Genomic DNA, 57,671 nt, shown 5'->3' with positions numbered 1-57,671 from the left:
TTAGTAAAAAGCTTGCCTAAATTGAATTTTAAGTCTTTGCTACTGGCACCAACAGGCCGAGCGGCTAAAGTTATGGGAAACTATAGTGGTAGAGCTGGATTTACAATACATAAAATTATCTATCGTCCCAAAGAGAATATGTCTGAGTTTGGTAGTGGATTTGAATTGTCAAAAAACTACTACAAAGATACATTGTTCATCGTCGATGAGGCATCTATGCTTGCTGATGATGGAGCTGGGAGCTTGTTGAGGGATTTAATTCATTTTGTGTATCAAGAAAGTAGCAATAGGCTTTTGCTTGTAGGCGATACTGCGCAGCTGCCACCAGTAGGTAGTCAGCAAAGTCCAGCTTTGGATAAGGAGTATCTGATAAGGAATTTTAGAATCCAAGCAGATGAAATTGAACTGACTGAAGTGATGAGGCAACAATTGAACTCTGGAATTCTTTACAATGCGACATTGCTTAGACAGCAAGTAGTACTAGACAAACCTAGGATTGGTTTTTACACCAAAGGTTTCAAAGATTTCTTCAAAATGACAGGGGAGAGATTAGAAGATGGACTTAGGTATGCATATCAAAAATATGGGGTGGAGAGTACCACAATCATTACCAGATCCAACAAAATGGCTGTGCAATACAATCAGTACATCAGGAGAACAATTCATTTTTTTGAAGAGGAGATTAGTGCTGGAGATTTGCTTATGATTGTCAAAAACAATTATACTTATATGGCAGACTCTGAGAAGGTGAATTTTCTAGCCAATGGTGATTTTGCTGAAGTTGCAAAAATCAGATCTTTTGAAGAAATTTATGGCTTGAGATTTGCGACATTAGAGTTGAGGCTGATCGATTACCCCGAAGAACCAAACTTCGAAGCAAAAGTGATTCTTGACACCTTGTATACTAGTTCTCCTTCTTTAGAGCCTGAAAAATATAAGGAATTATATAGACAAGTTTCGGAGGATTATGCGGATGTGGCTAATAAATCTGAAAGAATGGAATTGATCAAAAAAGATCCCTATCTTTCGGCGCTACAAATTAAATTCGCCTACGCCTTGACATGTCACAAATCGCAAGGTGGTCAATGGGATGCTGTTTTTGTGGATCAAGGATTCTTAACAGAGGAGCAAGTTGATAAGGAGTATATGAGATGGTTATATACGGCTGTAACTAGGGCTAAAAAAGAACTGTTCATGGTGAACTTTCATGCAAAGTTTTACATTAATGGGGAGAATCCAGAGATAGTTTAATCTAGACGCAATGTTTAAGATTGAATTTGTGATTAGTAAAAGAATAAAATTAAATAAAATAAGAAAATGAAAAAGTTAGGTTTATTAATGGTTATGGTGCTTTTTGTATTTGCTGCTCAAGCGCAGGAGAAAAAAGGTGCAGAAATTATCTTCAAAGAAAAGTCCATTGATTTTGGAGATATCACTCAAGGTGATAAAGTAGAACACACTTTTGTATTTGAAAATACTGGTGATACACCTCTTGTGATTTCTAATGTTGCCGTTACTTGTGGATGTACTGCTCCAAATTGGCCAAAGACACCGATAGCTCCAGGTGAAAAAGGAGAAATGAAAGTAGTATTTAATTCAGCTGGTAAAATGGGTAAGCAAAACTCTGTAGTTCGTGTTTATTCTAATGCAGCAGAGCCAATTGAAAAGGTGTCTTTACTTTCCAATGTTTTACCTAAAGGTAAATAAATAAACATAACCTAGTGAATTCAATAAAGCAGGCTTTTCAAGTCTGCTTTTTGTTTTTATATCAGTTGATTTTTCTAAATCATTTTTCAATCACTCCTAGTAATAAGTCAGACCAATGATCATAAATCCATGCGCTTGGGTGAAGTTTGTCCGATACCAGAGATTTAGGCTGGTTTCCATACTTGCGGTAATGTGCTGTAATATCTATGTAAGTGACTCCAAGCTCTGAGCATATAGCTTGTTTGGCACTATTGAAAGCATCTATTTCCCTTTTTACCTTTTCTGTATCTACATTCCTATCGCTGGCAAAGGGAGTGATTCCCCAATCTGGAATCGAAAGCACTATTACTTTTGATGTATCCTCTCCTGCAAATCGGATGGCCTCTTGAAGTAAAGCTTGGAATTCTTCTCTGAAATTTTCTACAGACCTGCCCCTGTACTGATTGTTGACCCCGATGAGAAGGGTCACTAGGTCGTATAATTTACCTTTAATTTGAGCATCTTCTACACCTCTCTGAAGCTCATCAGTCGTCCATCCAGTAGTGGCTATGATAGTTGGTTCATTGAACGCTATACCTGTGTTTTTGAGCTTGGCGACAAGTTGATTTGGGTATCGATCAGGTTTTTCTACTCCTTCACCAATGGTGTAAGAATCTCCAAGGGCAAGGTAGGTGAGTTTATTTGAATCCATTTCAGTTTGATTTTTTTGAAGGCTTTGAGAAGAAATGCAGCTTTGCCAAGCTACAATCAATGTCAATAGCAAAATGCTGTTAGCTAGTTTTTTCATGTTTTATCCAAATATTTCTTCTACCATAGTGATGGTACTTTTATTGGCGTCAAGTCTCACTTTGGCTCCTACAGGAATAATAAATTGCTTTGGTATATGTCCAATCATCGCTCCTTTGAATGCGGGAATTTCCAAGGGTAGGATGTAATGATCTAGGATATCATCTACTGTCAACGATCCATAGCCACCAGAAGGGCTACAGTCTGTGCATTGCCCAAAGACAAAGCCTTTGATTTTGTCTAAAGTTCCATTGAGCTTCAAGGTGCTCATCATTCGGTCTATTTTGTATGGGTCTTCTCCAATATCCTCCAAGAAAAGAATGGATTCTTCAAAATCAGGTAAATATGGAGTTCCTGATAGTGCTGTGAGAACGGTCAAATTCCCACCTAGAATTTTACCTTCGACGACTCCAGGATGTAATGTAAACGTTCGATTGTTTTTGACCACAAGGTCGTCACCTTTTTGGGCTTCATTTTCGAAGGTTACCAAAGCTTTGTTGAAAAAAACTTCTTCAAACTGCTTTACATTGAAACTGTTCCAGCTTCCAGTTCCGTTGGGTCCATGAAAAGTGATTAAGCCAGTTTTTGCTTGAATGGCATTGTGCAATGCTGTAATGTCCGAATAACCAAGGAGAGGTTTAGGGTTCTTTTTGATTAATTCATAATCGATCAAAGGCAAAATCCTTGCTGCTCCTGAGCCTCCTCTGATGCATATGATGCCTTTGATGTCAGGGTCTGCAAACATTTCTTTCAAGTCACTAGCGCGCTCTTCATCGGTTCCTGCCAAATGGCCGTGCCGATTTTTAAGGTTTTTTCCCAGCTTGACCTTGAATCCTAAAGCTTCAAGAGCTTCTTGTGCAAACATGAACTGAACCCTTTCGGCTGTGGCAGCTGATGGACTTATCAACCCAACCCAGTCACCTTTTTTCAACGGTTTTGGGAGCATAGCGGCTGGATAGGTTGCTGAAGATTCCTTTGAATTAAAAGCAATAAATGGAAGAGATCCCAATGCTAGTCCTATAGATTTGATGAAGTTCCTTTTGTTCATGTCAATGCTTGCTTGAGTTTTAAAAATTATTTTTGATGAAAAGGAGTACTTTCTCCATTTCTGACCTGATTTCCGATGCTTTATTGAGGTAGTTGTTGTTCATCAAAGCAAATGCGTAGTACCTGTTTGAGTTTGATCTGATGATGCCTACTAAACAGTGATTGTTACTGATGGTGCCTGTTTTAGCAAAAACGTAAGGTGTAGGCGCCTTATAATTGTTCTTCAAAGTACCATTGATTCCTCCTTGAGGGAGTAGTCGAATAAGTTCTTGTCTGGGGATTATTTTGTCAAGTTTCTCAATTAGCTGCACCATACTCCGTGGAGTTACCAAGTTGTGTCTGGATAGTCCAGATCCGTCGACCCATTGTGGTGTGTCAGGAAGGTCGGCGAGATGAGTTTTTAAAACTTGCTGAATTGCCTTTTCAGCATTGAGCTCACCAAGTAATTCATCACTGACCATTAGAAGGATTTGTTCGGCGATAAAGTTGTCACTTTCCTGAAGCATTTCTTTCCAAAGTGGCTGTAAATCTCCTCCTTGATACTTTTGAGCTGTTGAGGGTAAAGTAGTATTTACAACCTCAACAGGCTTTTTGAGAATATCTCTTAATATTTCAGCTGTTAGTTCAGCTGAAGTAACAAAGGGTAGTATTGGGCCAGGGTGTGTATAGCTTCTAGGGTTGTAATAGAATGTGTTGCTATGGAAATCTCTTCTGAGAGTCGTTAGGTTAAGGTGTTCACTTGAGCTTACAATGCTTATCGTGGGAATGTTACTTTGAGGTCTCCCATTTACATTTCTGAAGGTGGCGATATTTCCATAGATTGGTAGGGGACTTCTTTCTGCTGAATATGCATAATAGTAATCGTCCCAATTCCAACCTCTCCCAAAACTGTTGTCCTTCCAGTTAGATGTCGAATATTTGATTTTTTTATAAGGTTGCAAAAAAGCCTCAATTTTTGGCTGTGGGAGTAAGCTGTACCTCCATGAAGGGTCTCCAGATCCCCAGATGGTGATTTCCTCACCCTGTACGGTGTACCTGAAAGTGTTTGTTTTCCTGTTGAGTACAACGGCAGATGCATAGAATGTAAGCAACTTTGTTGTGGATGCAGGAATGAAGTTCATGTGACTGTTTTTCTCGAAATGAACCCATTGGCTATCCAAATCATACAGCATAAATCCAGTTAAATGATTGTCGAAAAAAGTGTTTGGGCCAATCAATGCATTCAGCCCCTCATACCTTATTCTTATACTGTCTTCCAGGTGTTCGTGATGCTGAGCTTTTGCGTAGACAAGTTGAAGAAATAGAATGAAGGAAAAGATACTTTTTTTCAATATCATAAGTCGTTTTTAGTTTTATATTTGGTAGCTAAAAATAAGAAAATCCAGCCTATAATAAATGCTACACCACCAATTGGTGTGATTGCTCCAAGCCAAGTGACTCCAGTCAAGGACAGTGTATAAAGGGATCCTGAAAAAATCACTATACCAACTAAGAACATATGCCCAGCCTTCGGTAGGGATTTGTTGTCAGGGTACAATTCTATAATGATCCCAACAGCAAGTATAGCTAAGGCATGGTAGAAATGATATTTTACGGCTGTCTCGAAAGTTTCAATTCGACCATGTTTTGCCAAAATGTCGGCAAGTCCATGAGCACCAAAAGCTCCAATGGCAACTGCTAAGCCTCCCAATATTGCTGCAATACGTATATGCTTGTTCATTTTTTTAAGAGATGGAAAATTTTACTTTTAAATTTTTATTGACGAATATGAACTATTTGATCACCTGCTTCCAAAGATAGCTGATCCAATTCTCACCATGGTACTACCTTCTTCTTGCGCAAGAAGGTAATCTCCACTCATACCCATTGAGATTTCTCTAAGCTCAAAGTTTGAAGGGAGGTTTTTTGTTTTTAGCGCTTCAAAAAGGTTCTTGAGCCTACGGAATTCAGCCTTTACTTTTGGCTCATCATTCGTAAAAGTCGCCATACCCATAAGACCGATGATTTTTACATTTTGTAAGGATTGAATATCAGTGCTATCCAGCATTTCGTCCAACTCTTTTTGATCAAAACCAAACTTAGAATCTTCTTGTGCTATGTGGATTTGAATGAGACAAGGAATGATCCGGTCTACCTTTTTTCCTTGCTTATTGATTTCTTTTAGTAGCTTAAATGAATCTACACCATGAATGAGATGAACAAACGGTGCTATGTATTTTACTTTGTTTCGCTGCAAATGTCCTATCATATGCCAGCGAATATCTTTAGGTAGTTGTTCTTGCTTTTCAACAAGTTCTTGCACTTTGTTCTCTCCAAAATCTCGGATTCCTGCTTCATATGCTTCTTGTATGGCTTGAACAGGTTTGGTTTTGCTAACAGCTACGAGCAAGCAATCTTGATTTTTGAAGGTATTTTTTATTTCGATTAAGTTTTCTTTGATAGACATTCTTTTAACTTTGACAGCTCAATAACTCAAATATACCAAAACAAAGATATGGCTATCTTAGGGACATTACTAAAAAACGGCATCAGATTAAGGGAATCTTTGGAGCAAGAATACAGTTCTCCAGCTTTTCTTCAAAAACATGTACTGCAAAAATTAATGATAAAATCCGCAAAGACTGCTTTTGGGAAAAAGTATGCTTTTAGTGAGCTGTTGAAAAGCTTCAAATTAGATGATGATACCTTTTACAAAGAGTTTAGCCAAAATGTACCCATTTATGACTATGATAAAATCTATGAAGCGTGGTGGTATAGGCTAAAGGAGGGTGAAAAAAATATCACTTGGCCTGGAGAAATCAGGTATTTTGCTTTGAGTTCAGGAACTTCAGGAGCCGCTTCCAAATACATCCCAATTTCAAAGGATATGGTCAAGGCAATCCGAAAAACTGGAGTGAGACAGATCCTTACCTTGTCGAAATATGATTTACCTACGAGTTTATTCACCAAAGGGATACTGATGCTTGGAGGTAGTACAGATTTGGAATTTAATGGTACTTACTTCTCAGGAGACCTTAGTGGAATCACAGCTGGTAGGCTACCGATTTGGTTTCAGAGATTCTATAGACCCGGTAAAAAAATATCTAAAAATAAAAATTGGGGAGAAAAACTAGATCAGATTGTTCAAAATGCAAGTAAATGGGATATTGGAATCATAGTTGGCGTGCCAGCATGGCTTCAAATTCTTATGGAAAAAATTATAGAGCACTATCAAGTCAAAACCATACATGAAGTGTGGCCCAACCTCCAAATTTTTGTTCATGGAGGTGTTTCTTTTCAGCCATACAGGAAAGGTTTTGAAAAACTATTGGCCAAGCCATTAATTTACATGGAGACGTACTTAGCCTCTGAAGGATTTTTGGCCTTTCAAGCCAAGCCAAATAGCGGTTCGATGAGGTTAGTGCTAAACAATGGGATCTTTTATGAGTTCGTGCCTTTCAATGATGAAAACTTTGACCAAAATGGTGAGTTAAGGTCAGGTGTCAGGCCACTAAAAATAGATGAAATAGAAGAAGGGGTAGAGTATGCTATCTTGATTACCACTTGCTCAGGAGCATGGAGGTATCTTATAGGGGATACCATTAAATTTGTGTCTAAAATTGAAAATGAAATAATCATAACAGGAAGAACTAAGCATTTTTTGAGTCTCTGCGGAGAACATCTTTCTGTAGATAATATGAATAAAGCCATCAATCTCTTAGAGGACGCTTGTAACATAGATGTCAGAGAGTTTACAGTGGTAGGTTTACCTCATGAGAATTTATTTATGCATCATTGGTTCATCGGTACTGAAGATGAAGTGGATGAAACTTTGCTGCGTGATGAAATTGATGCCCAGCTCAAGACGCTCAATGATGATTATGTTGTAGAGAGAAAACATGCTTTGAAAGAAGTGAAGCTGACTAGGATTTCACCTTCGCTATTTTATACTTGGATGAAGTCTGAGGGTAAAGAAGGTGGCCAAAATAAATTTCCCAGGGTCCTGAAAGGAGAGAAGTTGAATTCTTGGCTTGCTTTTCTTAAAGCAAATAACATATCAATTTGATGAGTCAGGCCATATTTGAAGGGTTGAGTGTAGGTCTTATCTTGTCAGCTATGATAGGACCAGTATTCTTTACTTTGATTCAAAATTCGATTTCCTCAGGCTTCAAAAATACAGCTGTATTGGCTTTAGGTATTTTGATGAGTGATTTGATTTATGTTTTGATCACTTTTTTTAGTGTGAGTATTTTTGCGCAGAATCCGCTCTTCGAAGTGTATTTAGGCTATGGAGGTGCAGTAGTTCTCATAGGTTTTGGGATTACAACATTTTTCAAAAAATCAGTTCAAAGACCAAACACTGCTGGATTTGTTTTTCCAAAGCCTAAAAAGACCACAGCATTTTTGAAGGGCTTTAGCATCAATGGTGTAAATCCATTTGTGATGCTTTTTTGGATTTCTATAGCGGGTATTGTGAGTATCAAAGATGATTTTAAAAATACAGATATATTCTTTTACTATGCTGGCATCTTGCTTACCGTATTTGCGATAGATCTTCTGAAAGCTTTTGTAGCAAAACAGCTCAAGCCTTTCGTGACTCCTAAATTTATGGTAAGAATGAATAGGGTCGTAGCTGTTGTATTGGTGTTTTTTGGGGTCAGGTTGATTTTATTCGCTTATGATAAACATTTGATGCTTTAGTGGGTATTAATAAGTGTAGTTCAATCGCTGTCCAATTTTTTGTTAGATCATTTCGAAAAAAATGCCTTTATATGAAAACACAAGAAAGCAACATTCTCAACTTCACTTTGATGTTACTTATGATAATGTTAAGTCTTCAAGCTGCTGCTCAAAATGAGCAACAGGAAAAACTGGTGGAATTTAATGCCAAGCGTATAGAATACAATAAGTCAGGAATGTTGATTTTGGGTTCTTGGGCGGTAGGTAACATGGTCTTGGGAGGAGTAATGGCAGGACGGACTTCTGGGCAAACAAAAGCTTTTCATCAAATGAATATATACTGGAACACAGTGAATCTTGCCATAGCTGGTTTTGGCTATTATTCGGCGATGAAGGAAATACCAGGGTCAGATTTTTGGGAGACGATGCAAGCGCAACATGGTATCGAAAAGATCTTGATCGTAAATGCTGCTTTGGATGTGGCCTATATGGCAGGCGGGTTATACCTCAATGAACGTGGTCGCAGGGTAGGTAGTGAACAGCTTCAAGGTTTCGGGAAATCAGTAATATTACAAGGGGCTTTTTTGATGAGTTTTGATGCGATCAAGTACGCATTTCATTTAGGGCATGGTAAAGCGTTGCCTGAAATTGTAAAGCACATTGGAACTACCCAAAACGGTATTGGATTGATGATGAATTTTTAAAAATAAAATAGGTTTGGTGTATGAAACTCCAAACCTATTTCAATATTCATTTATTATGTATCGAAAGCTTAGTCAGCTAAATATTTTTCTACAGGCACATAGTCCATATTGAAAGCATCAGCCACAGCTTTGTAAACGATGTCTCCATGAATGACATTCAAGCCTGGTACAAGTTCAAAGTTTTCCTGCGCAGCTCTCTTCCAACCTTTATCTGCTAGCTGAATAGCATAAGGTAGTGTGGCATTAGTCAATGCTAAAGTTGAAGTGTAAGGAACAGCACCAGGCATATTGGCTACACAATAATGAACTACATCATCGATTACATATGTAGGATTCTCGTGTGTAGTTGGCTTACAAGTTTCGATACAGCCACCTTGATCGACAGCGACGTCTACAAGGACAGCTCCTTTTTTCATGTCAGCCAACATATCTCTGGTGATCAGGTGAGGGGCTTTAGCTCCTGGTATCAACACAGCGCCTACGATTAGGTCTGCATCTTTGATCATGTCTCTTATATTGTACTCATTAGACATCATGGTTTTGACATTGGCAGGCATCACATCAGCGAGGTATCTCATTCTAGGGAGAGACACATCCATGATAGTCACGTCTGCACCCAGTCCCGCGGCCATCCAGGCGGCTTGAGTTCCTACTACACCACCTCCAAGGATCAAAACCTTCGCAGGAAGTGTTCCTGGTACACCACCAAGTAGAATACCTCTTCCTCCTAATGGTTTTTCAAGGTAGTTGGCACCTTTTTGTATGGCCATTCTTCCAGCTACTTCTGACATTGGCACCAAAAGTGGTAAGCTTCTATCTGTCTTCTCTACAGTTTCATAGGCTAAGCAGATAGATTTGCTAGCGACCATTGCCTTTGTCAAAGGCTCGTAAGATGCAAAGTGAAAATAGGTGAACAAGAGTTGATCTTCTTTGATCAGTTTGTATTCTGGCTCGATTGGTTCTTTTACCTTCATGATCATTTCTGCAATGCCATATACGTCCTCAATAGTAGGTAGTATGGCTGCACCAGCTTCTGTGTATTGATCATCAGAGAATCCACTACCTTCACCAGCTGTATGCTGCACAAATACTGAATGTCCTCTTTTTACTAATTCTTTGGCTCCAGCCGGGGTCAATGCAACCCTGTTTTCATTGTTTTTAATCTCCTTTGGAACACCTATTATCATGTCTTGTAAATTTGGGTTAGATTTAATGGCGGCAAATATAATAATGTATAAGCATTCTATTTGGAAAATCCATATACTTTTTTGAATCAAGATAGAATTACATTTTAATTTGGAATATAATTTCATGTATTTTGTTTTTTCTTAATAAAATTTTAAAAATGTAATTTTAATGATTGAAAATTTTGAGTATTAATAGAAGTTTTTTAACGCTTATGAAAGTATTGGCGAATCACATGATGTGTAATTTAAAATAAATGTTTAATTGTTTTTATTGAAATAAAATTTTGATAAAATTGTTTTTTGTAAATATTGTCAAAATAAATTTCTGGAAAATTTCAAATTTATACTGTTGAGTAGTTTGTAGAAAAGACAAAATTCTTTATTTTTGAGATACTTGCAAAAGACATGTAATTACCCAAAATAGCTTTAGTTAACTTAAAATTATGGCAGAAGTCGAAACAGCATCATCCAAAAGAATTAAGAAGCCTGTGGATAAAAAGCAGCTTTTAGAAGAATACCGTATAGCACAAGAAAGTAGGCATGCCTCATTGATGGGCAGGAAAGAGGTGTTTATGGGGAAGGCGAAGTTTGGAATATTTGGAGATGGAAAGGAGCTTGCTCAACTAGCAATGGCTAGGTATTTCCAGAAGGGAGATTTCAGGGCAGGGTACTACAGGGATCAGACATTTATGTTTGCCATTGGTAACCTGAGCTTACAAGAATACTTTGCACAACTATACGCACACACTGATGTTAATGCGGAACCAGCATCAGCCGGAAGGTTGATGAACGGTCACTTTGCTACAAGGTCGCTAAATGATGATGGCACTTGGAAAAACCTCATGAACATCAAGAATTCATCAGCGGATATTTCGCCTACGGCAGCCCAAATGCCAAAGCTCTTAGGCTTAGCTTATGCATCCAAATTATTTAGAGAAAACAAAGACCTTCATAGCTTAACGGACTTTACCAACAAAGGTAATGAAGTAGCCTGGGGAACCATAGGGAATGCCTCGACTTCTGAGGGTATGTTTTTCGAAACAATCAATGCAGCAGGGGTACTTCAAGTGCCTATGGTAGTGTCTGTTTGGGATGATGGATATGGGATTTCTGTACCAAATGAATACCATACTACCAAAGGGAGTATTTCTGAAATCCTTAGAGGATTTCAAAGAAATGATGATCAAAAGGGGTATGAAATCTTTGTGGTGAAAGGTTGGGATTATGAAGGTTTGGATAGGGCTTTTGAAAATGCCTCACGTATAGCTAGAGAAGAGCATGTCCCTGTGCTAATTCATGTGACAGAGATGACACAGCCTCAAGGTCACTCTACTTCAGGCTCTCATGAGAGATATAAGTCTGCCGAAAGACTTGAGTGGGAAAAAGAGCACGATTGTCTCACTAAGTTTAAAGACTATCTCATCAAAAATGAGGTAGCCAACCAAGAAGCGTTAGATAAAATAGAACTGGAAGCGAAACAGTTTGTCAAAGAGCAAAAAGATATTGCATGGAAGGCATTTGCAGGGACTATTAAAAAAGAATTGGATGAGGCTGTTAGCTTGCTGAAAACCGTAGCGTCTAGCTGCTCGGATCCATCAGGAATTAATCAGCTAGCTCAAGAGCTTTCAAAAACCCTCAACCCAATCAGAAAGGACGTGATCTCTACGGTAAGAAGGGCTTTGTGGATTTTGAGAAATGATGATGAAGCTATCAAGCAAGACTTGAAAAGCTGGTACACTACGCAGCAACAGCTCAATGAAGACAGGTACAATAGTCACCTATATAGTCAATCTGAATATAACGTAGAGCGAATAGAGCCGGTGCCTGCAGTCTATGAAGATGATTCACCTCAAGTAGATGGAAGGGAAGTTCTTCAAGCATGTTTTGATAGTATCCTATCGAGAGATCCAAGATTTTTTGCTTTTGGAGAAGATGTAGGTAAAATTGGTGACGTAAATCAGGCATTTGCAGGACTGCAAGCAAAACACGGAGAGTGGAGAGTGACCGATACATCGATCAGGGAGTGTACAATTATAGGTCAAGGGTTGGGAGCAGCACTTCGTGGATTAAGGCCGATGGCAGAGATACAATATTTAGATTATATCTATTATGCATTGATGACCTTGGCTGACGATGTCGCCTGTCTACAATATCGAACCAAAGGAGGTCAAAAGGCTCCACTTATTGTGCGTACCAGAGGACATAGATTAGAGGGAGTATGGCATGCAGGATCTCCTATTGGGATGTTGCTTAATTCTCTTAGAGGAATGGTGATCTGTGTGCCGCGTAACATGAGCCAGGCAGCTGGCATGTACAACACCTTGATGGAAGCTGATGAGCCAGCTTTGGTGATCGAATGCTTAAATGGCTACAGGCTCAAAGAGAAAATGCCGACTAATATTTCTGAAATGAAGGTTGCTTTGGGTTCACCAGAGATTTTAAGGTCAGGAGAGGATATCACAGTAGTCACTTATGGCTCTATGTGTCGGGTAGTCATGGATGCCGCAGAAGAGCTTTCTTTGATGGGTATTGATCTTGAGGTGATTGATGTTCAGACTTTGCTGCCATTTGATACAAGTGGGGTGATTGGAGCATCAGTTAAAAAGACCAATAGAGTCCTGTTCGCAGATGAAGATGTCCCTGGTGGAGGTACAGCTTATATGATGCAGCAAGCAATACAGCATCAAGGTATATATTATCACTTGGATGCAGAACCAGCTGCAATTGCAGCCAAGGCGCATCGGCCAGCGTACTCTTCAGATGGAGACTATTTTTCCAAGCCTTCAGTGGAGGATGTAGTAGAGAAAGTTTATGCTATTATGCATGAGTCAAATCCACAAAAATTCCCTGCTATATAATAGTTGTCTCATGTGCTTTAGTTGAAGAAAAAACCAGTCTGTAAAGGGCTGGTTTTTTTACTTTTAGATGTCTGAAAAATAATTTTTAAAAGTAACTATTCACCTATTTGAAATTTGATTTTAAGTGTCTACATTTCATGAAAAAAAGTTAGTTATGAATAGAATTTTTACTTGTTCAATTCTTGTTGGATTGTTTTGCATCATCAGTACCTCTAGTGTTCATTCGCAACAGTTAGGGAGTTTGAAGTTTGGTAAAGTGCCCAATGAATTTATTCAGATGAAGGAATTTTTAGCAGATCCAGAAGCAGACGCTGTTATTATATCTCATGTAGGAGAGGCAAAGTTTAGTTTTACTTCAGCTGCTGGCTTTGTGATTAATTATAAAATACATAAAGTTGTAAAAGTCATTAGTTCAGAGGGGACGAGTTATGCAGATTTTATCATTCCATTTTATAACATTCAAGGTAGAACCGATAAGGTTTTTAATATCAAAGGGAATGTTTATAATGTGGGAGATGATGGTAGAATTATTCAAGATAAACTGACTAAGGATAATATTTTTGAAGAAAAAGTAAGCGCAACTTACAATTTGATGAAGGTATCAATGCCAAAAGTGAAACCTGGGTCAGTAATAGAAATTTCTTATGAAATCAATTCGGATCTGTTTAATTATCTTAGAGAATGGGAATTCCAATCAGAAATTCCAACCATTTGGAGTGAGTATAAGCTAGAGCATCCAGAGTATTTTTCTTATTCACAAATCAATCAAGGTAGTTTGAATTATGATATTAGCAAAAAGACAACTTCAGCTGGTAGGATCAACTGGATGCAATCTGACGTGGTTCATGGTAGGTATGTGACTTCTAATCAATCTAGTATGCAATCAGTAGATTTTGAAAATCAGAATTACCATTGGGCCGTATCTAATGTGCCTGCACTACGGGAAGAACCTTTTGTAGATAATCCTAAAAGTTACATCTCCAAAGTTGAATTTCAATTGAAGTGGATCCAATTTCCAAATAGTACCAGACAAAATGTAGCTCCTAGTTGGGAGAAAATGTCTGAAGAACTGATTGCGGATGAAGATTTTGGTAAGGTGTTGAATAAAACAAAGTTTGTAAAAACAATTGTGCCTTCAATATTAAAAACAGATGACACTGAAGAAGAAAAGATTAATGCAATTTTAAACCATGTGAGTTCTAAAGTTAGCTGGAATGGGAAGAGAGGGATTTACCCTACAAAAAGTTTAGAAAAAGCTTATCAAGAAGGAAATGGGTCTGTTTCTGAAATTAATTTTATCCTAATAGCATTTCTTCGAGAAGCAGGCTTCAATGCTGAGCCCATAGTGAGCAGTACAAGAGATATTGGTTTTATAAATCCAATTAATCCGCTAATGTATAAGCTTAACTATTTGAGTGCTGCCGTTCTTTTTAATGGTAAAGAGTTGGTGTTAGATGCCTCTGATAATATGCTGCCTTTTGGTGTGTCTCCTAGACACTCGATGAACCATAAAGGTTGGGTGGTAAGTAATCAAAATTCTCATTGGATAGATTTTCAAAGTAGGATACCGATGACCGAGGCTGCACTCATTCAAGTGTCTTTATCTGATTCTGATATTAATGTAGATGTAAATAAAAGGATCACAGGTTTTAAAGCAGGCAATTTAAAAAGAAGACTTAAACAAGAAGGATTAGAAAAGTTCAAAGAAGATTTTGCAAATAATTTGAAAGATTGGACGGTAATAGAATCCAGTTTTGAAAACGCTGATGTCAGAGAAATGCCTTTCGTTGAAAAATATAAAATGGTAAGTCGACAGGGTATAGATATCTCGGGCGATTTTATCTATTTGGATATATTCGAGAAATTTTTTCATGCAGATAATCCCTTCAAAGATGAAAAAAGACTTTTACCTATTGACTACATTTATACTAGAAAGGATAACTTGACTCTTGTTATTGATATACCAGACGGATATGAGATTGAATCATTGCCTGAGTCAATTGTCTCAAACTTTGAAGATAAGAATCTTTCTTTTTCCTATATGTCTGCTATAAGTGGTGCTGATAAAATTCAAATCAATTGCTCTATGCTGGTTAATCAAACTTTTTACACTTCAGATAAGTATGATAAGATGAAGGATTTTTTCTCTATCATGGAAGCAAAAAGGAAAGAGGTAATTGTTTTAAAAAGAAAGGTTACCGAGTAATATGAAGCAATTATCACTATTCTTATGTTTGTTTTGTTTTCTGATGCCGAACATTCTGAAAGCCCAAGAATATGCTGTAGCTAAATTAGATCCAAAATTGGTAGAAAAGGCTTCTGCAGTGATCAGACTTTCGGAAGAGTCAAATGTTGTGGATGAAAATGGGAAGATTACAAGAAGTGTAAAAGTTGTGTTTACAATTTTTAAGGCTGAAGCAAATGATTTGGCAGAGACACAGGTGAACTATAGTAAATCTATTCAATTCAAAAACCTGCAAGCAAACGTGTATGACGCAGCCGGAAAGTTAATATTGAAGTCTAAAAAATCAGATATCAAAGATTATAGTAATTTCAGTTCTTTCTCTATCTATGAAGATAATAGGCAGAAAGTTCTTGATATGAAACAATACAAATATCCTTATACTGTAGAGTTTCTATATGAGGTGCAATATCCAAACCTTTACTATATTTCTTCTTGGTATCCACAGCCTTACTCGGCACTTCCAGTGGAGTCAGCATCAGTTACCTATGATCTTCCCAAAGATAAGCGTATTCGGTTTTATTCAGAATCACCATTAATTGACGCAAACCAAAAACCGACAGTAGTAAGTAACAGGCAAAGTTTAACATGGAGTTTAGAGAATTTACAAGCCATTGAATCAGAAAAGCTGATGCCAAGCACAGGGAATTATACCCCTGTGCTTTATGCGGCTCCATCTGAGTTTGATTATGACGGGTATAAGGGTGACCTGAGTACTTGGGATTCATATGGGAGTTGGATAGGTCAACTGAACAAAGGAAAGGATGTTTTGAATGCAAGCACAAAGTCAAAAGTGAAGGATTTGACGGAAGGACTTGATACTGATTTTGAGAAAATAAAGGCATTGTATCAGTTCATGCAAAACCATACAAGGTACGTTAGCATTCAGCTTGGTATTGGTGGACTGAGGCCATTTGAAGCTTCTACAGTCGAGAAACTGTCATATGGAGACTGTAAAGCACTCTCCAATTATATGGGGGCATTACTCAAGGAGGCAGGAATAAAAAGCCACTACGCACTCATTCACGGAGGGGATCGAAAAAGACCTACTTTTGATCAGTTTCCAATGCATTACTTTAATCATGTTATCCTAGCTGTTCCATTAGAGAAAGATACTTTATGGCTAGAATGCACTAGCCAAACCAATCCAATAGGATACTTAGGGAGGTTTACCGCTGATCGTCAAGCATTGCTGATAAATGATCAAGGGGGTACTCTTGTTAAAACTCCAAAATATTCAAGTTTTGAAAATACCCAATTATTGAAAGCTGAAATCGAGCTCAATGAAAATGGTATAGCTGACCTAGCCGTCAATATGATTAACAGGGGCCTTCAAAGTGAGAATTTTGGGCTCCAAAATCTGTATAGACAAACTGATGAGCAAAGGAAAAAATGGTTTAATCAAAACTTCTCACTTTCAGTATTGCAATTCGAGTCAATAGCGTCAGCACTCAAAAATGAAGGCTTTCTAACTGAAGTCGAAACAAATGCCAAGGTTAAATTGAAAAATTTCACTAGCCTCTCTGGTAACAGAATATTTCTTACTTTAAATACTTTGAATCCATTTACCTCTGGTCTTTCATCACTAAAAGGTGAAAGAAAGTACGACTTTGAAAGTAATATGGGTTTTTTGGATAATGATCAATTTGAGTATAAAATTCCAGCAGGATTTGTAGTGGAAAAATTGCCAGAATCAATATCAATTGAAAATCAGTTCGGAATTTATAAGGTAGATTTCAAAAATATAGGTGGGATTTTGACTTACATAAGGAGCTTTCAATTATACGATGGAGTGTTTCCAGCTGATGTGTACGAAAACTATGTTCAATTTTTAGATCAAGTAGAAAAAGCAGATAAAGTTAGGGTTGTCTTAGTTAGACAATCCTAGTTATATCAGTCAAGATTTGCTTTAAAATGATTTAGATCTTGATTTCTGTTTTCTGGTTTACAGCAATTGTTTACCTTTGCTACTTCTTAAAAAAAGACATCCAAAACTCAGGACATGATTCTCTTTTTCCAATCACAAAATTCAGCAGTATATGCTGTTCAGTCAAAATTCCCACTAGCGCAAAACGATATTGATAAGCTTATTTGGCTTTTTGGTGAAGCCAAGCAGCTAGAGGTAGATATAGTATCAGGTAGGTATGCTGGGCCGAGAAAAGAGATGATTACACCTTGGTCTACCAATGCGGTAGAAATCACACTCAATATGGGTATCAACGGCATAACTAGGATTGAGGAATATTATCCTGTTGATGAACAATCGGTCATAGATCCGATGCTTCAATTTGTATATAATGATCTTGGGCAAGGTGTATTTGAGATTCAAGTGCAGCCAGAGGCTGTCAAAGAGGTGAATGATATCAAATCTTACAATGATCAGGAGGGCTTAGCACTAAGCCAAGAAGAGGTTGATTATCTAGAAAATGTCTCAAAACAACTAGGAAGACCTCTAACAGACTCTGAAGTATTTGGATTTAGCCAGGTTAACTCCGAGCATTGTCGACACAAGATTTTTAATGGTACATTTATAATTGAGGGTGAAGAAAAGGAAAAATCACTTTTTCAACTTATCAAAGAGACTTCTAAAAGGCATCCAAATAGGATTGTATCAGCTTATAAAGATAATGTAGCCTTTGTTACAGGGCCGAAAGCGCAACAGTTTGCTCCCAAGACACAGGATAAACCAGATTTTTTTGAGCCAGAGACCATAGATACAGTGATTTCACTAAAGGCTGAAACACACAACTTTCCGACAACAGTCGAACCATTCAACGGGGCCGCAACTGGTGCAGGAGGAGAGATAAGAGATAGAATGGCAGGAGGAACAGCTTCAATTCCCCTCGCTGGAACAGCAGTTTATATGACTTCCTACTCTCGAGCAGAAAAGGGGAGATCTTGGGAGAAAAACCTGAATGAAAGACCTTGGTTGTACCAAACACCGATGGATATTTTGATCAAAGCATCAAATGGAGCAAGTGACTTTGGAAATAAATTTGGTCAACCGTTGATATCTGGATCTGTACTGACTTTCGAACACGAAGAAGACGGAAAAGCGCATGGTTTTGATAAAGTTATCATGCTAGCTGGAGGTGTGGGCTTTACAAGGAGTGAGTATAGTAAAAAACAAGCGCCATCAAAGGGTGATCAAGTAGTCATCATGGGTGGTGATAACTATAGAATTGGAATGGGAGGATCGGCAGTATCTTCAGTAGCAACTGGTGAGTTTTCCAATGCTATAGAACTTAATGCGATTCAAAGATCCAATCCTGAAATGCAAAAGCGTGTTTCTAATGTGATTAGAGCGATGGCGGAGTCTGGAGATAACCCTATCATTTCTATTCATGACCATGGAGCTGGTGGGCACCTCAACTGTCTGTCTGAATTGGTAGAAACTACGGGTGGAACCATTCATATAGACAAGCTTCCAGTAGGAGATCCTACACTTTCCGCTAAGGAGATAATAGGTAATGAATCTCAAGAGAGGATGGGATTGGTAGTTGGAGAGAAGAATCTTAGCCTACTTCAAAAAATATCGGAAAGAGAAAGAGCTCCTTTTTATGTAGTGGGAGAAACCACAGGTGACATGCATTTCAAATTTGAGAATCAGCAGACAGCAGAGAAACCTGTAGACTGGAATTTGTCTTACATGTTTGGTAGTTCACCTAAAACAATTTTAGAAGATGATAGGTCAGTAGCAACTTTTTCTGAACCAGATTATGATGTGAATAACATCAGATCTTATATCTCAGAGGTACTCCAACTAGAAGCAGTAGCAAGTAAAGACTGGCTGACCAACAAGGTAGATAGATCTGTTACCGGTAGGGTGGCGAAGCAACAGACTGTAGGGGAGATCCAAGTTCCTTTAAATAATGTAGCTGTGATGGCTATAGATTTTACAGGGCAAAAGGGAATAGCAACTTCTATAGGTCATGCACCAGTAGCAGCTTTAGCAAGCCCTGAGGCTGGTTCGAGACTAGCTATTGCGGAAGCTTTGACTAATTTGGTGTGGGCTCCCATAGAAGAGGGGCTTTCAGGAATTTCTCTTAGTGCCAACTGGATGTGGCCTGCAAAAAACAAAGGTGAAAATGATAGGCTTTACCGCGCGGTCGAAGCAGTAAGCGAGTTTGCAATAGACCTTGGGGTCAATATACCAACTGGTAAAGACTCCTTGTCAATGACACAGAAATACCCAGATGGAAAGGTAGTGTATTCACCAGGCACAGTGATTATCTCTTCTATTGGTGAATGCTCAGATGTCACTAAAGTAGTATCTCCAGATATCAAGCCAATTGAAGGCAGTAAGATTTTCTATATTGATTTTTCAAAAGACGAGCCCAAGCTCGGAGGTTCTAGCTTCTATCAGATACTCAATAAAATAGGGTCTGATGTACCCGATGTCAAGGATCATCAATATTTTGGTAAAGCCTTTATGACAATTCAAAGGTTGGTAGAAAAAGGGGAGATCTTAGCAGGGCATGATATCTCTTCTGGGGGATTGATCTCCGCATTGCTAGAAATGACCTTTCCTTCAACTAGGGTTGGATTGACAGTGAAAACGGAAAGGTTGAAAGGTAGTGATAAGTTGAAAGCACTTTTTGCGGAAAACCCAGGAGTGTTGGTACAAGTAGCCAACCCTGAAAGAGCTAGGGCTGTATTGGCTAACTATGAAATTGATTATATTTCAATAGCTACCGTTACAATGGATGGTAATGTAGATCTCTCAGGCTTAGATGTGACATTAGACGTTTCTGAAATGAGGGATACTTGGTTTAAGTCATCCTATCTACTTGACAAGAAGCAATCTGGAGATAAACTGGCTCTGGAACGCTTTGAAAATTACAAAAGCCAAAAGTTGATATACAATTTCAATCAAAATTGGAAAGGGACTTTTGATAGTTTTGCCTTGAATCCTTATAGAAAAGAGAAATCAGGGAAAACAGCTGCAATTATAAGAGAAAAAGGAGTAAATGGTGATCGTGAAATGGCCTATTCACTTTGGTTGGCAGGTTTTGATGTAAAGGATGTCCACATGACCGATTTGATTTCAGGTAGAGAAACCTTGGAAGATGTGCAGATGATAGTATTTGTAGGAGGATTCTCGAACTCTGATGTCTTAGGTTCTGCCAAAGGCTGGGCGGGTGCTTTTCTTTATAATGAAAAAGCAAAGCAAGCACTTGATAATTTCTACGCAAGAAAAGATACACTAAGTCTTGGTGTTTGTAATGGCTGTCAGCTTATGATCGCTTTGGGCCTGATCACACCAGATCATGATGTAAAACCTCAAATGCTCCATAATGCCTCCCATAAATTTGAGTCGGCATTTGTAAGTGTCAACATTCCAGAAAATAATACAGTGATGTTCCAAAGTCTCGCTGGACAGCAACTTGGTGTATGGGTCGCACATGGAGAAGGGAAATTTTCCTTACCAAAACAAAAGTCGGACTACCATATCGGGATGACGTATGCTTATGAAAGCTATCCTGGTAATCCAAATGGGTCTGATCATGCTGTTGCAGGTATTGCTTCAGCAGATGGTAGACACCTGGCTATCATGCCCCATATTGAAAGATCGTTGAAACCTTGGAATTGGCCACATTATTCTTCTGCAAACGCCCATGATGAAGTTACACCTTGGGTTGAGGCTTTTGTAAATGCCTACAAGTGGGTTGAGAAGAATAGTTGATCTAATGAGTTCTTTTTCTAGAGAAAATTGTAGTTCGATCGTAAATTCAAATGCTAAATATTTAAGGTCTGTGTTCTGACAGACCTTTTATTATTATTATTGAAACTTTTGGAAGAGTAGATAGGGCTTGCTGAAAAAGTCTCAGGTATGCCAGATTCAAAGGGGGCGAATGAAGAGGTATACGTATACTTCGAATGAGTCCAATTAAGGAGGTGCTATGCTTGAGACTAGCTAGAAAATTTCAAGTTTAGAAATTTTCTGGAGCAAGCAAACTAGGTAGGTCATGAAATAAGTTTGTACCAGTTTAAAAAGACAATACCTGTTAAATGATGTATCAGTAAAAATTTAAAAGAATTATTCTCCAGATGGCGTTTTTCAGCACGCCCTAGATAAGTTCTTACATCAATTATCTAAAACCTAACATCTTAAACTCTCCTTCAATCAAATCTTCTAATTTAAATTTTTCTCTTTAATTTTAGGTCATGCAATGGACAACGACTTTCGACATTCCCCAAGCTCAGCCAAAGATTGATCACCACGCAAGGATTTATGCTGTGGGATCTTGCTTTTCTACAATGATAGGGGAAAAACTTGCAGATAGAAAGTTTGATGTAATCAATAATCCTTTCGGTACTTTATTTAATCCACTGTCGATTTCGAAAGTATTAGAAGATTCAATTTTGGAGTTGGAAATTGACGAAAGTCAGATGCTTTCTCGAGAAGGCTTATATTTGCACTATGGTATGCACTCAGATGTCTCGGCATACAGCAAGGACTCTTTAAAGAGACTAATTCACAAAAAACAACTCCAAACCAAAATACAACTAGAGAAGGCAAGTCACTTGTTGATTACATTCGGGACGGCTTGGGTTTATGAATTAGTTGAAGCAAATCAGCTCGTGGCCAATTGCCATAAGCAACCGGGGTATTTGTTCAAAAAGAGATTACTGAGCCTTGAAGAAGTTCATAAAACTTACATAGGATTGATTCAATTGTTAAAGGAATCCAATCCCCAAATTCAAGTAATTTTAACCGTCAGTCCAGTAAGACATATCAAAGACGGAGTAGTTGCAGATCAATTGAGCAAAAGCCTTCTAAGACTTGTTTGTCATAATCTCACAGAATCTTTTGATTTTGTTCAATATTTTCCAAGTTATGAAATCATGATGGATGAGTTGAGAGATTATAGGTTTTATAAAGCTGATAAAATTCATCCTAGCCAAGAGGCAGAGGATTACATTTGGGAGAGGTTCAAACAAGCTTGGATAGCGCCAGTGGCTTACCCAATGATCCAAGAGATCGAGCAGATCAAAACAGAACTTGCTCACAGACCTTTCAATCCAGAAAGTCCTTCTCATCAAAAGTTCTTAGAAACTTTAAGTAAAAAAATAGAAAAGTTAAGTCAGCTATTTGACTTTTCGAAGGAAATGGATCAATTGAGAAAGCACGTAGATTTTAGAAAGTGAGGCTGAGAAAGCCTAAAGGATTAAACTAGTTGATGCCAAATATTAAAAGTCACCTTGTTTTCATTGGCTCAAATCACTTCTTCTGTCTTTTTTATTGCGTTCTCATTCTTTTGTAGAAAATCATCGTATCTGCAAATTCCTATTTTCTCTTTCTATATTTGTCTAGTGATTGATGATCACGCAGAACTAAGTCGAAAATCAAAACACAAATTTTTGGAAAGTTTATTTGGAGATTTATTTGATGGTACGGATGGCAAGACTGTGAAGTTTGCAGATGTAATACTTCCTGTACCTATTCCCAAAATGTTTACCTACAAGATTCCAAAAAGCCTTGAGGATGGAGTAGGCATAGGTTTTAGGGTAATGGTACAGTTTGGATCCAAAAAAGTGCTTACAGGAATCATTGGAAAAGTTCATCAAAAGCCACCAAAAGAGTACGAGGCCAAGCCTATACTGGATGTTTTGGATAGCTATGCTATAGTTAACCCACTTCAGATCAAGTTTTGGGCATGGATGGCCGAGTATTATTGCTGCCACATCGGAGAAGTCATGAATGCGGCCCTACCTTCAGGGCTGAAGCTTAGTAGCGAAAGTAAGATTCAGCTAAACCCTACTTATGATACCCAGACATCTCCATACCCGCTAGATGATAGAGAAGATGTTATTTTGCAGGCATTGGCTACTAAGTCGGAATTAAGCTATGAAGACTGTGAGCAGCTACTTGGTGTCAAATCTATTCATGGAATCATCAAAAGCTTAATCATCAAAGAAGCAATTATTGTTTTCGAACAAGTTAAGGATAAATATACACCCAAAGTAGAATCAAGAATTAGGTTTTGTCAACCTTATGTTGAAGATAGAAAGGCACTTGAATCCTTATTTGGTGACTTGAGCTCCAAGCCAAAGCAGGAAGAGATCTTGCTCAAATACCTTCAAGAAGTACCTATCTATCAAAATTCTGACTTGAATACCAGAGGGTTGGAAAAGAAGGTGTTTGCAGATGCTGGTTTGTCCATGAGTTCTTTGAAAACACTTATCAAAAATGGTGTACTTGAAGAATATAAGCTTATCATCAGTAGGTTTGAAGAAATTAAAGGGAATGATGAAACTGTAGTGCTGTCTGAAGAGCAAAATCATGCTATTGAACAAATCAAAGGCAGTTTTCTAGAGAAGCAGGTCATTCTTTTGCATGGTATCACAGGAAGTGGGAAGACAGAAGTATATATTAAACTGATTGAGGAGGCTTTAGAAAGTGGGAGTCAGGTATTGCTATTGTTACCAGAGATTGCATTGACCACCCAAATCGTGGCCAGGTTGCAGAAAGTTTTTGGAAGCAAGATGGGGGTGTATCACTCCAAGCATTCGGATAATGAACGAGTAGAAGTTTGGAATGGGGTGATTAGCGGCAAGTTTTCTTTTGTAGTAGGAGTGAGGTCGTCAATATTTCTACCCTTTGACAGTTTGGGTTTGGTCATTGTAGATGAAGAACATGAATCGTCCTACAAGCAGTTTGACCCTGCACCTAGATTTCATGCGCGTGATGCGGCAATTATGCTCTCCTGGCTTCATCAAGCTAAGACACTTCTTGGTTCAGCGACACCTTCATTTGAGAGCTATTACAATGCAAGGCAGAAGAAATACGGTTATGTTCAACTGAACAAGAGATTTGGAGATGCCGCATTGCCTGAGTATTTGCTTTCAGACATATTAGTAGATAAGAAAAAGCAATTGTTGAAGTTGGACTTTACACGAATTATGAGAGAAAAAATTCAGGAAGCTCTCAACAATCAAGAACAAGTGCTGATTTTTCAAAATAGACGAGGTTATGCTCCCTACATTTCATGTGAAGATTGTGGATGGATTCCAGAATGTGAGCATTGCGATGTAAGTCTTACATATCATCAATATAGTGAGGAGATGAGGTGCCATTACTGTGGGTTCAAAGAGAAAGTACCGAAAGTGTGTCCAGCATGTGGTAGTGGAAAGTTGGCGGCAGTCGGTTTGGGAACGGAACGCATAGAAGAAAGCTTATCTTTATTGTTTCCTAAAGCTCGAATTGCACGTATGGATTTGGATACTACGAGAAGTAAATACGGGTATCAAAGAATTCTAGAAGATTTTGGTGCGGGAAATGTTGATATTTTGGTCGGTACACAAATGATTACCAAGGGACTAGATTTTGATAAAGTGACGGTGGTGGGGATATTGGATGCAGATAGGATTTTGTATTTTCCAGACTTTAGAGCAGGGGAGCGTGCTTTTCAACAGATCACTCAAGTTGCAGGAAGGGCAGGGAGAAGGGAGAAAAAGGGAGTTGTGGTTGTTCAGACAAGAAAGCCAGATCATTTTGTTTTTGATCAAGTTATCAAAGCTGATTATAAAAACTTCTATGTGCAAGATATGACCGAGCGACAAAAGTTTTTTTATCCTCCATTTGTGAAATTGATTAAGTTGTCAAGCAGGCACAAAGATTACAAAATTGCTGAAAAAGCAGCTCGTCATTTACATAATTTACTCCATGAAGTTCAAGTGAAGAAAATAATGCTTGGTCCAGAAAAAGGTTTGATTGGCAAGATAAAAAATCAATATATTTTTGAAAGCTTGGTCAAATTAGATAAATCAGGAAATGCCCAAGCTATTTTTAAGCAAGAGCTTAGAAAAATTCTAGAAAGTATGTATGCTAATAAGGAATTTAGAAGTGTTAGAATAATAGTAGATGTTGATCCTTATTAGGAGAAACAAACTTGACTACTGTTCAATTAAATTAAACAATAGTCAAGTCTGATTATTTGATTTAGAAATGATAAGATATTCTTAGAGCTTTGAGAGGGATGTAATTAAAATCCCATAACACAGGCCCTTTCTCTGATGAAATAGTTCCAACATTACCTGAATATTTTACACTAGAAGATAAATAAAAGAGATCAAAGCCAGTTTCAGCAGAGAAACTCAACCTAGAATTAAAGTGATATTTCATTCCCCAGAAGTTGCCGAGTCCTATTCCAAAAGCATTTTCACTTGCGCTCGTAGAGTTACTGCCCGATATTGTCCCAGATTGTCTGTTATATCTTATCTGATTCAAAGCACCAGATACATCCATACCACCATAAGCTATGAACTTGTCAGAAATAAATTTTTGTCTTTCCAGACCAATAGATAACGCAAAGCTACTAGTTCTATAGTTTTCGAAGCTGTTGCCTTGAAATTCAATATCTGAATTATTAAAAGTGTTCATAAAAGTAGCACCAAGCCTAAAACCCATAGTTTTACCTTCGCGACCAATATAATTTTTTCTGTAAAACAAACTACTTGGCGAGGAACCTTCAAAAAGTGGCCTTATATCAACCCCAAGTTCATGTTTTGTTTCGAGGTAATTAAAACGCTTGCTTGACTCTTCACTGTCTTCATCAGATTGACCATATGAAAATGAAGTGAATAAACAGAGCGCGAATATGATAAAATTGTTTTTCATAGTATTTAATTAAATTAAACAAGATTGATTAAGTTAAAATACTTATTATATATAACTTTAGTTGCAAAAAAAGTATTTTTTTTAATTTCCAGAGTGATAAAAATTAAATAATCCTAGAATGATTTCATTTTTTAGCTATAAAATCTCAATAATTTACACTTATTGAGAGTATGGTAAAGTATTACTAATAAGTTACTTATGTACTTGAGAAGTGATTCATTACTGTGTTTTTAATTAAGGAATAAAAAATTGATCTTCCCCTAGCCAAGTGAGAATCATTTGATCTTGCTTTCATAAAAGCTTATCATCAGGGTTTCTTTAGTTGAATTATTCATCCATTTGTAATGAATAAAAGAATATTTTGATTATTTCATGTAAATAGCGCTATAATGCGACAGTTTATGTCAACTTAATGTTTGTTTTATAAACATATGCATGTTATTTAAAATAACTTTCTTATATTAGCTCCTGTTAAAATCATGCAGCTATGGAAGATCAGACTAAAATCAGCCTAACTCAAAAAACATTGGCTTCTGGAAATTGTCAGGTAAAATTCATTATTGAAGATGAAGCCAAGCCTCAATACGGATATCTACTGATGAACGAGCCAAAATCGGTAGGGGAAATCATGGAAGAAATCAAAACAAGAATGGAACGTCGTAGGAAGAGTAATCCTTTTTCATTAAGTAATCCTGTCAAAGATGATCATAACTTCTATCTTTTTTCAGCATGAAAATGTTATCAAAGAATATAAGGTTCTTGAGAAATTCTAGAAATTTGACTCAAACTGATCTAGCAGACCAGCTTGGGGTTCAGCGTACGATGATTTCTGCATATGAAGATGGCAGGTCAGAACCTAAGCTTTTGGCTTTGAATAGAATTTCTGAAATATTTTCTATTTCACTGGATGAGCTTTTACACCATGATATTCAAGAATTGGGTAGGAGAGTACTTCAGCCCTCCCAAACAAAAGTGCTCACAATAGCTGTCGATGCGCATGACAATGAGCAAATTACAATGGTTGGTCAAAAGGCTTCAGCAGGTTATTTGAATGGATTTGCAGATCAAGAATACATGGAGTCATTGCCTCACATAAAGTTACCGAATCTTTCTTCACATTTGACATATAGGGCATTTGAGATAGCGGGTGATAGTATGCTTCCCTTGGTTTCTGGAACTTTGATCATAGGAAGCTATTTGGAGCATCTCAGGGACATCAAAAGCGGAAAGACATATATATTAGTAACTATCACCGAAGGGGTCGTCTACAAGCGTGTTTTTAATTATTTGGAGGAAAATGGGAAGCTTTTTTTAGTATCAGACAACGAACATTATAAGCCCTATGAGATAAAGGGAGAGGATGTACTTGAAATATGGGAAGCTAAAGCTTTCATAAGTACTGACTTTCCAAATCCAAAAGATAAAGCGGCACCTGTAACAAATGAAGATCTGTCCAAAATGATTCTTGACCTAAAAGCAGATATCATTCAGATGAAAAAGAAGTAACTAATTTATGAAGCATAGTAAATTTCTATCTTAAAAAACTGTTTTCTCGCCCATTGATCTTTAAAATTTGTTAGAAAAAAAGAATGAGGTACCAGAAACCGTAAACCTAGTACCTCAAAAAGTGTCGAGAATTTTGGTGAGGTTCAAAAAGTAATTTTTAACTATCCTCACAAAGTTTTTTTAAAAGAAACCCAAAACATGTATAACCTTTGACAAAGGTATAGTATGAGTTTGGCAAAAAAAATACCCTGATCAGGGTATTTTTTTTGATTAGATATCTTTTTTGTAATATTTTTTATTTGAAAAATTATTTCACTACTCAAACTTAAATATTAAGAGGTCTCTAATTTATTCCGCCGGTTGACTAATGTTCAATTTTTGTTTCATTAGAAAATGAACCTTAGTGATGACAAAGGATTAGTATATGCCAAGCTAATCTTCAGAGGTTTGCTTGAAGAAGGTAAGGTGTAGAAAACCTATCATTAATTTATAATTAGTGCTACAGTATCTGCCTTGGTTCTGACTTTGAGCCATTCTTCAAACTTGTTCAGTTCTTGTGTATTTGGTCTTTGTTTGAATTGTGCATAGGCCATCAGAAGGGTGTCTTGTTTTTCTTCTTGGATATTGGCAATCACGGCTCTGTTCATTGAGAATGATACTAAGTTAGGGTGGTTTACTTTTGCCTCCCTACCCAAATCCATCACTTGCTTGCTAGTCGATGCATATTGAGAGAGTTCACTTTCAAGGAAAGCTATCTTTTGATCCTTACTCTGTATCAAAGATTCATTTCTTTCATAGAGATCTTTTAGCACATCAGAACGCAGCATGTTCAGGTCAGGTGTACCGTCACCACTTTGCTTTATTCTGAGGTAAGTCTTAGTAAGGCTGAATACCTGAAGTTTATTTTGCAATCTTTCAATTTCATCTGGAGATATTTGCTCACCAACGAAGGATACTTCAATTCCACTACTATCAGGGCGATAATTTAGGGTACTGGCGATGATTTGAGCCCTGGGGAAATCTAACTCTGTTTGAATGAAAGTCTTTGCATTTTTCTCCCAAATTGTCCTAGAAACGATATTGTAAGCTAAGTATACACTAGGTACAATAGTAAGGATTGTAAAGATAGTGATATACCTCTTTACTGTCTTTTCCCTAGTGGGATCCATAAACTCCTTTTTGGGGTATTTCATAAACCTTACAATCAAATAAGTCGAAAGACTGATGAATACAGAGTTTATAAAAAATAGGTAAAAAGCACCAAAGAAATAGAGTAAATTTCCTGTGGCTAATCCATAACCAGCCGTACAAAGCGGAGGCATCAAAGCTGTCGCAATGGCTACACCAGGTATGGCATTTGATTTCTCTTTTCTAGACCCAGCAACGATCCCCGCAAGTCCTCCAAAGAGTGCAATCAGTACATCCCAGATGCTCGGTTCTGTTCTGGCTAAGAGTTCAGATTGGGCGTCGTTGAGTGGGGTGAAAGCAAAGTAAAATGTGCTTGTCAGGATACTGATCAATACAGCAATTCCAAGGTTTTTAAGAGACCTTTTGAGCAGTTCAAAATCATTGATTCCTGCCGCCATTCCTATACCCATAATCGGACCCATCAGAGGTGATATAAGCATGGCACCTATGATGACGGCAGTGGAGTTTACATTCAATCCAACAGAAGCTACAAAGATGGCAAAGATCAAAATCCAAAGATTTGCTCCCTTGAATTCAATGTTCTTTTTGATGTAATCAATTGTCTCTAGCTCGTCCTCTTTACCTTCATGCAGATCAAATCGATCTCTGAAAAAAAGCAAAAGATGTAAAATTTTATTTCTAAGCCTTAAAGGTTTTTTGGTATTTTCTTGTTCCATTTTCTTACACTTGAATGTCCAATATAAACCAAATTTTTTGATTCATAAACTGAACTTTACAAGACACAGGGTAGGGGACAAAGTCACAATTATGTATTTCTGGATTGAAAAAGATATAGTCATTTACAGGAATAGTCACAATATATAAGCTTAGAAATGGAATAATGAATTGGGTGAAAAAGAATTAATTTATAGAAATTTTGGAAGATTTAATTTAGCGTGAATTTACTATTTCTAAGTTTTTTGCAAAGAAAATAAGATTCTAATATCATTTACATGAAATTATTTAAATTGTTGAATAAAAGTTGCTTATGGTAATATTAGACATGTCTAAATTAGATTCAACTAAAAAAATTAGACAATACTAAAATTGAATTTTGTTTGAAATTCAATTCATTGGTGGAATAAAACCTTATTTTTGTTATTGAGTTAATTTCATAAATGCGAAAGATACACTAAGCCTAGTTTTTGTTATATTGAAGCATCCATATAATAATTACGACGGTAGAGATACGAACTATAAAATTTTTGAAAATGAATGAAATAAAAACTAAGATCATTTTTGTAGATGATGATAAAATTCAGCATATGATAAACAAAAAAAATATGCTAAGGATTAACCCGGATTTGGAACTTATTTTCTTCGAAAATCCTTTTTCGGCATTAGAATGGCTAAAGAGTGGAGAAGCAGACCTTTTGTTGTTGGATATCAATATGCCAGAAATGAGTGGTTGGGAGTTTTTGGAAAGTTTGGAAAATAGAGGGGTTCAAATGCCAGCTTATATGCTGAGCTCGTCAATGGATCCAGAGGATATTGAGAAGAGTAATTCCTACAGTTCTGTGAAGGGATTTTTAATAAAACCATTGCAAATTTCAGCGATAAAATCGCTCTTAGAATAGTAAAATTTAGATTAAAACATTTTGAAGATTTTCGTTATCTAGAAAGCAAAATTTATGTCAGAACAATCTGAAAAGAACAAGCCAGTATTGACGAAAAAACTTGATAAGTTTTTGACCGGTTTGGCAAATGCGTTTCGCTTTGTCAAAAGGTTTTTTCAAGAGGTCTGGTTGCCACCCTATGAGTTTAAAGAGATCCTTAGGCAATGTTATGAAATCGGCTATCGATCTCTACCGTTGATTTCATTGACTGGCTTTATTGTTGGTATAGTTTTTACCAATCAATCGAGACCTTCCTTGACGGAGTTTGGAGCCACTTCATGGCTACCTGCATTGATTTCAATTGCTATCATCAGGGCAATGGGTCCTTTGGTGACAGCGCTTATTGCAGCTGGTAAAGTAGGCTCAAGTATAGGTGCTGAAATAGGCTCCATGAAGGTGACAGAGCAAATCGATGCTATGGAAGTGTCGGCTATCAATCCTTTCAAATATCTTGTCGTTAGCCGTACCATTGCGACTACTTTAATGATCCCTATATTGGTACTATATACCGATTTTGTGGCATTGATAGGTTCATTTATCAATGTCAATCAAAATGAACTTGTCAGCTTGTCATCCTTCTTTGTACAGGTTTTTGAGGCTATTTCGTTCCTGGATGTGTTTTCTTCTTTGATCAAATCATTGGTCTTTGGATTTACCATAGGTATCGTAGGTTGTTATAAGGGATATAATTCTTCCAATGGTACAGAGGGAGTAGGTAAAGCAGCAAATGCTTCTGTAGTAATGTCGATGTTCTTAATATTCATTGAGGAGCTTCTAGCCTTACAAATTGTAAACGCAATCAGGTATGCATAGGGAAGAGGAAAAAGTAGTAGAAATCCGAGGAGTGAAAAAATCCTTTGATGAAAACCACGTCTTACGTGGAGTTGATCTAGATCTGCACAAAGGTGAGAATCTGGTTGTTTTAGGTAAGTCTGGTACTGGTAAATCTGTTTTGATCAAACTTATGGTTGGGCTTCTCAAGCAAGATGAAGGTTCTATTACCATTCTTGGGAAAAATACCGACAACCTTAAATTGAAAGAATTGAATAAGTTGAGGTTGAAAATAGGTTTTGCATTTCAAGCTTCTGCCTTATACGATAGTATGACAGTCCGTGAAAACCTAGAGTTTCCACTAGTTCGTAATGTAAAAAACCTATCTAGGAAAGAAATCAATAAAAAAGTAGAAGGTTTACTGGATTCTGTAGGTTTGCCGAAGACTATCAATCAAATGCCTGCAGAGCTTTCTGGTGGGCAAAAGAAGAGGATTGGAATAGCTAGAACTTTGATTTTGGAACCAGAGATCATGCTGTACGATGAACCTACAGCGGGATTGGACCCTACGACTTGTATAGATATCAATAACCTGATCAATCAAGTCAAAGAAGAGTATAACACTTCATCTATTGTGATCACCCATGATCTTACATGCGCCAAAGTCACAGGAGATAGGATGGCGGTATTGATCGATGGACAATTTCAAGCCGTAGGCCCGTTTGAAGAAGTATTTGCGCAAGCTACAAACCCAAGGATAAAATCATTTTATGACTATAATTTCATTCAATAATGAGAAACGATAATAAAAAAACCGTTTTGGTCGGTGTATTTGTACTGATCGGAATCATCATCTTAGTGGCTGGAATCATGACGCTAGGTGGTCAGCAAAAGAAATTTGTAAAGAGCATCAGTTTAAAAGCAGTGTTTGACGATGTAGCTGGTTTACAGACTGGGAATAATGTGTGGTTTTCTGGTGTGAAGATAGGTACAGTAAAGAAAATTCACTTCTACGGTGACTCTCAAGTAGAGATAGAAATGAATGTTGAATCAAAGTCAAAAGATTATATTAGAAAAGATTCCAAAGCCACAATCAGTTCAGATGGTCTTATTGGGAACAAAATCATTGTAATCTATGGTGGAACCTCTCAAGCTCCAGTGGTAGAGAATGGAGATAGGTTAGTGTCAGAAATGCCACTAGATACAGATAAGATGATGGAAACATTGCAGGAAAATAATAACAACCTTGTTTCGATTACAAATGACCTTAAAGTCTTGACTGGTAAAATTGCTGAGGGAGAAGGTATCATCGGGGCTGTTTTGACAGATTCTACATTGGCCATGAATTTTAGGAACATGATGGTTAGCTTAGAAAAAACAGCAGTAAAAAGTAATCAAATGGCCAACGACCTTGCAAAGCTGTCAGCAAACCTTAACCAAGAAGGAAATCTTGTGCATGATTTGCTAACAGATAAAGAAATCTACGGAAATCTTCAAAAATCAATTGTTGACCTTCAGTCAACGGCAGACAATGCAAAAGAGATGACCAGTAACTTGAATGCGGTTACCAATAAATTGAACAGTACTGACAATGCAGTAGGGACACTTTTGAATGATGCGGAGTTTAACAATACACTTAAAAGTACAATGGTAAACATTGATAGTTCAACCATGAACTTGAATAGAGGTCTTGAGGCATTAGAGTACACTTGGCCATTCAGAAGAGGTTTCAAAAGAATGAATAGGGCCAACAATTAATTCTGGGTGGTTTGTGAGGACACAAATCTAAAGAAGAGCACCAAATGAGAGGTAGGAAGCCACAAACTTAAATGAGGATATAATTAAAAAGCAATACTTGAACAAAGTTCAAGTATTGCTTGAATTGAACAGTGTTCAATAAAAGTAATATACAGCTCTTCTGAAAAGAAGGGCTTTTTTTATCAACTAATTCAATCACTTTTCTTCAAATCGCCTTTTATAACTTTTATTACCCGATTATCGAGGTAGGGTTTGATCCCTTTTTTTCTTGGAGTATTTTCGATAATACACATTCCTAGATTAATATGAGAAAAGTTTACTTAACCTTAGTTTCTCTTCTGATCTGTACCTTAAGTATAGCTCAGCAGATTCCCACACCGAAGGAACATTTTGGGTTCAATATTGGAGATGATTATCAGTTGGCTACTTTTGAAGCTACAGACGTTTATTTTCGTAAGCTCGCAGAATTATCCGATCGCGTCAAATTTGTAGAAATCGGTACTTCAGAAGAAGGAAGGCAAATGCCTATGATGATCATCACTTCACCAGAAAATCATCAAAAATTAGCTCAGTACAAGGAGATTTCTCAGAAACTTGGAAGGGCAGAAGTCAGTGAAGAGGAAGCAAGAAGGCTTTCTAAAATCGGTAAGCCAGTAGTCTGGATAGACGGTGGGCTTCACTCTACAGAGACAGTAGCTTCTCATCAGTTGATAGAAACCTACTATCAATTGGTAAGCAAAGAGGACGAAGAGACATTGAGATTGCTTGACGACTTGGTGATTCTTCTGGTTCATACCAACCCTGATGGGCAAGAGATCATTACCAATTGGTACATGGGACAAGAGGATCCTGAAAAAAGAAACATGAGATCACCTTATATGTATCAGAAGTATGTTGGCCATGATAACAACAGAGATTTTTTCATGAATAATATGAAAGAATCTACGAACCTGTCTCTTCAACAATATGTAGAATGGATCCCACAGATTATATACAACCATCACCAAACTTCTCCAGCCGGAACAGTAGTAGCAGGACCTCCATATAGAGATCCATTCAATCATGTTTTTGATCCATTGATCATGACAAGTCTGGATGGAGTAGGTGCTGCGATGATTAATAGACTAAATGTGGAAGACAAGCCAGGATATACCCGCTTAAGTGGATCGGTATTTTCCTCATGGTGGAATGGTGGACTACGTACGACTCCTTACTTTCACAACATCATTGGTATACTTACCGAAACCACTGGAAGTCCAACACCCTCAGAAATTCCACTTGTTCCAGAGCGATTGATTCCAACACATGCAACACCTTATCCAATTGAGCCGCAATCTTGGAATTTCAAAAAGTCTATAGATTATTCTGTATCTATGAATTATGCCGTCTTGGATTTTGCTAGTAGAAATGCCGATGCCTTACTTTTCAATATTTATAAGATGGGGAAAAACGCTATCGATAAAGGCAATATGGATCATTGGACGAAGTATCCTAAACGATCAGATGCTGTGACTGCGGCATATGATGCTGATAAGCCAGATGAATCTAGCAACAATAGCTGGAGAAGAACAATGCCTACGTCCTATTTCGACAAAGTGTTCAAAGATCCAGCGCTTAGAGACCCTAGAGGTTTTATACTATCAGCTGATCAAACAGACTTTCCTACGGCAGTCAAATTTCTCAATGCATTGATCAAATCGGGTGTACAAGTACATCAGGCAACAGAAGCATTTTCAGTAGCTGGAAAAAATTATCCTAAAGGGTCTTACATTGTGAAGACAGCTCAAGCTTTCAGACCTCATGTTTTGGATATGTTTGAACCACAAGATCACCCAAATGATTTTATGTATCCAGGAGGTCCTCCAGTTAGACCTTATGATGCAGCGGGCTGGACTTTAGCATTCTCTATGGGAGTAGATTTTGATAGGATTTTAGATAAATTCGATGGACCTTTCCAAGCATTACCATACGGCGAAGTGCTTCCTATGCCTTCACAGCAATTACCTTCAGGTACTGGATTTATCGTAGATGGAAGAGTCAACAATGCTTTCATAGCAATCAATGACCTACTGAAAGCAGGTATTGAAGTACAGAGAATCACTGAGGATTTTGACGAATTTCCTGCAGGAGCATTTTATGTAGGAGCTAGAGGCAAAGAGATTTTACAAAATGCGGCAAAAGCGTATGGTATTAAAGTGAAATCTGGTTCAAAACCAAAATCAACCAAGAAAATTTCCCCGTCAAGAATTGCTTTGTTTGATTACTATGGAGGATCTATGCCGTCTGGCTGGGTTAGATGGATGCTGGAACAATACAACTATACCTTCCAAGTAGTTTATCCTCAAGAAATAGATAAGGGCGACCTAAATGCTAAATATGACGTGATGCTATTTATAGGTCCGGGAACACCAAGCTTAGGTAGTACGATGTCAAGAAATCAAATGGATGAGCAAGATATTCCTGAAGAATATCATGCACTCTTAGGAAGTTTGTCAGCGGAGAAGTCAGTTCCAGAAGTTAAGAAGTTTATCGAGAAGGGTGGAAAAGTGATCGCAGTTGGAGCAGCTACTTCCTTAGCTTATCACTTGGATTTGCCTGTGAAAAATGCTCTGGTTGAACTCAATTCAGAAGGAAAAGAAAAACCTTTACCAGGAGATAAGTATTACATTCCAGGAAGTATACTTAAGGCAAATATTGCCACAAATCATCCTGTCAACTTTGGTATGGCTGAAACGGCAAATATGACTTTCAATAACTCACCTGTATTCAAGTTAGCAGACAATGCAAAAGATATAACCCCATTGGCATGGTTTGACGAATCGTCTCCATTGGTAAGTGGATGGGCATGGGGCGAATCATATCTGAAAAATGGCGTTGTTGCTTTCGAAGCCAACTTGGGAAAAGGAAAGCTGATTGCTTTTGGACCTGAAGTCACTTTCCGTGCACAATCTCATGGCACCTTCAAAATGCTATTCAACAACTTGTATAATGTAAAATAGTATTATAATAAAATCTTTGTGCCTTGGCAAGGTGTTTTCAAAAGTTTAAAAACTTTCAAGCATCATTACCAAGGCACAAAGGTTGTTTTGAATTTTTACTCCATTAGCGCAAAGAACTTATCCAAATCAGGGATAATAACTATTCTTGTTCTTCTATTTTTGGCCATGTTTTCTGGCGTATCATTGTCGACTACTGGCATGTAACTGCTTCTTCCAGCTGCAATCAGTTTTTCAGGGTCTACGTTATATTTTGATTGCAGGGCCCTAACAATTGATGTTGCTCTTTTTACACTCAAATCCCAATTATCTTGAACTGTAGCTGTACTGATACTTCTTGGGTCAGTGTGACCTTCTATCATTACCTCCATGGAAGGCTCTGAGTTGATTACTTCGGCCAATCTTGAAAGAAGACCATCAGCATTTCTACTTACCATGAAGCTTCCTGTATTGAATAGTAACCTATCCGAAACAGATATCATTACGACTGTCTTGTCAATGTCTATCTGGATGTCTTCATTTTCTTGAGCAGATCCATCTGTGATAGATTGCTTAAGGTTATGAGAAATAGCGATGTTGACAGAGTCTTCCAGTGTTTTGGCATTTGCCAATTCAGCTTGATCTACTTTTGAAAGGGTTGCTTTTAATTTTTCTCGACCATTATTCGACATGGGTACTTTTCCATCAATACTGAATTTGGCATCTCCTTCGGCGCGAAGTGAATTGATTTTTGCATTATACTCTTCAACTCTTCTTTCAATACGAGCAAATCGCTCTTCCAAAATTCTATTTTCTTCTTCTAGCTTATCTTTTTCAGCTGTAGTTTCTGCCAAATTGTAAGCTGTAGTATTGTAGTCGTTTTCTAATGCTACATACTTCTTTTTTGATACACATGATGCGATAAGTGTACCAGAAAGTAGGGTGATTGCTATTGTCTTTTTCATAAGTTGGTAATTGTTTGGCGGGTTGTTTCCAAAAACAAAGCCATTGAAAAAATAGCAAGTAAATACTACAGTATAAATGTCAAGTAGAAGGAGTATTTTGTCGAAAATCAAATAAAAATGTATGAGTTTAGAATTTTAAAATAAACTCTTGCAGGTTTTCTTCTCTTACTAACTCAAGCTTTTTCCTAAGACGATATCTTGCAATTTCAACACCTCTTACAGAAATATTCATGAGATAAGCTATCTCTTTTGTACTCAAGTTCATTCTAAGATATGCGCTAAGTTTGATTTCCTGAGGGCTCAGTGCAGGATAGGCTTTTTTGAATCTACTCATAAAATCTCCATGAACTTGATCAAAATGTATCTCAAATTGCTCCCAATCTTCATCTTCAGCTATGTTCTTTTCTATGTTCTTGATTACCTTTTGAATTTCATTTTTGACTTCTTGATTTTTACTTTTTTTGATAATGCCTCCAAGGTTAGTCTTCAAATGATCAATAAACCCATTTTTGGTAATAAGGTGCATGGTAGCCGTAGCTAACTCCTTATCTTTTAATTGAATTTCTTGAAGTAGGTTTTCATTTTTCAGTTTTTCGACTTCTTGGAGAGAGCTTTTAAGTTCTGACTCTTTTTCTTCAATGACCTGTTGAGAGGCATTTTTTATTCTTTGGGTTTTCTTTTGGTATTTTTTATCTATCGATCTGTAAAATATAAAAGCACCAAATACGGATATAAAAATGTAGAATGCATAAGCAATGCCACTTCTATACCATGGGGGCAGTACCTCAAATGTCCAACTGGAAGGTGCCGCGGTGATGCCGTTCTGATCTTTACTCCTCACGTGGAAGGTATATTTACCTTCTCTTAAATTTGTGTATGCTTTTTCATTTTTATACACCCATTCGCCATACTCTTCTTCAAATCCTTCAAGCCAATATTGGAATGCAAGAAATTGTTCGTTGGCTGGAGTTGGATTGCTTGCTTCAAACCTTAGGTTAGATTTTTTGTAAGGGATTTTAATGGAAAATGGCTTGTCTTTCTCTATGTTTCCATCATAAATTAATGAATCAGTAAGTCCCGTAATATAGACTGACCTAATCAATGTAGGGTAAAAGTTGGTTTTTGTTTTTTTATCATTTAGACTGAATCTTATAAAGCCATCATTGGCTGCAAACAATACTTCATTGTTTTTGATTGATGCAATGTTTTGAAGATCATCATTTAGCAATTTCCTGATTTGATTAAAGTCTTCTTGATGTTTCTGAAAAGTACCATCTGCTTTTTTTTCTAAAACACCTGCATTGTTTTCACCGATGTAAAATATGTTGCCAAGTTGATCCTCAAGCAGAAAATGCAGAATTTCATCTCTTTTAAAATATTTCAAAAAATACTCGTCAATCTCAAATCGATTGGAAGCTTTATCATATTTAAAAATTCCAGCTTGGGTGGTAAATACAAGTTGGTTCTTGATTGTCCATACATTGTTTAAGACATTGGTTGGTAGTCCAAATTCAGACCCAAATACCTCAACGGAAACTCGTTCTAATTGATTGTCTAGTATTAACTTATAGAGACCTTTGTAACCATGAGCTACCCAAATATTACCATCAGTATCTTGCTCTATGATTCTACTTGATTCGTTGAAGCCTTTCAGTTGCCTCAAAAACTTCACTTCATCATTCTCAATTTTATAGATGTATAAGCCGTTGTATCCTCCGACTAAAAGGTGGTTAGGATGATTTTTCAGAATTTGAAAGTTCCATATTCCTGCTGGACCTGGCACTTTTTCTATTCTATCATTCCGCAGTATGAAAACACCATCATGATGTGCCACCAAAAGCATGTTTTGAATGGTTTTGATCTGATAGACTTGACCATAAGAGTTTTGAACCATTTGAGCTTTTGAGGCAGTGAATTTATCTATATTTTTCATGAGAAATACCCCATTGCTTGTGCCAAAATAGATGTTTCCTTGGTGGTAGCAAGCATGATATCCAGTACCAGACAAACCTGATGATTGATTAAGAAGTGAAAATTGAGCATTCAATTCTATGATAGAAATACCATTGTTGTGACCAAGCCAAAGATTCCCATTGAGGTCTTCAAAAAGAGAAAGAATTGTGTTGTTATTCAATCCATTTTCTTCATTATGATCTGAAATAGCTATGCCTTCAGTAGACACGATAATTAAACCTTGATCTTGAGTGCCAATGGCAATGTTTCCATTTTTTAATTGAATTGCGGTGTTGATATTATTTGATAGGGGAGTATTCCAGCGTTCTACCTGATTGCCTTGAAGTTTGAATATACCATTCTGTTTAGAGAAAACGATTTGATAATCAGAAGATATTTGTAATATTGAAGTGATAGGGATATTTGTAAAATGACCTTCCTTGCCTATTGGTTCTAGATTTGTATTTTCAACTTTGTATAATCCTCTTCCCGTTTCATTCAAATAAACTTGATTTTGATGAAAGTGAAAGCTATCAAATGAGCTTTTTGTAGAGATTTCGCTGTGATAAGTTTTATCTTTTTTAAATACAAATATCCTGTTGTTTGTACAAAAATATACCTCCGAATTTGTAACGAATACTTTCCAAACTTCTTCCAAATTTTGAAATGCTTCGGGGATTTGAGATTTAAGAGAATTAAACCTTAACTGACCTATTTCATTTGGTGAAAAATATCCAAAGTCTCCTTGACCAGCCACATATATTGCACCATCATCAGCTATTTGAACATGTCTGATTTTTGTCCCTGAAGGTAGCGCATATCTTCTCCATGAGCTTCCGTCATATTCCAGCAAGCCAAAATTGTTTGCCACATAGATCAGCCCATCACTATTTTGAGCGATGGCATAGTTTTGTATGCCTCCACTGTATACTTGACTGGAATAGTAAGTTATAATAGGTGTTCCCAATTGTTGTGATTGAAGACTTACCCCAGAGATAAATGAAAACATGAAAATTAAAAATCTTTTCATTTTTTAGTTTAATGATACTTTTAGTAAGATAGTAATTTTATAAATGATGTAATAATATTTGTCAATTAATGAGTTATTGAAAAAAATAAAAATAGGCTATATTTTTATTTCAATCGATATTATTAAATCATTTGATGAGTTTTTGAGAAAGTAGATTTTTAGTATTGATGTATTATTGATGTATATGTTTTTTTCACATTGATTAGATAATTTTCAAATTTAGTGTTTCAATAAATCCAAAATTCAAATGAAAAAACTAATACTATTTTGTATTGTGTTTGCGATCCATTATGGACTGTGGGCACAAGGTGATGTAGTAAGGGGTCAAGTCAAAGACGACACTGGATTCCCGCTACCAGGAGTGAGTGTTTTGAAGTTGAAAACTACCGAAGGAACTGTTACTGATTTAGATGGTAATTTCTCTATCAATGCAGCGGTCGGTGATGAGCTTCAATTTACTTTTATGGGTTTCAAAACTCAAGTGATTCCAATAGGTTCTTCCCAAAGAATTGATGTCACTTTGTTAGAAGACCTCACCAACTTAAATGAGGTCGTGGTAATTGGCTATGGAACGGCTACCAAGAAGGAATTGACTGGTGCAACTTCTCAAGTAAAAGGTGAAGCCATAGAAAGAATGAACATGCCACGGGTAGATCAAGCGTTGCAAGGTCAGCTAGCTGGTGTTAATATTACTACCAACTCTGGAGCTCCAGGGGGTACTTCCAATATCCGTATCAGGGGTATCGGGACTTTTGGAAATAATGATCCATTGATCTTGGTAGATGGTGTGATTTACGATGCTGCTGGTCTCAATGCTTTGAATCCGAATGATATAGAGTCAGTCAATGTCCTAAAAGATGGTACAGCTGGGATCTATGGTGTAAGGGCAGCTAATGGAGTGATCTTGATTGAAACCAAGAAAGGTAATTTGGGGTCTAAGCCGCGCCTGGATTTTACAGCATACTATGGCGTTCAAGAGACGGCTAGAAGGTTAGACTTACTCAATGCGAGGGAATTTGCTATTTTGAAGAATGAGGCATTTGCCGCAGGTGGTCAACCTATGCCATTTAACAATGTAGAACTTGGGGAAGGTACTAATTGGCAAAATGAAGTATTTCAGACAGCACAAGTTCAAGAGTATAATCTAACAGTGACTGGTGGATCAGAAAAAACTTCGTATTCTATTGGAGGGTCTTATTTTTCACAGCAAGGTATAGTTGGTGGGCCAAAAGCCAATTTTGAGAGATATAACGCAAGGATCAATTTCACAACTGAGCTTGCCCCGAAAGTGAAACTTACCAATGTATTACTATATACTAGAGAAGAAAGTAAAGGTCTTCCTCAAGGAGGAATTGGGTCAGTATTGTATAACACCATAAATGCATACCCAACGGAGTCGGTATTTGTAGGAGATAGGTTTTCTTATCTAGAGAATGTCAATGACATCATCAATCCATTGGCTCAAATGCAAAATACTTATAATGATACCTGGGTTAATAAATTGGTAGGTAAAGAAGAGATTGAATACAAGATCAATAACAACTTTACAGCTACAGGTAGAGCAGGTTACAACTTTGCCATGGTAGACGCCAAAGCTTTTAATCCATTGGTATGGTATGGGCCAGGTAAATTTGCCAATTCAGCAAGAAATGCAAACTTGGATCCAGTATTGGTTGATGTAGGAGGAGTACAGATCGAGAGAGGTGCTAATGTAACAGAATCAAGAAATACTTTTTTGGATTATAATTTAGAAGCATTTCTGAACTATGAAAATGTTTTCAAAGAAGATCATACTGTCAAAGGAATGTTTGGGGTTTCTTTGGTGGGAAACAGAAGTGAGGGTCTAAATGGAGTCGGGTTTAATATTCCCAACAACGATTTAAACTTTGCTGATATTTCTGCCAATCAAGCTCCAGGAGGATTTCTTAATAATGTTGGTTCTTTTCAAAGTAGACAGAGGCTGACATCTGCTTTTATGAGAGCTGAATATGATTATCAAAAAAGATACTTGGTATCTGCGGTGATCAGAAGAGACGGTTCTTCAAACTTTGGTCCAAACAATAGAATTGGCTATTTCCCAGCAATTTCAGGTGCATGGGTTATTTCTGATGAATCGTTTTTCAATGCTGGTTTCATAGATTTCATGAAGCTAAGGACAAGTTTTGGGATCTCTGGGAATGATCAAATCGGCCTTTTTAGATACAGAGGGCTATTAAATGGATCAGCTACTTATGTGTTCAATGACTTGATTGTCAATGGCGCTGCAATTGGCGCTACTAGTAATCCAGATCTGAAATGGGAGACAACGTACCAGACCAATATTGGCTTGGATTTTTCACTATTCAATGCATTAGATTTTACAGCCAATTATTTTATCAAAAACACCAAAGACTTACTTTTCCAACCTGACGTTTCCGCTTTATTAGGATCTTATGGGCCAGGTGGTTTTCCACCAGTGATCAATGCTGGTGACGTGATGAACAGAGGTATAGAATTAGAATTGGGTTATGGAACGTCCAAAAAGGGTGGTGTCAACTTTAGGTTTGATTATAATGTAACATTTCTTAAAAATGAAGTGACAGCAGTACCAGAAGGTTTTGAATTTATCCCAGGGGCAGCTTTTAGTGTCGGTGGAAATGTCGCTACAAGGTTTGAGAAAGGATTCCCTATCGGATATTTCATAGGTTATCAGACAGATGGAATCTTCCAGACTCCTGAGGAAATTGCATCAAATCCAGTTTCACAAGCAGGAGCACAGCCAGGTGACTTGAGGTTTGTAGACCAGAATGGAGATGGGGTAATCAATTTCGGTGATGATTCAGACAGAACGATGATTGGATCTCCAATACCAGATGTGGTGATGGGTTTCAATTTCTCTGTAGACTTCAAAGGTTTTGATTTTGGAGCGAATATCTATGCAGCTTTGGGTCAAGATATCATCAGAAACTATGAAAGACAGCAGCCTTGGGCTAATCAGCTCAGCTATAACATCAACAGATGGACAGGTCCAGGGTCTACTAATGAGGTTCCTAGGTTGACAACTGGCCCTACTCGAAACACAGTTTTCTCTGACTTTTATGTAGAGGATGGTTCTTTCTTGAGACTGAGAAATGTACAGCTAGGGTATACCCTTCCTTCTCAAGTTTCTCAGAAGATTGGCATGCAATATTTCAGGCTATATGTAGCAGCGAATAACCTGGTGACTTTGACAAGGTATCAAGGTTTTGATCCTGATGTGGGATCTGGCAATCCACTTTTTGCGGGTGTAGACAATGGTATATATCCTCAAGCAAGAACTATCATGGCTGGTGTTAACATTAAATTTTAAAAATCATGAAACGAATATATAAGTGGTTACTCATTATACCAATAGGTGTATTTTCAGCTTGCGATAGCTTGCTGGATGTAGATCCTGAGTTCACTCAGGATGCAGAGAATTTTTTCAATACCCCAGAGGATTTCAATAGGGCTATCATCGGTGTATATGATATGATGCAACCAGCCTATTTGAACATTTGGATAGGGGAAATCGCCTCAGACAATTCAATAGCTGGGGGTGAAAGTGTAAATGACACGAGAGGGCTTCATGAGATTCAAGACATGACTCATGGTGGTGTCAATGATGAACTCAGGGCTGTGATGCGGGTGAATTATACTGGTATTGCAAGAGCGAATTATATCTTTGAAAATCAAAATAAAATTGATTTCCAAGGTAAGAATTTGATTTTGGCAGAAGCCAGAATGATGCGTGCTTATTTTTATTTCAATCTTGTAAATTACTTTGGGGATATGCCATTGATCATAGACAGACGTCTTTCAATCAATGAAGTATCTAGTACACCAAGAACGCCAAAGGCTGAAATTTATACTCAAATTGAATCAGATTTAAGAGCAGCCATTGAAGTACTACCTGCAACGGTCAGCGAGACTGGTAGACTAACCTCTGGAGCTGCGAGAGCATTATTGGGAAAAGTATTGCTCTATCAAAACAAATTTGGTGAGGCGGCCACTGTCTTAGGAGGTTTGATCGATAATAATGCAGGTGGTTACTCTTTGTTTGAGGATTTTACGACTTTGTTTCTAGTAGCCAATCAGAATGTATCTGAAGATGTCTTTACGATTCAGTTCTCTGGTTTGAATGGTGGTGATTATGGATGCTTGATCTGTCTGAATGGTAATGCAGCAGTTGGTTTTCACGGCGTAAGACAGTACGAAGGGCCTTTTTATGCCGATGGGAACAGTTACAATCTACCAACTCAGGATTTGTATGATGCCTTTGATGATAATGACATCAGGAGAGATGCGACGATATTGGATATAGATGCCTTCATTGCTTCTCAACCTAATCCTTCCAGCATTACTTATGCTATAGGAGGTGGAGGTCACACTGGATATTTTCAAAATAAATATATCAAAAGGGCTAATGAGTTAGGTCTTCCGGATGATGATTTGACAAGTCCTCTGAATTATAGGGTGATCAGATGGGCTGATGTGTTGCTTATGGCAGCAGAAGCTTTTCAAAGGTCAGGGAATGATGGAAGAGCCAGAACTGAACTCAATAAAGTACGTCAGAGAGCAGGTATGGCAGGTATCAATGCTTCAGGAGATGCGCTCTATCAAGCGATCTTAAGAGAAAGAAGACTGGAACTCTCCGGAGAGGGATATAGATTCTGGGATTTGGTCAGAACGGGACAAGCCGCTACTGCTATCAGTGGTTTTGTGACAGGCAAGCATGAGTTGTTTCCAATTCCGCAAGTTGAAATCGACTTGGTCGGAGGTACTTGGAGTCAAAATCCTGGTTATTAAAATAGAGAAATCATGAAAAAAATATCAAAATATATAAGTTTTATACTTCCATTATTTTTGGCATTAGCCTGTGTGGAAGAATATGCGCTTGACGCATTGCCTCCAACAGAGGCAGATGCTAACTTTACCTTTCAGCCTACAGAAGAGAACGATAATATTGTAAGATTCACAGCTGATGGTGACTTTTTTATGATGAATTGGGATCTTGGAAATGGTCAGACAGCTGAAGGAAAAGTAGCTACGGGTACTTACCCTTTAGCAGGTACTTATACCGTGACATTGACCATATTCAGTGCAGGAGGAAGTGTTTCTACTTCCAGAGAAGTAGTGATCGCTGAGACTGACCCGCTTTTATTGGATAGACCTATATACAATATGTTGACTGGTGGGGCTAGTGCTGTAGAGGGCAAGACTTGGAAGGTTGATGCTAGCCGATCTGCCCATTTTGGAGTTGGTCCAAATCCAGTGGGGGCAGCGGGTAATTTCCCTGAATGGTATCAAGCTGCTCCTTTTGAAAAAGAAGGTTCTGGGATGTATACTGATAGGTATACTTTTTTCTTAGATGGCTTTGGGTTTAGAATGGAAACAAATGGTTTTGTGTACTTGAATGCAAATCAAGGAGGTAGTTTTCCTGGTGCTTTTGACCCAGGAGTAGGGGACTTGTCTGCTCCATATACTGCTCCTGACAACCTTAGATGGTCTTTAGTAGAGACTGAAGGTGCTTTGCCTGAGTTGACAATTAGCAATGGTGGCTTTATTGGCTATTTTGCAGGTGGTAGAACTTATCAAATTGTCAGACTTGAAGAGAATGAATTATTTTTAAGATTTGTAGATCAAAGCAATACAGAACTAGCATGGTATGTAAGGTTAATTCCAGAAGACTTCGATCCTGGAGCTGAGCCAGAACCAGAGCCGGAACCAGAGCCACAAAACCCAGATGTAAGCTTTACCCTTGATGATTTGGTAGGAAATGGAAGGAAAGTTTGGACACTTAAACCTGCTGCTGGAGCTTTCGGTGTAGGTCCAAACCCAGGAAGTGATGAATGGTTCCCTACCGGAGTTGATGTCTCTGGAGAGAGAGCATGCTTATTCAATGATTTGTATATCTTTAATTCTAATGGAGAATATGAATATGATGCTCAGGGAGATGTTTATGGTGAGCCTTACTTGGGAATATCTAATGCGTGTCAACCAGAAAGTAGCTTAGCTGGAACTGCAGGAGCTGCTTGGGCATCTGGAACGCATGCGTTCAGCTTTACTCCTGGTACACCTACTGAACTACCTAAAATCACTGTGACTGGTACTGGAGCATTCATTGTCCTTCCAAAAGCATACAATGGAGGTGAATACGAAGCAGGCCCTCCAAGAGAAAATGAATCCGTAACTTACGATGTTATTGGATATGACGAGACAACTGAAGAATTGACAATAACCATAAGAGTTGCTAGTACTTCCATATATTGGACATTTGTGCTGATACCAGTGAATGATTGATAAATATGTTGATTATGAATAAGTTAATTTGTGCTGTCTTTGCAATTCTTACCATTTCAATGGCTAATTCTTGCAATCAAGACAATGGAACAGAACAAGTACTATTGCCAACTAATTTGAATATCTCAGTGGAGCAAATAGGTAATGGTCAAGTTCGGGTAAATTTCTCGGCAGATAGGACGAATTTCTTCAGGGTGAGCTTTGGAGTTGGTAATGCTGAGCCTGAGCTGGTCTCTGGGAGTTCAGCTACTTACCGGTATACGGCTGTAGGAGAGTATGTAGTTACAGTGCAGGCGCATGCCACTGAGTCAGCATTTATCAAACAAGAAGAGACTGTAGTGATTACCAATCAAATTCTTGGGATAGGTTTGCCTTCTGGTGGATTTGAATCTCCTATGAGTTATGATGGCTATGCATTAGTTTGGAATGATGAGTTTGAAGGTAGTAGCTTGTCTTCAGATTGGGTATTCGAAACAGGTGATGGTTGTCCGAACCTTTGCGGCTGGGGAAACAATGAACTGCAATTTTACCGAAGAGAAAACACTGAGGTAAAAGATGGTTTTTTGGTCATCACAGCAAAGCAAGAGTCAGTAGGCGGTAAAAACTACACGTCCTCAAGAATAAAAACTCAAGGTCGTCAGAATTTTGAATTTGGGAGAATAGATATCCGTGCAGCTATGCCACAAGGTCAAGGTATTTGGCCAGCCCTATGGATGCTTGGTGAAAGTATCACAGATATTAGCTGGCCAGCGTGCGGAGAAATAGACATCATGGAAATGGTCGGAGGTAATGCCAGTGGTCGTGATGATACAGTACACGGCACCTTGCATTGGGATAATAATGGTACATATAACTATCGAGGAGGAAAGAAAACACTGCCTGCTGGGGCCAAATTGGCAGATAATTTCCATGTATATAGCATCATTTGGGATGAGTCTAAAATTACTTGGCTTCTTGACGATGTGGTATATCATGAAGATAATATCAGCCCAGCTTCTATGGATGAATTCAGGGCACCATTCTTCTTTATTATTAACCTTGCAATTGGCGGAAATTGGCCAGGAAGCCCCGATTCCTCCACAATTTTCCCTCAACAACTTGCGGTAGATTATGTAAGGGTATTTCAAAAGGATTGAAACCTGTTATTTTATTGAGAATTAATTAGGATTAAAACAGGCTGTCAATACTATTGGCAGCCTGTTTGCTTTGATATATTTAGAATAAAACTTTAGATGCTTACCTATTGTTTATAGGTGAATTCTTCAATTTTAGACGACTAATTTTGGAAAATTTTAAAAGTATATCTTTAGCTTTACGAGGAGAGAAAAAAATAATTTTTGAATGAAATTTCTAACTACACAAGTTACTCTTTTTCTTAAAAACAGGCCAGATAGAAGAAATCTAAAAACACTTTTCAGGTTTCTATTGGTATTGTTTGCGATGATCACGGTGTTTTCAGTACTGTTTCATTTACTGATGGTAAGAGAAGGACAGCATTTTAGTTTATTAACTGGTTTTTATTGGACATTGACTGTAATGTCTACTTTGGGATTTGGAGATATTACCTTTCATTCTGATGCCGGCAGGTTGTTTTCCATCGTTGTTCTTCTGTCTGGAATGGTGTTTTTATTAGTACTATTTCCATTTACATTTATCAATTTTTTTTATTCCCCATGGATGAAAGCTCAAGAACAGGCCAAAGTACCGAGTGAGCTTCCAGAATACACTTCAGGACATGTTATTTTGACCAAATACGGGATAGTCACAGAGGCACTTATAAAGAAACTTAGAAGATTCAACTATGATTATGTAGTCCTAGTGCCAGATATAGCTGAGGGATTGAGGTTAAAAGATCTTGGAGTCAAAGTGATGCTAGGAAGTTTGGATGACCCTAATACTTATCATGCTGCTCGTGTTGGAAAGGCTGCATTGGTTGCGACAACTGAATCTGACGTTCTGAATACCAATGTGGCATTCACCGTTAGAGAGATTTCAAAGGAAGTTCCTATCATCACAACTTGTAGTTTTGCACATTCTGATGATATTCTTAAACTAGCAGGAAGTAACCATGTACTCCACTTGGGAGAGATTATGGGCTTATTCCTTTCGCGAAGAGCAAATGGAGGTGATGCCTGTGCTCATATTGTGGGTAGGTTTGATGATCTGCTGATTGCAGAGGCTATGGTCACTGGATCAGAGTTGGTAGGAAAAAAACTAAAAGATACACAGTTAAGACAGGAGGTAGGAGTGAGTGTAGTTGGCGCCTGGGATCGTGGGAAATTCCTATCGGCTCACCCTGATACATTGATTTCTAAAAGTACTGTTCTTGTATTGGCCGGCTCTCAAGCTCAAATCAAGTTGTATAATAAGATTTATGGGGTGAAATCAGAAATCAGTGCCCCAGTGATTATCATAGGTGGAGGTAGGGTTGGAAGGGCGACTGGCAAAGCTTTGGAAAGGCGGAATATCGATTATAGAATCATAGAAAGAGATCCAGATAGGATATTTCACAGAGAGACTACGATTTTGGGAGATGCTGCTGAGATTGAAATTCTAAAAATTGCAGGTATAGACAATTCACCATGTGTGATTATTACCTCCCATGATGATGATATCAATGTATACCTTACAATCTATTGCAGAATGTTGAGACCTGATATTCAAATCATCACCAGATCAACTTTGGAACGAAACTTGGGGACTATGCACCGAGCAGGAGCTGATTTTGTGATGTCCTATGCGTCCATGGGAGCTACAACTATTCTAAATCTTCTCCAACGTTCAGATATACTGATGGTTGCAGAAGGTCTTGATTTGATCAAGGTGAAAGTGCCTGAAAAGCTTGTTGGCAAATCAATCATAGATTCTTCAATTAGAAAAGAGACTGGATGCACTATTATCGCCATCAAACATGATGAAGAGACAATGATCAATCCAGACCCAAAGATGATACTAGAAGAACATCACAAGATCATCCTGATCGGAACAGTAGAGGCAGAAAACAAATTCTTTGAACTTTATGGAAAATCAATAGATTGATTATCAGTGAGTATGATCAAATATTCAACTCTCTGTCCTACTGTTTTGGAATTATATTCTAACTTTGATCTTTTAATTTGCTGTATAGATGCCAAAAATAATTCGAATAACAACTGTCCCACTATCACTTAAACTTTTGCTGAAAGGACAGATGAAGTATCTCAAATCAGCAGGCTGGGATGTGATCATGGTCAGTGCTGATGGAAAAGAAATCAACGAGATAGTCAGAAAAGAAGGTTGTGAACATGAAATCATTCCTTTTACTAGAAAAATCACACCCTTTTGGGATATCTATTGTATTTGGCTTTTGTGGAGACTTTTCTTAAGAGAAAAGCCGGATATAATCCATACCCATACACCAAAAGCGGGGCTTTTGGGTATGATCGCAGGGAAATTGGCAGGTGTAAAAGTAAGGATCCATACAGTTGCTGGATTACCACACATGACTGCTGAACCCAATAAGAAATCTTTACTTATCAAGACAGAAAAGTGGACATATAAATTCGCTACTGAAATATGGCCTAATTCACCATCGATTAGGGAAGTGATTTTGAAAGAAGGATTTACCACTTCGGATAAAGTCCAGTTAATTGGTATGGGATCTAGCAATGGGGTTGATTTGACTGCTTTTAATAGGTCATCACTCAAGGAGAATCACCTTGTTGCGGCGACTATGCGCGTGATGCCTGGAGAAAATGAATTTATAATCTTGGCTGTGGGTCGCTTAGTCAAAGACAAAGGTATAGATGATTTGGTAAAGGCTTTTTTGTCTTCCAAAATTATAAATAAATCCAAATTGGTACTATTGGGCAACTTTGAACAAGACCTGGATCCTATCGAGGAGTCGACTATAAGACATATTCAAGATCACCCTAAGATTGTTCACATAGAATGGACAGATCATGTGTCACATTATATGGCGATTTCTGACGTGCTGGTACATGCTTCACATCGTGAAGGATTCCCAAATGTATTACTTGAGGCAGGAGCCATGCAGCTTCCGATCATTTGCTCGAACATCACAGGCAACAAAGATATCGTTACAAGCAGACGAACTGGTTTGATTTTCCCTCCAAAAAAAGTAGAGGTGTTGCAAGAAGCCTTAGAGTTTGCTTTTGTAAAAAGGGAATATATGCAGCAATTGGCAGAAAATCTTTTCTTGGAAGTGCAAGAAAACTACAACAGACAGCACATCCATAGCCAATTACTTAAACAATATGAAAGATTAATTCAAAATGATCAGGATTTGGTAAAAAATTGAGTCGAATATCATAATTTTAAAAAATGAAATATTTTGTAACAGGAACTGCTGGTTTTATAGGCTTTCACCTTACCAACGCTTTGATTCAAAAAGGACATGAAGTCCTTGGTGTTGACAATATCAATGATTACTACGATGTTAACCTGAAATACAGTAGGTTGGAAGAGGCAGGAATTAAGAGGAGTGATATAAAGCATGGCGTCTTGGTCTCATCTGAAAAACTCAAAGGCTATTCTTTCATGCAAATGGATATTGCTGACAAGGATTTATTGATGAACTTGTTTGAAAAGGAAGGAATTGATGTTGTAGTCAATCTAGCTGCGCAAGCAGGAGTCAGATACTCTTTAGAAAATCCTGATGCATACTTGCTTGCAAATATTCAGGGTTTTATGAACATCTTAGAAGCTTGTAGGGCATTCCCAGTGAAACACTTAGTCTATGCCTCCTCAAGCTCAGTTTATGGGGCCAATACCAAAATGCCCTTTGCAACTACTCATAATGTAGATCACCCAGTGAGCTTGTATGCAGCAACCAAGAAATCAAATGAATTGATGGCACATACTTACAGCCATTTGTTCCAGATTCCTACTACAGGCTTAAGATTTTTTACTGTATACGGTCCATGGGGAAGACCAGATATGGCTTTGTTCTTATTCGCAGATGCCATGAAGAAGGGTGAGAAAATAAAGGTTTTCAACCATGGCCAAATGAAACGTGACTTCACCTATATTGATGATATTGTTGAAGGAATTATCAGGGTTTCTGAAAAACCTGCACAGAAAAACCCAGCTTGGTCAGGAGACGCCCCGGATCCAGGGAGTTCTTATGCACCCTATAAAGTTTACAATATAGGAAATAGCCAGCCAGTAGCCCTTATGGATTACATCAAAGCTTTGGAGGATGCTTTGGGAAAGACTGCCGAAAAAGAAATGATGCCTATGCAGATGGGAGATGTACCAGCAACTTTTGCTGATGTAACAGACCTTTCCGATGATACAGGCTACAAACCTAGCACATCTGTGCAGGATGGAGTTGCGAAATTTGTATCCTGGTATAATGAGTTCTATAAATAATTTATAAATATCCCCACACAAAAATGTCTAAGAAAAGCATTCTGATCACTGGAGGAGCAGGCTTCATAGGAAGTCATGTTGTGAAACTTTTTGTTCAAAAATATCCAGAATACCATATTGTTAACTTGGATTGCCTTACTTATGCAGGCAATTTGGAGAATCTAAGAGAAGTAGAGGATTCCAAGAACTATTCCTTTGAAAAAGTTGATTTGCTGGATACAGTAGCTTTGGCGACTGTTTTTGAGAAGCATACCGTCACAGATGTGATTCATTTGGCGGCAGAATCCCATGTAGACAGGTCTATCTCTGACCCTTTAGCATTTGTGCAGACCAATGTGATAGGTACTGTGAACCTCTTGAACATTAGCAAGCAATATTGGAAAGATTTGGAGGGTCATCTGTTTTACCATGTTTCTACAGATGAAGTATATGGATCATTGGGTGAAGATGGGTTTTTCACTGAACAAACTCCATATGATCCTCAATCTCCGTACTCGGCATCTAAGGCATCTTCAGACCATTTTGTAAGGGCATATGCCAATACTTATGGTATGCAAACGGTGATTTCTAATTGCTCCAATAACTATGGACCAAATCAGTTTCCAGAGAAATTGATCCCTTTGTGTATCCATAATATCAAGAATAATAAACCACTTCCAATTTACGGAAAAGGAGAAAACATCAGAGATTGGCTATTTGTAGTAGATCATGCAAAAGCCATCGATACTGTATTTCACACAGGGAAATCAGGGGAGACTTACAATATCGGAGGATTCAATGAGTGGAAAAACATAGATATCGTGAGACTTTTATGTGATCAAATGGACGAGAAGCTAGGTCAAGAAAAGGGCACTTCTCAAAGACTCATCACTTTTGTAAAAGATAGAGCAGGTCATGACATGCGCTATGCGATAGATGCTTCAAAAATTCAAAAGGAATTGGGCTGGGAACCTAGCTTGCAGTTTGAAGAAGGAATCAGTAAGACAATAGACTGGTACCTGTCCAATGAAGACTGGCTGGGAAATGTCACCTCAGGAAATTATCAAAAATACTACTCAGATCATTACCAAGACAGGTAAATATTAGTCTTCTATGGAGGAATTCCATTTGCAAGTTACAGCTTGAATCCTATTAGTCTTTTGAGACGATAAACTGATTCATACACATCCCTAGAGGCATTGATACCCTAACATAGGAGTCAATGCCTTATTTTTTTTGATGATTTTGATTTATTTGAAGTTATAAGATTCTTTAGGAAGAGAATTTGAACTTTTGTACAAGGTACCTTTTACCTTACATTATTAAAAACTTAGCGCCTTCGTGCCTTCGTGGCAAAATAGGAATCAAGTAAACTCATGCTATAAAATAAAATCTACAATCTACAATCTACAATACAATCGCTAAGACAATATAAATTTCCTCCTTTTGACCTTCAAAAAACCTACAATCTGATTATCTTTGCGAGCAAACGACCATTATGCAAAAGAGACTCGTACTGGATCAAAGGCAAATAGAAATCATTCTCAAGCGATTTTGCCATCAATTGATTGAAAATCATGATACTTTTGAAAATACCGTACTGTTAGGTCTACAACCTAGAGGACCTATCGTTTTGGATAAGATTGCGGCCAAGCTCAAAGAAATTACAGGATTAGATATTCCATTTGGATATTTGGATGCCACTTTTCACAGAGATGATTTTAGAAGGAGGGACTTTCCGCTCAAAGCCAATGAGACCAAGATTAATTTTTTGATAGAAGGAAAACGAGTAGTTCTGGTAGATGATGTCTTGTACAAAGGTCGGTCAGTCAGGGCAGCTATGGATGCAATGATTGCCTTTGGTAGGCCAGCCAAGGTAGAGCTGATGGTCTTGGTAGACCGAAAGTTCACCAGAGATTATCCCATTATGCCAGATTATTGCGGATTGAAAGTCAATACCTTGGAGAGCCAATACGTCATCGTAGAGTGGGCTGCCAACGGTTTTGAGAATGATGGTATTTGGATCACAGAAAAAGAGAAAAATTAACATGTCACAACTCAGCACAAGACACTTACTGGGAATAAAAGATATCAATGAAGAAGATATCCGATTGATCTTCGAGACTGCAGATAATTTCAAAGAAGTCATCAATCGCCCCATCAAAAAAGTGCCTTCACTAAGAGATATTACAATTGCCAACATATTTTTCGAGAATTCTACAAGGACAAAACTCTCGTTTGAACTCGCAGAGAAGCGCCTTTCGGCTGATATTGTCAATTTTTCTTCCAGCAATAGTTCAGTCAAAAAAGGAGAAACCCTAATCGATACGGTCAATAACATCCTCTCTATGAAAGTAGATATGGTAGTCATGAGACACAGTAGTCCAGGAGCGCCCCATTTTCTTTCAAAAAACATCAAAGCAAATATTGTAAATGCAGGCGATGGGACGCACGAGCATCCTACGCAAGCACTTTTGGATTCATTTTCTATCAGGGAAAAGCTGGGGGATGTTACAGGTAAGAAAGTTGCAATCATTGGTGATATTTTGCACTCCAGGGTGGCGCTTTCCAATATCTTCTGCCTTCAAAAGTTAGGTGCAGAAGTCATGGTCTGTGGACCGATCACTTTGATTCCTAAACATATCGCTAGCCTAGGTGTAAAAGTAGAATACGATGTGCGCAAAGCCTTGGCTTGGTGTGATGTAGCAAATGTACTGAGGATTCAGCTGGAAAGACAGCAGATCAAATACTTTCCTTCACTCAGGGAATACTCGCTGTACTATGGTATCAATAAAAAAATGCTAGATAGCCTGGATAAAGAGATCGTTATCATGCATCCAGGACCGATCAATAGAGGTGTAGAATTGAATTCCGATGTAGCAGACAGCAAGCAATCTATCATCCTCAATCAGGTAGAGAATGGAGTCGCTGTCAGGATGGCGGTGTTGTATTTGCTGGCAGGAGGGAAGTAGGTGTGGGGAGAGTTTTATTATTGATTGTGCATATCCAGCTTAAAAAAGACTGGGTTTATTGATTTTAGCGTTTTATATGTAGATATCTTTTTACTTCAAAGAGCTTAGGAACTCTTTTGGAGTTAGAACTGAGATTTTAGACTTTTTGAAATCTTTTTTGTTTCTTGTGATGATGATTTTCAATTCATGTTCTAGCGCAGTATGATATTGAATAGCATCTTCAAAATCTTTAAAGTCTGAAGCCAGAGCTAACTCAATGATTTTATTGTCTAAAGGTAAAATTGTCACAATAATCTTGAATTTTGAAAGGATTTTTCGAGATTCTGTTGTATTGTAATGTTTGGATAATAAATAGTTTGCTGTAGCTATACTCAAAGTAGAAATGAATATTCTAGCTTTTCTAAGGTCAGCCATAGTGAATATCTCTTGAGCATCTTTATAAAACCCTTCCCTTTTCTGAAGTAGGTCAAGGATGACATTTGTATCAACAAAAATTTTTTCCATCAAGAGTATTTTTTATTCAAGTGTTCATAATATTCTTTTTTGATGTCTGTTTCGTCGGATTTTGGGATTACTCCTGTAAGACTTTCTACCAATGGACTCACCTTGGGTGATTTTTCTTCTTTTGAGGTTAAAGATTCCAAATAATTTTCAATCAATCCAGAAAGACTGAGATTCTGATTTTTGGCATAGTCTTTAGCCTTTTCAATGACTGATTTGTCTATGGTCAATGTTAGTTTGGTACTCATAAGAAATACGTGTAGTTTCGATAGTAAATATACGTATAATTTGAGATTAAAGATATTGTCTTGTAGGATGTCAACGCTGAATTTTGACTATTGATCAGAATAATAGTAAAGATAATCAAGTTATAAATTTAAAAATATGTCAATATCAGTCATTCTACCATGTAACAAATCATTGAAGAACGCAATGTTACATATTATTGAATATAGGTCTTTTCTCTTAAAACCAGATTCTGGTACGCTAGGGGAGTGTATATGCTACTTTGGCTTTAAGTCCTTATAAGCCAGATTTATAGTGATGGGAAGTATGACGTAGCATGTAGAGACTCACTTTTTATTCATGATATTTTCCAAACCCCATTTTTCCATCTCATGGAGTACAGGAGATAAGCTTTTTCCCATTGCTGTTAGTGAGTATTCGACCCTCGGTGGTATTTCGTTGAATTGCACACGCAAAATCAAATTGTCTTGTTCTAATTCCCTTAATTGCTCAGTCAAGACTTTTCTGGATATAGAGGGTATCCGAGCGGCGATTTCTCCAAATCTCCTAGTCTCTGATCTGAGACAGTACAATATGATTGGCTTCCATTTACCACCTATCAACTGAAGTATTCCAGTTACTGGACATTTAACTTCTTCGCTTATTTTGCCTTTAGTTACCATTTAGTTACCACTTTTTTACCTGTTACCTACAGGTAACTTGTTACATTTTAATACTAATATTAGTTACTTTGTGTAACAAATTTAATTAGTAATATTTAATAAGACAAATATGATTTTAGTAACAGGAGCAAATGGACACTTTGGCAATGCCACAATCAATTTTCTATTAGAAAAAGGAGTTCAAGGCAATCAAGTCTCAGCCTTGGTAAGAAAAGAGGAATCAGCAGTTGAATTCAGAAATAGAGGTGTGAATGCAGTTATTGGAGATTACGATAATTACGATTCACTTCTGAATGCATTCAAAGGAGTTGATAAGCTTTTATTCGTATCGGGGAGCGATCTGCTCAATCGACTTTCCCAGCACCAGAATGTGATCAATGCAGCAAAAGAAGCTGGAGTAAAGCATATCGTATATACGAGTATCAGTGCTAAAAATGAGACTGAAACTTCGCCATTATGGCTTGTGGTAAAATCTCATCTTCAAACAGAAAAGTGGTTGAAAGAAAGTGGGATTGATTTCACCATACTTAAAAATAACCTTTACATGGATCTAATCCCAGCTTTTGTAGGTGAAAAAGTGTTAGAAACAGCGCTGATTTATTTACCCACTGAGGATGGTAAAGTAGGAGCAGTATTACGTTCAGAATTGGCAGAGGCTACCGCTAAGGTCCTCATTGGCGTTGATCACGAAGGGAAAGTATATGATTTTTCAAACACAGAAGCTTTTTCTTATCAAGAAGTGGCAAAAGTGATTTCGGACATTACTGGAAAGTCAATAAGTTATGTATCACCTAGTGCTGAGGAGTATGCTCAGACATTGAGCAAATATGGTGTACCACAAGACTTCATTGGGCTGTTTTCAAGCTTTGCTGTAGCACAAGCAAAAGGCGAGCTTGATACTACAAATGATAATCTGGAAAAAATCCTTAATAGAAAACCTACAAGTATAAAAGAGTTTTTAAGGCAAGTTTACACGCAAGCTTCCCCTATTTAAGCAATAAAAAACTGATCTTATTTGGTTTTTTCTACCCTTAATTCAATATCGTTTGGTTTAGACCTGCTAGGTTTTCCATCAGATAGCGCATGTGCAAATAATTGTTTTTTCCCAATACGCAGAACAAACCTAGCAGGTCTTTTCAGTTTAACTAAACGACATTGACCCTTAATTGGAAAATTGTACTTAAAAAAATGAGTAAATATTATAATTGATATAAAAGTCTGCTTTTCATTTTTTAGCAAAATAGTATTCCGTTCCAGGGGAGGGTAACTAATTTTTTAGAATTATATTTTAAATTTGAAACTAAGAAAAGTGTAATTTGACTTAGTTTTTAGCTTTCGATTTTAACTAGGGTTTTGATATTTATTTTTTGTGTTTTATTATTGGAAGTTCCTTTTTTTAGGATTTAGTTTTTAGATCAGAGGTGTATTGGGATTTTAATTGGTTATTTATGAAAGTATTTGGATTATTGGTTTTTTATGCAATTTGTCTTTTTGTAGTAGGTTTCTTCATGTTAGATACAGAAGCAATGCTAGTGAGTGAGCTAGCGCATCAAGTAGAAATTGAGATTCCTGAGAATGTGCTGTTGGATATGTTGGAAGAAATGAGATACTGGAGTAAGTTTTCAGCCTTACTTACTATGGTGCTTTTGACAATTAAGTGCTTTCTGATGGCATTGGTGCTTTATGCGGGACTTTTCTTTGCCAATAGGCATCAAGGTGTTAAGTTGGGGAGTTTGTTCAAAGTAGCAGTGTATGCAGAAAGTATTATTGTAATAGCAGGAATGGTAAAAGTAGTTATAGGAGCATTTTCTGATTATACTTATACGGAGTTCTCGCTTTTTTATCCTTTGTCGGTTTTGAGTTTTCTAGACCCAGAGGCAATTCAGCCACTTTGGTATTATCCCTTACAGTTGTTAAATGTATTTGAAGTTATTTCCTAAAATCCGCAGGATTCTAATTTGGTTTTGATTTGGATAAATACAGTGCCATAAAGAATCATTTTTTTGTCAATCTAGGATTTTTTATGGTTGAGTGATACTTTTAATTTGGTTTAGGGTAAGGA

General features: G+C 37.5%; 43 protein-coding genes (1 of these 43 running past the window's edge). 30 read left to right on the top strand and 13 right to left on the bottom strand.

Features of this window, described 5'->3' with window-relative positions:
* Positions 1-1,251, top strand: partial view of an ATP-dependent DNA helicase gene (locus tag MM239_RS10935; protein ID WP_241348279.1) — the 3' portion only. The gene continues 195 nt to the left of window position 1, outside the view; only the last 1,251 of its 1,446 coding nucleotides appear in the window; the start codon falls outside the window, past its left edge; the stop codon is at positions 1,249-1,251.
* Positions 1,252-1,317: 66 nt separating this feature from the next.
* A complete protein-coding gene (locus MM239_RS10930; protein ID WP_241348278.1) occupies positions 1,318-1,707 on the top strand; it encodes a DUF1573 domain-containing protein in 390 nt (129 codons plus the stop codon).
* A 79-nt stretch (positions 1,708-1,786) separates the two neighbouring features.
* Here the strand turns inward: MM239_RS10930 and MM239_RS10925 are convergent, their stop codons facing one another.
* From MM239_RS10925 to MM239_RS10905, 5 genes are read right to left on the bottom strand one after another with little or no spacing between them, the layout of a single operon-like run.
* The gene (locus MM239_RS10925) at positions 1,787-2,494 is read right to left on the bottom strand and encodes an SGNH/GDSL hydrolase family protein (protein ID WP_241348277.1); all 708 of its coding nucleotides are present in this window, start codon (positions 2,492-2,494) and stop codon (positions 1,787-1,789) included.
* Between the two features lie 3 nt (positions 2,495-2,497).
* A complete protein-coding gene (locus tag MM239_RS10920) occupies positions 2,498-3,541 on the bottom strand; it encodes a S66 peptidase family protein (protein WP_241348276.1) in 1,044 nt (347 codons plus the stop codon).
* 19 nt (positions 3,542-3,560) lie between these two features.
* Entirely contained in the window at positions 3,561-4,877 is a 1,317-nt protein-coding gene (locus MM239_RS10915) for a D-alanyl-D-alanine carboxypeptidase/D-alanyl-D-alanine-endopeptidase (RefSeq protein WP_241348275.1), read from the bottom strand.
* Positions 4,874-5,260, bottom strand: coding sequence for a DUF423 domain-containing protein (locus MM239_RS10910; RefSeq protein WP_241348274.1), 387 nt, complete (start codon positions 5,258-5,260; stop codon positions 4,874-4,876). Before MM239_RS10910 ends, MM239_RS10915 begins: the two co-directional genes overlap by 4 nt.
* 60 nt (positions 5,261-5,320) lie before the next feature.
* A complete protein-coding gene (locus MM239_RS10905; protein WP_241348273.1) occupies positions 5,321-5,986 on the bottom strand; it encodes a YggS family pyridoxal phosphate-dependent enzyme in 666 nt (221 codons plus the stop codon).
* 48 nt (positions 5,987-6,034) lie between these two features.
* Here MM239_RS10905 and MM239_RS10900 point away from each other — a divergent pair, with 48 nt between their 5' ends.
* The 3 genes from MM239_RS10900 to MM239_RS10890 all read left to right on the top strand — a co-directional run bounded on the left by MM239_RS10900 (position 6,035) and on the right by MM239_RS10890 (position 8,903).
* Positions 6,035-7,585, top strand: a complete 1,551-nt coding sequence (locus tag MM239_RS10900; protein ID WP_241348272.1) for a GH3 family domain-containing protein — start codon at positions 6,035-6,037, stop codon at positions 7,583-7,585.
* The gene (locus MM239_RS10895; protein ID WP_241348271.1) at positions 7,585-8,220 is read left to right on the top strand and encodes a LysE family translocator; all 636 of its coding nucleotides are present in this window, start codon (positions 7,585-7,587) and stop codon (positions 8,218-8,220) included. Before MM239_RS10900 ends, MM239_RS10895 begins: the two co-directional genes overlap by 1 nt.
* Before the next feature lie 71 nt (positions 8,221-8,291).
* The gene (locus MM239_RS10890) at positions 8,292-8,903 is read left to right on the top strand and encodes a DUF6992 family protein (protein ID WP_241348270.1); all 612 of its coding nucleotides are present in this window, start codon (positions 8,292-8,294) and stop codon (positions 8,901-8,903) included.
* A gap of 68 nt (positions 8,904-8,971) precedes the next feature.
* Here MM239_RS10890 and ald read toward each other — a convergent pair whose 3' ends face one another.
* Positions 8,972-10,090, bottom strand: coding sequence for an alanine dehydrogenase (gene ald / locus MM239_RS10885; protein WP_241348269.1), 1,119 nt, complete (start codon positions 10,088-10,090; stop codon positions 8,972-8,974).
* Between the two features lie 443 nt (positions 10,091-10,533).
* On the opposite strand from ald, the gene MM239_RS10880 reads away from it, so the two are divergent.
* From MM239_RS10880 to priA, 6 genes are all read left to right on the top strand, one after another.
* Positions 10,534-12,948 (top strand): alpha-ketoacid dehydrogenase subunit alpha/beta, encoded by a 2,415-nt coding sequence (locus MM239_RS10880; protein WP_241348268.1) that lies wholly within the window; start codon positions 10,534-10,536, stop codon positions 12,946-12,948.
* Positions 12,949-13,102: 154 nt separating this feature from the next.
* Positions 13,103-15,154 (top strand): DUF3857 domain-containing protein, encoded by a 2,052-nt coding sequence (locus tag MM239_RS10875; protein WP_241348267.1) that lies wholly within the window; start codon positions 13,103-13,105, stop codon positions 15,152-15,154.
* A 1-nt stretch (position 15,155) separates the two neighbouring features.
* On the top strand, positions 15,156-17,078 hold the full coding sequence (locus MM239_RS10870; RefSeq protein WP_241348266.1) for a DUF3857 domain-containing protein: 1,923 nt from the start codon (positions 15,156-15,158) through the stop codon (positions 17,076-17,078).
* Positions 17,079-17,192: 114 nt separating this feature from the next.
* On the top strand, positions 17,193-20,876 hold the full coding sequence (purL, locus tag MM239_RS10865) for a phosphoribosylformylglycinamidine synthase (protein WP_241348265.1): 3,684 nt from the start codon (positions 17,193-17,195) through the stop codon (positions 20,874-20,876).
* A gap of 482 nt (positions 20,877-21,358) precedes the next feature.
* Positions 21,359-22,342: a GSCFA domain-containing protein gene (locus tag MM239_RS10860; protein WP_241348264.1), complete on the top strand. Its 984-nt coding sequence runs from the start codon at positions 21,359-21,361 to the stop codon at positions 22,340-22,342.
* 213 nt (positions 22,343-22,555) lie between these two features.
* Complete coding sequence (gene priA, locus MM239_RS10855) at positions 22,556-25,075, top strand: replication restart helicase PriA (protein WP_241348263.1); 2,520 nt, start codon at positions 22,556-22,558, stop codon at positions 25,073-25,075.
* A gap of 61 nt (positions 25,076-25,136) precedes the next feature.
* On the opposite strand, the gene MM239_RS10850 is transcribed toward priA, so the two are convergent.
* Positions 25,137-25,814, bottom strand: coding sequence for a hypothetical protein (locus MM239_RS10850; protein WP_241348262.1), 678 nt, complete (start codon positions 25,812-25,814; stop codon positions 25,137-25,139).
* A gap of 487 nt (positions 25,815-26,301) precedes the next feature.
* On the opposite strand from MM239_RS10850, the gene MM239_RS10845 reads away from it, so the two are divergent.
* Together MM239_RS10845 and MM239_RS10840 are read left to right on the top strand one after the other, a co-directional pair.
* Positions 26,302-26,547, top strand: coding sequence for a hypothetical protein (locus MM239_RS10845; RefSeq protein WP_241348261.1), 246 nt, complete (start codon positions 26,302-26,304; stop codon positions 26,545-26,547).
* Positions 26,544-27,320, top strand: coding sequence for an XRE family transcriptional regulator (locus MM239_RS10840; RefSeq protein WP_241348260.1), 777 nt, complete (start codon positions 26,544-26,546; stop codon positions 27,318-27,320). Before MM239_RS10845 ends, MM239_RS10840 begins: the two co-directional genes overlap by 4 nt.
* Positions 27,321-27,802: 482 nt before the next feature.
* Here the strand turns inward: MM239_RS10840 and MM239_RS10835 are convergent, their stop codons facing one another.
* Positions 27,803-29,185 carry a TIGR00341 family protein gene (locus MM239_RS10835; RefSeq protein ID WP_241348259.1) on the bottom strand — a complete coding sequence of 461 codons (1,383 nt, stop codon included), beginning with the start codon at positions 29,183-29,185 and terminating at the stop codon, positions 27,803-27,805.
* 534 nt (positions 29,186-29,719) lie between these two features.
* Here MM239_RS10835 and MM239_RS10830 point away from each other — a divergent pair.
* The 5 genes from MM239_RS10830 (at position 29,720) to MM239_RS10810 (ending at position 35,652) form a co-directional block, all read left to right on the top strand.
* On the top strand, positions 29,720-30,085 hold the full coding sequence (locus MM239_RS10830; RefSeq protein ID WP_241348258.1) for a response regulator: 366 nt from the start codon (positions 29,720-29,722) through the stop codon (positions 30,083-30,085).
* Between the two features lie 54 nt (positions 30,086-30,139).
* Positions 30,140-30,937 carry an MlaE family ABC transporter permease gene (locus tag MM239_RS10825; RefSeq protein ID WP_241348257.1) on the top strand — a complete coding sequence of 266 codons (798 nt, stop codon included), beginning with the start codon at positions 30,140-30,142 and terminating at the stop codon, positions 30,935-30,937.
* Entirely contained in the window at positions 30,930-31,688 is a 759-nt protein-coding gene (locus MM239_RS10820) for an ABC transporter ATP-binding protein (protein ID WP_241348256.1), read from the top strand. The genes MM239_RS10825 and MM239_RS10820 overlap by 8 nt, the downstream gene beginning before the upstream one ends.
* Complete coding sequence (locus MM239_RS10815) at positions 31,688-32,653, top strand: MlaD family protein (RefSeq protein ID WP_241348255.1); 966 nt, start codon at positions 31,688-31,690, stop codon at positions 32,651-32,653. The genes MM239_RS10820 and MM239_RS10815 overlap by 1 nt, the downstream gene beginning before the upstream one ends.
* A gap of 305 nt (positions 32,654-32,958) precedes the next feature.
* Positions 32,959-35,652, top strand: coding sequence for a M14 family metallopeptidase (locus tag MM239_RS10810; protein WP_241348254.1), 2,694 nt, complete (start codon positions 32,959-32,961; stop codon positions 35,650-35,652).
* Between the two features lie 95 nt (positions 35,653-35,747).
* Here the strand turns inward: MM239_RS10810 and MM239_RS10805 are convergent, their stop codons facing one another.
* Together MM239_RS10805 and MM239_RS10800 are read right to left on the bottom strand one after the other, a co-directional pair.
* A complete protein-coding gene (locus MM239_RS10805; RefSeq protein WP_241348253.1) occupies positions 35,748-36,593 on the bottom strand; it encodes an OmpA/MotB family protein in 846 nt (281 codons plus the stop codon).
* Positions 36,594-36,720: 127 nt separating this feature from the next.
* Entirely contained in the window at positions 36,721-39,576 is a 2,856-nt protein-coding gene (locus tag MM239_RS10800) for a triple tyrosine motif-containing protein (protein ID WP_241348252.1), read from the bottom strand.
* A 247-nt stretch (positions 39,577-39,823) separates the two neighbouring features.
* Here MM239_RS10800 and MM239_RS10795 point away from each other — a divergent pair, with 247 nt between their 5' ends.
* The 10 genes from MM239_RS10795 to MM239_RS10750 all read left to right on the top strand — a co-directional run bounded on the left by MM239_RS10795 (position 39,824) and on the right by MM239_RS10750 (position 54,200).
* On the top strand, positions 39,824-42,904 hold the full coding sequence (locus MM239_RS10795; protein WP_241348251.1) for a SusC/RagA family TonB-linked outer membrane protein: 3,081 nt from the start codon (positions 39,824-39,826) through the stop codon (positions 42,902-42,904).
* Positions 42,905-42,909: 5 nt separating this feature from the next.
* Positions 42,910-44,382, top strand: coding sequence for a RagB/SusD family nutrient uptake outer membrane protein (locus MM239_RS10790; RefSeq protein ID WP_241348250.1), 1,473 nt, complete (start codon positions 42,910-42,912; stop codon positions 44,380-44,382).
* Positions 44,383-44,394: 12 nt separating this feature from the next.
* A complete protein-coding gene (locus tag MM239_RS10785; protein WP_241348249.1) occupies positions 44,395-45,876 on the top strand; it encodes a PKD domain-containing protein in 1,482 nt (493 codons plus the stop codon).
* A 14-nt stretch (positions 45,877-45,890) separates the two neighbouring features.
* Positions 45,891-47,012 carry a glycoside hydrolase family 16 protein gene (locus MM239_RS10780; RefSeq protein WP_241348248.1) on the top strand — a complete coding sequence of 374 codons (1,122 nt, stop codon included), beginning with the start codon at positions 45,891-45,893 and terminating at the stop codon, positions 47,010-47,012.
* Positions 47,013-47,217: 205 nt separating this feature from the next.
* Positions 47,218-48,915 carry a potassium channel family protein gene (locus MM239_RS10775; RefSeq protein ID WP_241348247.1) on the top strand — a complete coding sequence of 566 codons (1,698 nt, stop codon included), beginning with the start codon at positions 47,218-47,220 and terminating at the stop codon, positions 48,913-48,915.
* Positions 48,916-49,003: 88 nt separating this feature from the next.
* Entirely contained in the window at positions 49,004-50,176 is a 1,173-nt protein-coding gene (locus tag MM239_RS10770) for a glycosyltransferase family 4 protein (RefSeq protein ID WP_241348246.1), read from the top strand.
* A gap of 23 nt (positions 50,177-50,199) precedes the next feature.
* A complete protein-coding gene (locus MM239_RS10765) occupies positions 50,200-51,249 on the top strand; it encodes an NAD-dependent epimerase (protein ID WP_241348245.1) in 1,050 nt (349 codons plus the stop codon).
* 23 nt (positions 51,250-51,272) lie between these two features.
* Positions 51,273-52,328: a dTDP-glucose 4,6-dehydratase gene (gene rfbB / locus MM239_RS10760; RefSeq protein ID WP_241348244.1), complete on the top strand. Its 1,056-nt coding sequence runs from the start codon at positions 51,273-51,275 to the stop codon at positions 52,326-52,328.
* A 398-nt stretch (positions 52,329-52,726) separates the two neighbouring features.
* Entirely contained in the window at positions 52,727-53,275 is a 549-nt protein-coding gene (gene pyrR, locus MM239_RS10755; protein WP_241292118.1) for a bifunctional pyr operon transcriptional regulator/uracil phosphoribosyltransferase PyrR, read from the top strand.
* Position 53,276: 1 nt separating this feature from the next.
* Positions 53,277-54,200 carry an aspartate carbamoyltransferase catalytic subunit gene (locus MM239_RS10750; RefSeq protein WP_241348243.1) on the top strand — a complete coding sequence of 308 codons (924 nt, stop codon included), beginning with the start codon at positions 53,277-53,279 and terminating at the stop codon, positions 54,198-54,200.
* Positions 54,201-54,290: 90 nt separating this feature from the next.
* On the opposite strand, the gene MM239_RS10745 is transcribed toward MM239_RS10750, so the two are convergent.
* The 3 genes from MM239_RS10745 to MM239_RS10735 all read right to left on the bottom strand — a co-directional run bounded on the left by MM239_RS10745 (position 54,291) and on the right by MM239_RS10735 (position 55,609).
* Entirely contained in the window at positions 54,291-54,704 is a 414-nt protein-coding gene (locus tag MM239_RS10745; RefSeq protein ID WP_241348242.1) for a type II toxin-antitoxin system VapC family toxin, read from the bottom strand.
* The gene (locus MM239_RS10740) at positions 54,704-54,949 is read right to left on the bottom strand and encodes a DUF6364 family protein (protein ID WP_241348241.1); all 246 of its coding nucleotides are present in this window, start codon (positions 54,947-54,949) and stop codon (positions 54,704-54,706) included. Before MM239_RS10740 ends, MM239_RS10745 begins: the two co-directional genes overlap by 1 nt.
* A 324-nt stretch (positions 54,950-55,273) precedes the next feature.
* Positions 55,274-55,609 carry a winged helix-turn-helix transcriptional regulator gene (locus MM239_RS10735; protein WP_241348240.1) on the bottom strand — a complete coding sequence of 112 codons (336 nt, stop codon included), beginning with the start codon at positions 55,607-55,609 and terminating at the stop codon, positions 55,274-55,276.
* 109 nt (positions 55,610-55,718) lie between these two features.
* On the opposite strand from MM239_RS10735, the gene MM239_RS10730 reads away from it, so the two are divergent.
* Together MM239_RS10730 and MM239_RS10725 are read left to right on the top strand one after the other, a co-directional pair.
* Positions 55,719-56,603 carry an SDR family oxidoreductase gene (locus MM239_RS10730; RefSeq protein ID WP_241348239.1) on the top strand — a complete coding sequence of 295 codons (885 nt, stop codon included), beginning with the start codon at positions 55,719-55,721 and terminating at the stop codon, positions 56,601-56,603.
* A gap of 454 nt (positions 56,604-57,057) precedes the next feature.
* Entirely contained in the window at positions 57,058-57,549 is a 492-nt protein-coding gene (locus tag MM239_RS10725) for a hypothetical protein (RefSeq protein ID WP_241348238.1), read from the top strand.
* Positions 57,550-57,671: the final 122 nt, after the last annotated feature.

Source organism: Belliella filtrata (genome assembly GCF_022549775.1).
Lineage (GTDB): Bacteria > Bacteroidota > Bacteroidia > Cytophagales > Cyclobacteriaceae > Belliella > Belliella filtrata.
The sequence above is the reverse complement of the archived record's forward strand: the minus strand, read 5'-3'. Positions and strand labels throughout refer to the sequence as shown.

What these genes read in the sequence shown, in the direction of transcription:
- MM239_RS10930 (WP_241348278.1), top strand. Translation starts at nt 1,318, where the DNA reads ATGAAAAAGTTAGGTTTATTAATGGTTATGGTGCTTTTTGTATTTGCT.
- MM239_RS10925 (WP_241348277.1), bottom strand. Translation starts at nt 2,494, where the DNA reads ATGAAAAAACTAGCTAACAGCATTTTGCTATTGACATTGATTGTAGCT.
- MM239_RS10920 (WP_241348276.1), bottom strand. Translation starts at nt 3,541, where the DNA reads ATGAACAAAAGGAACTTCATCAAATCTATAGGACTAGCATTGGGATCT.
- MM239_RS10915 (WP_241348275.1), bottom strand. Translation starts at nt 4,877, where the DNA reads ATGATATTGAAAAAAAGTATCTTTTCCTTCATTCTATTTCTTCAACTT.
- MM239_RS10910 (WP_241348274.1), bottom strand. Translation starts at nt 5,260, where the DNA reads ATGAACAAGCATATACGTATTGCAGCAATATTGGGAGGCTTAGCAGTT.
- MM239_RS10905 (WP_241348273.1), bottom strand. Translation starts at nt 5,986, where the DNA reads ATGTCTATCAAAGAAAACTTAATCGAAATAAAAAATACCTTCAAAAAT.
- MM239_RS10900 (WP_241348272.1), top strand. Translation starts at nt 6,035, where the DNA reads ATGGCTATCTTAGGGACATTACTAAAAAACGGCATCAGATTAAGGGAA.
- MM239_RS10895 (WP_241348271.1), top strand. Translation starts at nt 7,585, where the DNA reads ATGAGTCAGGCCATATTTGAAGGGTTGAGTGTAGGTCTTATCTTGTCA.
- MM239_RS10890 (WP_241348270.1), top strand. Translation starts at nt 8,292, where the DNA reads ATGAAAACACAAGAAAGCAACATTCTCAACTTCACTTTGATGTTACTT.
- ald (WP_241348269.1), bottom strand. Translation starts at nt 10,090, where the DNA reads ATGATAATAGGTGTTCCAAAGGAGATTAAAAACAATGAAAACAGGGTT.
- MM239_RS10880 (WP_241348268.1), top strand. Translation starts at nt 10,534, where the DNA reads ATGGCAGAAGTCGAAACAGCATCATCCAAAAGAATTAAGAAGCCTGTG.
- MM239_RS10875 (WP_241348267.1), top strand. Translation starts at nt 13,103, where the DNA reads ATGAATAGAATTTTTACTTGTTCAATTCTTGTTGGATTGTTTTGCATC.
- MM239_RS10870 (WP_241348266.1), top strand. Translation starts at nt 15,156, where the DNA reads ATGAAGCAATTATCACTATTCTTATGTTTGTTTTGTTTTCTGATGCCG.
- purL (WP_241348265.1), top strand. Translation starts at nt 17,193, where the DNA reads ATGATTCTCTTTTTCCAATCACAAAATTCAGCAGTATATGCTGTTCAG.
- MM239_RS10860 (WP_241348264.1), top strand. Translation starts at nt 21,359, where the DNA reads ATGCAATGGACAACGACTTTCGACATTCCCCAAGCTCAGCCAAAGATT.
- MM239_RS10850 (WP_241348262.1), bottom strand. Translation starts at nt 25,814, where the DNA reads ATGAAAAACAATTTTATCATATTCGCGCTCTGTTTATTCACTTCATTT.
- MM239_RS10845 (WP_241348261.1), top strand. Translation starts at nt 26,302, where the DNA reads ATGGAAGATCAGACTAAAATCAGCCTAACTCAAAAAACATTGGCTTCT.
- MM239_RS10840 (WP_241348260.1), top strand. Translation starts at nt 26,544, where the DNA reads ATGAAAATGTTATCAAAGAATATAAGGTTCTTGAGAAATTCTAGAAAT.
- MM239_RS10835 (WP_241348259.1), bottom strand. Translation starts at nt 29,185, where the DNA reads ATGGAACAAGAAAATACCAAAAAACCTTTAAGGCTTAGAAATAAAATT.
- MM239_RS10830 (WP_241348258.1), top strand. Translation starts at nt 29,720, where the DNA reads ATGAATGAAATAAAAACTAAGATCATTTTTGTAGATGATGATAAAATT.
- MM239_RS10825 (WP_241348257.1), top strand. Translation starts at nt 30,140, where the DNA reads ATGTCAGAACAATCTGAAAAGAACAAGCCAGTATTGACGAAAAAACTT.
- MM239_RS10820 (WP_241348256.1), top strand. Translation starts at nt 30,930, where the DNA reads ATGCATAGGGAAGAGGAAAAAGTAGTAGAAATCCGAGGAGTGAAAAAA.
- MM239_RS10815 (WP_241348255.1), top strand. Translation starts at nt 31,688, where the DNA reads ATGAGAAACGATAATAAAAAAACCGTTTTGGTCGGTGTATTTGTACTG.
- MM239_RS10810 (WP_241348254.1), top strand. Translation starts at nt 32,959, where the DNA reads ATGAGAAAAGTTTACTTAACCTTAGTTTCTCTTCTGATCTGTACCTTA.
- MM239_RS10805 (WP_241348253.1), bottom strand. Translation starts at nt 36,593, where the DNA reads ATGAAAAAGACAATAGCAATCACCCTACTTTCTGGTACACTTATCGCA.
- MM239_RS10800 (WP_241348252.1), bottom strand. Translation starts at nt 39,576, where the DNA reads ATGAAAAGATTTTTAATTTTCATGTTTTCATTTATCTCTGGGGTAAGT.
- MM239_RS10795 (WP_241348251.1), top strand. Translation starts at nt 39,824, where the DNA reads ATGAAAAAACTAATACTATTTTGTATTGTGTTTGCGATCCATTATGGA.
- MM239_RS10790 (WP_241348250.1), top strand. Translation starts at nt 42,910, where the DNA reads ATGAAACGAATATATAAGTGGTTACTCATTATACCAATAGGTGTATTT.
- MM239_RS10785 (WP_241348249.1), top strand. Translation starts at nt 44,395, where the DNA reads ATGAAAAAAATATCAAAATATATAAGTTTTATACTTCCATTATTTTTG.
- MM239_RS10780 (WP_241348248.1), top strand. Translation starts at nt 45,891, where the DNA reads ATGAATAAGTTAATTTGTGCTGTCTTTGCAATTCTTACCATTTCAATG.
- MM239_RS10775 (WP_241348247.1), top strand. Translation starts at nt 47,218, where the DNA reads ATGAAATTTCTAACTACACAAGTTACTCTTTTTCTTAAAAACAGGCCA.
- MM239_RS10770 (WP_241348246.1), top strand. Translation starts at nt 49,004, where the DNA reads ATGCCAAAAATAATTCGAATAACAACTGTCCCACTATCACTTAAACTT.
- MM239_RS10765 (WP_241348245.1), top strand. Translation starts at nt 50,200, where the DNA reads ATGAAATATTTTGTAACAGGAACTGCTGGTTTTATAGGCTTTCACCTT.
- rfbB (WP_241348244.1), top strand. Translation starts at nt 51,273, where the DNA reads ATGTCTAAGAAAAGCATTCTGATCACTGGAGGAGCAGGCTTCATAGGA.
- pyrR (WP_241292118.1), top strand. Translation starts at nt 52,727, where the DNA reads ATGCAAAAGAGACTCGTACTGGATCAAAGGCAAATAGAAATCATTCTC.
- MM239_RS10750 (WP_241348243.1), top strand. Translation starts at nt 53,277, where the DNA reads ATGTCACAACTCAGCACAAGACACTTACTGGGAATAAAAGATATCAAT.
- MM239_RS10745 (WP_241348242.1), bottom strand. Translation starts at nt 54,704, where the DNA reads ATGGAAAAAATTTTTGTTGATACAAATGTCATCCTTGACCTACTTCAG.
- MM239_RS10740 (WP_241348241.1), bottom strand. Translation starts at nt 54,949, where the DNA reads ATGAGTACCAAACTAACATTGACCATAGACAAATCAGTCATTGAAAAG.
- MM239_RS10735 (WP_241348240.1), bottom strand. Translation starts at nt 55,609, where the DNA reads ATGGTAACTAAAGGCAAAATAAGCGAAGAAGTTAAATGTCCAGTAACT.
- MM239_RS10730 (WP_241348239.1), top strand. Translation starts at nt 55,719, where the DNA reads ATGATTTTAGTAACAGGAGCAAATGGACACTTTGGCAATGCCACAATC.
- MM239_RS10725 (WP_241348238.1), top strand. Translation starts at nt 57,058, where the DNA reads ATGAAAGTATTTGGATTATTGGTTTTTTATGCAATTTGTCTTTTTGTA.